55 protein-coding genes, 1 riboswitch and 1 other annotated feature (2 of these 57 running past the window's edge) are annotated in these 57,671 nt (G+C 42.4%); of the genes, 16 read left to right on the top strand and 39 right to left on the bottom strand.

Going from position 1 to position 57,671, the window contains the following annotated elements:
• The 4 genes from B5771_RS14940 to B5771_RS14925 all read right to left on the bottom strand — a co-directional run.
• Positions 1 to 1,342, bottom strand: the 5' portion of a protein-coding gene (locus tag B5771_RS14940; protein WP_088188240.1) for a long-chain fatty acid--CoA ligase. It extends 302 nt beyond the left edge of the window; 1,342 of the gene's 1,644 nt are visible here — the first part of the coding sequence; its start codon is at positions 1,340 to 1,342; the stop codon falls past the left edge of the window.
• Between the two features lie 435 nt (positions 1,343 to 1,777).
• Positions 1,778 to 3,088, bottom strand: coding sequence for a DUF362 domain-containing protein (locus B5771_RS14935; protein ID WP_088188239.1), 1,311 nt, complete (start codon positions 3,086 to 3,088; stop codon positions 1,778 to 1,780).
• A 35-nt stretch (positions 3,089 to 3,123) separates the two neighbouring features.
• A complete protein-coding gene (locus B5771_RS14930) occupies positions 3,124 to 4,017 on the bottom strand; it encodes an MBL fold metallo-hydrolase (protein ID WP_088188238.1) in 894 nt (297 codons plus the stop codon).
• A gap of 256 nt (positions 4,018 to 4,273) precedes the next feature.
• Positions 4,274 to 5,674 (bottom strand): sigma 54-interacting transcriptional regulator, encoded by a 1,401-nt coding sequence (locus B5771_RS14925; RefSeq protein WP_088188237.1) that lies wholly within the window; start codon positions 5,672 to 5,674, stop codon positions 4,274 to 4,276.
• A gap of 284 nt (positions 5,675 to 5,958) precedes the next feature.
• Between B5771_RS14925 and B5771_RS14920 the strand changes: the two genes are divergently transcribed.
• Entirely contained in the window at positions 5,959 to 6,822 is an 864-nt protein-coding gene (locus B5771_RS14920; protein WP_088188236.1) for a hypothetical protein, read from the top strand.
• A 391-nt stretch (positions 6,823 to 7,213) separates the two neighbouring features.
• On the opposite strand, the gene B5771_RS14915 is transcribed toward B5771_RS14920, so the two are convergent.
• The 9 genes from B5771_RS14915 to B5771_RS14875 form a co-directional block, all read right to left on the bottom strand.
• Positions 7,214 to 8,080: an enoyl-CoA hydratase/isomerase family protein gene (locus tag B5771_RS14915; RefSeq protein WP_242966851.1), complete on the bottom strand. Its 867-nt coding sequence runs from the start codon at positions 8,078 to 8,080 to the stop codon at positions 7,214 to 7,216.
• A 42-nt stretch (positions 8,081 to 8,122) separates the two neighbouring features.
• Complete coding sequence (locus tag B5771_RS14910) at positions 8,123 to 8,881, bottom strand: alpha/beta hydrolase (protein WP_088188235.1); 759 nt, start codon at positions 8,879 to 8,881, stop codon at positions 8,123 to 8,125.
• Between the two features lie 142 nt (positions 8,882 to 9,023).
• Entirely contained in the window at positions 9,024 to 10,496 is a 1,473-nt protein-coding gene (locus B5771_RS14905; protein ID WP_088188234.1) for a 4-hydroxyphenylacetate 3-hydroxylase N-terminal domain-containing protein, read from the bottom strand.
• Positions 10,497 to 10,764: 268 nt separating this feature from the next.
• The gene (locus B5771_RS14900) at positions 10,765 to 11,166 is read right to left on the bottom strand and encodes a MaoC/PaaZ C-terminal domain-containing protein (protein ID WP_047810485.1); all 402 of its coding nucleotides are present in this window, start codon (positions 11,164 to 11,166) and stop codon (positions 10,765 to 10,767) included.
• Positions 11,166 to 11,561 (bottom strand): MaoC family dehydratase N-terminal domain-containing protein, encoded by a 396-nt coding sequence (locus tag B5771_RS14895; protein ID WP_088188233.1) that lies wholly within the window; start codon positions 11,559 to 11,561, stop codon positions 11,166 to 11,168. The genes B5771_RS14900 and B5771_RS14895 overlap by 1 nt, the downstream gene beginning before the upstream one ends.
• Positions 11,562 to 11,602: 41 nt before the next feature.
• Positions 11,603 to 11,800, bottom strand: coding sequence for a hypothetical protein (locus B5771_RS14890; protein WP_047810483.1), 198 nt, complete (start codon positions 11,798 to 11,800; stop codon positions 11,603 to 11,605).
• 14 nt (positions 11,801 to 11,814) lie between these two features.
• Positions 11,815 to 12,402 carry a hypothetical protein gene (locus B5771_RS14885; protein ID WP_088188232.1) on the bottom strand — a complete coding sequence of 196 codons (588 nt, stop codon included), beginning with the start codon at positions 12,400 to 12,402 and terminating at the stop codon, positions 11,815 to 11,817.
• 38 nt (positions 12,403 to 12,440) lie between these two features.
• On the bottom strand, positions 12,441 to 12,737 hold the full coding sequence (locus tag B5771_RS14880; RefSeq protein ID WP_088188231.1) for a 4Fe-4S dicluster domain-containing protein: 297 nt from the start codon (positions 12,735 to 12,737) through the stop codon (positions 12,441 to 12,443).
• Positions 12,738 to 12,750: 13 nt separating this feature from the next.
• A complete protein-coding gene (locus tag B5771_RS14875) occupies positions 12,751 to 13,584 on the bottom strand; it encodes a 4Fe-4S binding protein (protein ID WP_088188230.1) in 834 nt (277 codons plus the stop codon).
• A 502-nt stretch (positions 13,585 to 14,086) separates the two neighbouring features.
• On the opposite strand from B5771_RS14875, the gene B5771_RS14870 reads away from it, so the two are divergent.
• From B5771_RS14870 to B5771_RS14860, 3 genes are read left to right on the top strand one after another with little or no spacing between them, the layout of a single operon-like run.
• The gene (locus B5771_RS14870; protein ID WP_088188229.1) at positions 14,087 to 14,659 is read left to right on the top strand and encodes a sigma-70 family RNA polymerase sigma factor; all 573 of its coding nucleotides are present in this window, start codon (positions 14,087 to 14,089) and stop codon (positions 14,657 to 14,659) included.
• Positions 14,634 to 15,143, top strand: coding sequence for a hypothetical protein (locus tag B5771_RS14865; RefSeq protein ID WP_088188228.1), 510 nt, complete (start codon positions 14,634 to 14,636; stop codon positions 15,141 to 15,143). Before B5771_RS14870 ends, B5771_RS14865 begins: the two co-directional genes overlap by 26 nt.
• 20 nt (positions 15,144 to 15,163) lie before the next feature.
• Positions 15,164 to 15,841, top strand: coding sequence for a hypothetical protein (locus tag B5771_RS14860; protein WP_088188227.1), 678 nt, complete (start codon positions 15,164 to 15,166; stop codon positions 15,839 to 15,841).
• Between the two features lie 451 nt (positions 15,842 to 16,292).
• On the opposite strand, the gene B5771_RS14855 is transcribed toward B5771_RS14860, so the two are convergent.
• Entirely contained in the window at positions 16,293 to 17,135 is an 843-nt protein-coding gene (locus tag B5771_RS14855) for a DegV family protein (protein WP_047810476.1), read from the bottom strand.
• A gap of 372 nt (positions 17,136 to 17,507) precedes the next feature.
• Here B5771_RS14855 and B5771_RS14850 point away from each other — a divergent pair, with 372 nt between their 5' ends.
• The 7 genes from B5771_RS14850 to B5771_RS14820 all read left to right on the top strand — a co-directional run bounded on the left by B5771_RS14850 (position 17,508) and on the right by B5771_RS14820 (position 26,517).
• On the top strand, positions 17,508 to 18,548 hold the full coding sequence (locus B5771_RS14850) for a galactose ABC transporter substrate-binding protein (protein ID WP_088188226.1): 1,041 nt from the start codon (positions 17,508 to 17,510) through the stop codon (positions 18,546 to 18,548).
• 156 nt (positions 18,549 to 18,704) lie between these two features.
• Positions 18,705 to 20,222 (top strand): sugar ABC transporter ATP-binding protein, encoded by a 1,518-nt coding sequence (locus B5771_RS14845; protein ID WP_088188225.1) that lies wholly within the window; start codon positions 18,705 to 18,707, stop codon positions 20,220 to 20,222.
• A 14-nt stretch (positions 20,223 to 20,236) separates the two neighbouring features.
• The gene (gene mglC / locus B5771_RS14840) at positions 20,237 to 21,262 is read left to right on the top strand and encodes a galactose/methyl galactoside ABC transporter permease MglC (protein ID WP_047810473.1); all 1,026 of its coding nucleotides are present in this window, start codon (positions 20,237 to 20,239) and stop codon (positions 21,260 to 21,262) included.
• Between the two features lie 262 nt (positions 21,263 to 21,524).
• Positions 21,525 to 22,211: a response regulator transcription factor gene (locus B5771_RS14835; RefSeq protein ID WP_088188224.1), complete on the top strand. Its 687-nt coding sequence runs from the start codon at positions 21,525 to 21,527 to the stop codon at positions 22,209 to 22,211.
• Positions 22,198 to 23,187, top strand: coding sequence for a HAMP domain-containing sensor histidine kinase (locus tag B5771_RS14830; RefSeq protein WP_088188223.1), 990 nt, complete (start codon positions 22,198 to 22,200; stop codon positions 23,185 to 23,187). The genes B5771_RS14835 and B5771_RS14830 overlap by 14 nt, the downstream gene beginning before the upstream one ends.
• A gap of 82 nt (positions 23,188 to 23,269) precedes the next feature.
• Positions 23,270 to 23,953 (top strand): ABC transporter ATP-binding protein, encoded by a 684-nt coding sequence (locus tag B5771_RS14825; RefSeq protein ID WP_088188222.1) that lies wholly within the window; start codon positions 23,270 to 23,272, stop codon positions 23,951 to 23,953.
• A complete protein-coding gene (locus B5771_RS14820) occupies positions 23,950 to 26,517 on the top strand; it encodes an FtsX-like permease family protein (protein ID WP_088188221.1) in 2,568 nt (855 codons plus the stop codon). The genes B5771_RS14825 and B5771_RS14820 overlap by 4 nt, the downstream gene beginning before the upstream one ends.
• Position 26,518: 1 nt before the next feature.
• Here the strand turns inward: B5771_RS14820 and B5771_RS14815 are convergent, their stop codons facing one another.
• The 12 genes from B5771_RS14815 to B5771_RS14760 all read right to left on the bottom strand — a co-directional run bounded on the left by B5771_RS14815 (position 26,519) and on the right by B5771_RS14760 (position 38,560).
• Positions 26,519 to 27,757 (bottom strand): ROK family transcriptional regulator, encoded by a 1,239-nt coding sequence (locus B5771_RS14815; RefSeq protein WP_088188220.1) that lies wholly within the window; start codon positions 27,755 to 27,757, stop codon positions 26,519 to 26,521.
• Between the two features lie 32 nt (positions 27,758 to 27,789).
• Positions 27,790 to 28,893, bottom strand: coding sequence for a M24 family metallopeptidase (locus B5771_RS14810; protein ID WP_088188219.1), 1,104 nt, complete (start codon positions 28,891 to 28,893; stop codon positions 27,790 to 27,792).
• On the bottom strand, positions 28,890 to 29,876 hold the full coding sequence (gene galE, locus B5771_RS14805) for a UDP-glucose 4-epimerase GalE (protein WP_088188218.1): 987 nt from the start codon (positions 29,874 to 29,876) through the stop codon (positions 28,890 to 28,892). The genes B5771_RS14810 and galE overlap by 4 nt, the downstream gene beginning before the upstream one ends.
• Positions 29,877 to 29,889: 13 nt before the next feature.
• Entirely contained in the window at positions 29,890 to 31,050 is a 1,161-nt protein-coding gene (locus B5771_RS14800) for a galactokinase (protein WP_088188217.1), read from the bottom strand.
• Positions 31,041 to 32,033, bottom strand: a complete 993-nt coding sequence (gene galT, locus B5771_RS14795; RefSeq protein WP_088188216.1) for a galactose-1-phosphate uridylyltransferase — start codon at positions 32,031 to 32,033, stop codon at positions 31,041 to 31,043. Before galT ends, B5771_RS14800 begins: the two co-directional genes overlap by 10 nt.
• A gap of 239 nt (positions 32,034 to 32,272) precedes the next feature.
• On the bottom strand, positions 32,273 to 32,608 hold the full coding sequence (locus tag B5771_RS14790; RefSeq protein WP_047810464.1) for a MazG-like family protein: 336 nt from the start codon (positions 32,606 to 32,608) through the stop codon (positions 32,273 to 32,275).
• Between the two features lie 201 nt (positions 32,609 to 32,809).
• Positions 32,810 to 35,092: a molybdopterin cofactor-binding domain-containing protein gene (locus B5771_RS14785; protein WP_088188278.1), complete on the bottom strand. Its 2,283-nt coding sequence runs from the start codon at positions 35,090 to 35,092 to the stop codon at positions 32,810 to 32,812.
• A gap of 15 nt (positions 35,093 to 35,107) precedes the next feature.
• Complete coding sequence (locus B5771_RS14780) at positions 35,108 to 35,557, bottom strand: 2Fe-2S iron-sulfur cluster-binding protein (protein ID WP_088188215.1); 450 nt, start codon at positions 35,555 to 35,557, stop codon at positions 35,108 to 35,110.
• Positions 35,542 to 36,345, bottom strand: coding sequence for an FAD binding domain-containing protein (locus B5771_RS14775; RefSeq protein WP_088188214.1), 804 nt, complete (start codon positions 36,343 to 36,345; stop codon positions 35,542 to 35,544). Before B5771_RS14775 ends, B5771_RS14780 begins: the two co-directional genes overlap by 16 nt.
• 227 nt (positions 36,346 to 36,572) lie before the next feature.
• Positions 36,573 to 36,674, bottom strand: a riboswitch (purine riboswitch).
• A gap of 250 nt (positions 36,675 to 36,924) precedes the next feature.
• Entirely contained in the window at positions 36,925 to 37,587 is a 663-nt protein-coding gene (locus B5771_RS14770; protein ID WP_047810461.1) for an SdpI family protein, read from the bottom strand.
• Positions 37,574 to 37,864 (bottom strand): autorepressor SdpR family transcription factor, encoded by a 291-nt coding sequence (locus B5771_RS14765; RefSeq protein ID WP_088188213.1) that lies wholly within the window; start codon positions 37,862 to 37,864, stop codon positions 37,574 to 37,576. The genes B5771_RS14770 and B5771_RS14765 overlap by 14 nt, the downstream gene beginning before the upstream one ends.
• A 426-nt stretch (positions 37,865 to 38,290) precedes the next feature.
• Positions 38,291 to 38,560, bottom strand: a complete 270-nt coding sequence (locus tag B5771_RS14760; protein WP_088188212.1) for a hypothetical protein — start codon at positions 38,558 to 38,560, stop codon at positions 38,291 to 38,293.
• A gap of 281 nt (positions 38,561 to 38,841) precedes the next feature.
• On the opposite strand from B5771_RS14760, the gene B5771_RS14755 reads away from it, so the two are divergent.
• Positions 38,842 to 39,249 carry a hypothetical protein gene (locus B5771_RS14755; RefSeq protein ID WP_047810458.1) on the top strand — a complete coding sequence of 136 codons (408 nt, stop codon included), beginning with the start codon at positions 38,842 to 38,844 and terminating at the stop codon, positions 39,247 to 39,249.
• Between the two features lie 39 nt (positions 39,250 to 39,288).
• On the opposite strand, the gene B5771_RS14750 is transcribed toward B5771_RS14755, so the two are convergent.
• Both B5771_RS14750 and B5771_RS14745 read right to left on the bottom strand, forming a co-directional pair.
• Entirely contained in the window at positions 39,289 to 39,753 is a 465-nt protein-coding gene (locus B5771_RS14750; protein ID WP_088188211.1) for a MarR family winged helix-turn-helix transcriptional regulator, read from the bottom strand.
• A 260-nt stretch (positions 39,754 to 40,013) separates the two neighbouring features.
• Entirely contained in the window at positions 40,014 to 40,484 is a 471-nt protein-coding gene (locus tag B5771_RS14745) for a hypothetical protein (protein ID WP_088188210.1), read from the bottom strand.
• 230 nt (positions 40,485 to 40,714) lie between these two features.
• Between B5771_RS14745 and B5771_RS14740 the strand changes: the two genes are divergently transcribed.
• A complete protein-coding gene (locus B5771_RS14740; RefSeq protein WP_088188209.1) occupies positions 40,715 to 41,716 on the top strand; it encodes a methyl-accepting chemotaxis protein in 1,002 nt (333 codons plus the stop codon).
• Here the strand turns inward: B5771_RS14740 and B5771_RS14735 are convergent.
• The 8 genes from B5771_RS14735 to B5771_RS14700 all read right to left on the bottom strand — a co-directional run bounded on the left by B5771_RS14735 (position 41,711) and on the right by B5771_RS14700 (position 50,052).
• On the bottom strand, positions 41,711 to 43,306 hold the full coding sequence (locus B5771_RS14735) for an ASKHA domain-containing protein (protein WP_088188208.1): 1,596 nt from the start codon (positions 43,304 to 43,306) through the stop codon (positions 41,711 to 41,713). The two genes, B5771_RS14740 and B5771_RS14735, sit on opposite strands and share 6 nt — an antisense overlap.
• 207 nt (positions 43,307 to 43,513) lie before the next feature.
• Positions 43,514 to 44,290: an NRDE family protein gene (locus tag B5771_RS14730; protein ID WP_088188207.1), complete on the bottom strand. Its 777-nt coding sequence runs from the start codon at positions 44,288 to 44,290 to the stop codon at positions 43,514 to 43,516.
• Between the two features lie 39 nt (positions 44,291 to 44,329).
• Entirely contained in the window at positions 44,330 to 45,205 is an 876-nt protein-coding gene (locus B5771_RS14725; RefSeq protein WP_088188206.1) for a GNAT family N-acetyltransferase, read from the bottom strand.
• A 240-nt stretch (positions 45,206 to 45,445) separates the two neighbouring features.
• The gene (locus B5771_RS14720) at positions 45,446 to 46,741 is read right to left on the bottom strand and encodes a phenylacetate--CoA ligase (protein WP_088188277.1); all 1,296 of its coding nucleotides are present in this window, start codon (positions 46,739 to 46,741) and stop codon (positions 45,446 to 45,448) included.
• 259 nt (positions 46,742 to 47,000) lie between these two features.
• A complete protein-coding gene (locus tag B5771_RS14715; RefSeq protein WP_088188205.1) occupies positions 47,001 to 47,879 on the bottom strand; it encodes a uroporphyrinogen decarboxylase family protein in 879 nt (292 codons plus the stop codon).
• Between the two features lie 122 nt (positions 47,880 to 48,001).
• The gene (locus tag B5771_RS14710; protein WP_088188204.1) at positions 48,002 to 48,622 is read right to left on the bottom strand and encodes a DsbA family oxidoreductase; all 621 of its coding nucleotides are present in this window, start codon (positions 48,620 to 48,622) and stop codon (positions 48,002 to 48,004) included.
• A gap of 63 nt (positions 48,623 to 48,685) precedes the next feature.
• Positions 48,686 to 49,315, bottom strand: a complete 630-nt coding sequence (locus tag B5771_RS14705; protein WP_088188203.1) for a hypothetical protein — start codon at positions 49,313 to 49,315, stop codon at positions 48,686 to 48,688.
• Positions 49,316 to 49,521: 206 nt separating this feature from the next.
• Positions 49,522 to 50,052, bottom strand: coding sequence for a hypothetical protein (locus B5771_RS14700; RefSeq protein ID WP_088188202.1), 531 nt, complete (start codon positions 50,050 to 50,052; stop codon positions 49,522 to 49,524).
• A 342-nt stretch (positions 50,053 to 50,394) separates the two neighbouring features.
• On the opposite strand from B5771_RS14700, the gene aspD reads away from it, so the two are divergent.
• A complete protein-coding gene (gene aspD / locus B5771_RS14695; protein ID WP_140417741.1) occupies positions 50,395 to 52,053 on the top strand; it encodes an aspartate 4-decarboxylase in 1,659 nt (552 codons plus the stop codon).
• Positions 52,054 to 52,153: 100 nt separating this feature from the next.
• Here the strand turns inward: aspD and B5771_RS14690 are convergent, their stop codons facing one another.
• On the bottom strand, positions 52,154 to 53,287 hold the full coding sequence (locus tag B5771_RS14690; RefSeq protein WP_088188201.1) for a bifunctional 3-deoxy-7-phosphoheptulonate synthase/chorismate mutase: 1,134 nt from the start codon (positions 53,285 to 53,287) through the stop codon (positions 52,154 to 52,156).
• A gap of 112 nt (positions 53,288 to 53,399) precedes the next feature.
• Positions 53,400 to 53,647, bottom strand: a binding site (T-box leader).
• Positions 53,648 to 53,775: 128 nt separating this feature from the next.
• The gene (locus B5771_RS14685; protein WP_088188200.1) at positions 53,776 to 54,324 is read right to left on the bottom strand and encodes a GDSL-type esterase/lipase family protein; all 549 of its coding nucleotides are present in this window, start codon (positions 54,322 to 54,324) and stop codon (positions 53,776 to 53,778) included.
• A gap of 410 nt (positions 54,325 to 54,734) precedes the next feature.
• On the opposite strand from B5771_RS14685, the gene B5771_RS14680 reads away from it, so the two are divergent.
• Positions 54,735 to 55,457: an ElyC/SanA/YdcF family protein gene (locus tag B5771_RS14680; protein ID WP_088188199.1), complete on the top strand. Its 723-nt coding sequence runs from the start codon at positions 54,735 to 54,737 to the stop codon at positions 55,455 to 55,457.
• Positions 55,458 to 55,473: 16 nt separating this feature from the next.
• Positions 55,474 to 56,115, top strand: a complete 642-nt coding sequence (locus tag B5771_RS14675) for an HAD-IA family hydrolase (protein WP_088188198.1) — start codon at positions 55,474 to 55,476, stop codon at positions 56,113 to 56,115.
• A 172-nt stretch (positions 56,116 to 56,287) separates the two neighbouring features.
• Here the strand turns inward: B5771_RS14675 and B5771_RS14670 are convergent, their stop codons facing one another.
• Positions 56,288 to 57,671, bottom strand: the 3' portion of a protein-coding gene (locus B5771_RS14670; protein ID WP_088188197.1) for a bifunctional glycogen debranching protein GlgX/4-alpha-glucanotransferase. The gene runs 2,144 nt beyond the window's last position; only the last 1,384 of its 3,528 coding nucleotides appear in the window; the start codon falls outside the window, past its right edge — the gene reads right to left on this strand; it ends in the stop codon at positions 56,288 to 56,290.

The raw sequence follows: 57,671 nt of genomic DNA, 5'->3' as shown, positions 1-57,671 counted from the left end.
TATTAAACCCTCCCGCGATAATCATATCCTTCTTCCGATCAATTATATAGAAATAACCATCTTTATCCATTCTAGCAATATCACCCGTATACAACCAGCCATCTCGCAGGGTCTCTTTTGTTTCCTCAGGTTTATTCCAGTATCCGCTCATAACCTGAGGACCTCTAACACATAGTTCACCAATCTCCCCCACAGGAAGTGGTCGCGTTCCAGTTTCCAGATCCATAATAACGCTATCCGTGTCAGGAAAGGGGATTCCTATCGAGCCTTTGCGTGTAGGCCGGTCCAATGGATTACTATGAGTTACCGGTGACGCTTCGGAAAGACCATACCCTTCAATAAGATTTCCCGCTCCCTGGGTTACTTCGCTGAACTTTTGAGCAACTTCTAATGGCAGAGGAGCTGAGCCGCTGTTACAAACTTTGATTGCCGCTAAGTTTTCTCGATAATCAGCAATTCGAGGATGATTGTTTAATGCCATAAATATAGTTGGTGCCCCAGGGAAAAGGGTCGGTTTATGATTTTTAATAACGTCTAGAACCTTATCTATTTCAAAGCGAGGCAATAGTATTTGTGTCGATGCACTAGCCACAGCATAATTTACACAGTTAGTCATTCCATAAACATGAAACAGAGGTAAAATGCTTAATATTCGTTCCTCCCCGTATTTTATATCAAAGGACCAAGATATATTTTGAATAGTATTGCAGATTAAATTGCGATGGGTAAGCATGACGCCTTTAGATACGCCTGTTGTTCCGCCTGTATATTGTAAAACTGCCAGATCCTTAACCGGATCTATTTCAACAACGTCCGAAATCAAGTCACTTCTGATCAACACATCATAAGAATTTATGTCCTGTGTCTGTTTAACAGGAACAATAAAATTAAAAGCTATGACTCGTTGTAATGTTGTTTCATGAAAAATGTTTTGGACTCTGGGATACAGAAGTTCAAACACGATAATTGTTGTGGCACCAGAATCGTTTATTTGGTAGGCCAATTCACGTTCCACGTACATTGGATTTGTTTGCACAACTATCGCACCTAGTTTAAGCAACGCATAAAAACTCACAACCCATTGAGGACAATTAGGGCCCATCAGAGCAACTCGTTCACCTTTTCTTACCCCCAGATCGAATAGCCCTTTAGCTAAACGGTTCACTTGATCTCCAAACTCCCTATAAGTTATCTTTTGATCCTCAAAAATCATAGCTAAAGTATCAGGGCTTTTGCTCACTGCATCATCAAGTAACTGACCAAGTGTTATTTCAGGATACTCAAGGCTTCGCTTTGTATAGGACGGATAGCTTTTAAACCAAGGCTTTTCATGTAGCAGCATGATTACTTAACCTCCTTAATAACCAATCCGAGACTATTTGCAATCTCAAAGAATCTCCCAACAACAACCGAAAATTGTCTTAATACTTTTCAAAACATTCAAAATTATTTGTCTATTTTATTTTGCAATAACTGTGCCAGCTATTAAACAATTTTTCTATCCTTCTTGACATCGTTTCTCAGCCATATCATCAGAAGATCCGGTTTTAAGAGTCCAACCTTTACGGAGTAGTTAAATCCGCAGGTAATTGTTACAATATCGCAACATATTGACCAGCTGATTGTATACATAATATACAAATCTAAATTTCAAACCTTAAGTGGTTAAAAAAAAGCCCGAAGGGCATTAATAACGTCCTTTCGGGCTCTCTTGCACTAACAGCTCCTCTATCATTAGGTAATACCAACCGGGGTTCACTAATTATTTCACAGGGTATTACTCGACAGACCAATCAGAAAGCTGAAAATTCGCATCGTTTTTGTAACGGTCCATTAAATAATGGCGAAAGCGAACATAATCCTTATAGTCACATTCGATCCCTTCTTGGGCAAGAGTATCAACAAATTTATTAAGATCAGGCGGGCATCCCCAAAGCGGAATTGCCTTCTTAATATTCGGATTATCTTTATTCAGGTGGCAAGCACATTTGCCGAAAAGGACAGACATTTCAAATCCCGGTGATGCCAATTGCTTCTTTCCAGAAACCACTTCAACATTAGGAAACGGCTGACCTTTATAGGCTGAAGAAAAGAGGATTAACATCGGATTATATTGTACGGAACATCCTGTGCACAGCGTGCTGTCGTATTTGCGAATCGCTAAACCTGTAATGCCTCGTTTTTTAAATCCCGCCGGTCCTGTATCTTCTTCTGACCACTCCCAATCATACTCTACATATTCCCGGTGATTTTCAAGGTTTTCTCCTTTTACATCGTAATCCGCTAAATCCGTGCTGTACCCATGGCGGTTAGCGTAGATACTTAGATGTTCAACTTCATTTGCGGGATAACCGAGAATAGCCGCGCCCACCAGATCACAGGCAAAGGGATCACGCGAAGATATCAGCAAATTTTTGCGGAAGGCTCTTCCTGTGGGGCCTGGTCCTTTCTCAAGCGTGTATAGACCATCGATAACCGTTAAAGCTACAGGGAGTTTTTCTATAATACGGGGGAACATAAGGCTGAGTTCCTGATTAGCGATACCATGACATAACTGTTTTGACTTTCTATGAAGACAACCTTTTAAATTTTTAATCCCTAGAGAAACTTTAGCTTGATTGTGCGTTTTTAATACAGGTACGTTAATAATTTTATCCGCTTCTAAAGCTCGTTTAGCTACATCCAGCTTTAGGCCTTCTCCATAGTCAATTGTTTCAAACGCTTCTTGATTGAAATCTGCAAGTTTTACCCCATATCTTTGCACTAACTTATGATAGCCCAAAGCTTCAAAAACAGCTTCACTCTTAGGATTAAATACAGGCAGAGCACCTTCGCCAATTGTCAATTTACTAAACCCATGCTCAGCAAGAATACGGACTAAGGCTTCGATCACAATACTTGTCGTTACTACACCGAAAGGAGGAAATGGCAAGTCGAAATCCCAGCTGACAATATTGGGCTTAATTAAGATCATATCATTAGTATCCAAGTTTGCTAAGCCATCACACAACTTTATACTTTCAAGAAGAGACTCATAAACGTCCTTTACTTTAACAATAGATACGGTCGGTTTATCTTGTTTATCCATTAAACTCCCTCGATTCATAATAATGAGTAAAATTTTCAGGCATAGGCCTTATATTTGCCATTGGGATTCATAATAATCTTTCCTTGCTTGGCTAAACGCTGCAGATGCTTTTCTAACATTGTCTGCTCAAAAAAACGATATACTTTTTGGGGTTCTGGGTAGCGTTTAAAAATAATCTTCTTATCCAAGAGATCTGACATTCCACTTGGAATTTGCAGATGTCTAAGAATAGTTTCATCTCGTTGGTTAATCATTTCGGCATAACTCTTTAGTCTCTCAGTAATATTGTCAGAAATAATTCCCTCATGGCTGGTTACTATCACTTTAGGTTTTAAGTCGATAAGCCGATTAATGGAGTCAACAAATGCCTCGAGATCAGAAAGTGCATTGCCATACCAAGGGCCAAAGGATGACAGGTCTATGTCCCCGGAAAACAAAAGGCTTGATTGAGGCTCAAGGAGTGCAATATGCCCCTGAGTGTGACCCGGTGTATGAATAACCTTTAAAGAAATCTCTCCAAACTTTAAGACCTCACCATCTTTAAGTTCTCTATGCACAATTTGATTTGTCGGCCCGTCTGGAAAATATTCAGGATTGGGAAAAGCGGAAAGTTCGCCATAACCCGAATAAGCCATAAATTTATTGAGAGAACGAATTGGTGGAGCATCATAAGCATGGGCCCAAATCTCCGCCTCTGGAAAATACTTATTTCCATAAGCATGGTCCAAATGGAAATGAGTGTTTATGATGATATCGACCCTGCCTTTTTGCAAAATCTTTTTACGTCGGCTAGGGCCAAAGCCAGTATCAACCAGAACCCTTTTGTCACCCTCAATCAAGAGACCATTACTGTATGGAAACCGTCCCCCTTGTTCACCTGAAACAAAATATAAATGGGGCAGTAAATTAATAAACATCACTTCGCTCATACTAATCGCAGTTCTCCAGCCTTTAGCAGAAGCATGAAAACTCTCTGCCGAAGGAAAAGTGCCTACTTATCCTCCTTAAAAATAGTATAGTTTTTCGTTGCCTCACAAGGGGATATTTTATTTACTAAATATTGCAAGATACGTGCCAATTGCCAAACAAGTAAAAATTCATACACAAACCAAACTCTTTAATATCGAGTTTGGTTTGTGTATGAATTTTATACAGTTTTCGAAGTACAAAGGTATTGAAAGCGCACTATTCCTCAATACCATACCTACGTAATTTGTCATAAAAGGCCCGTCTCGAAATCCCTAAGACTTCCATAGTCTTTGTTCGATTATTGTTATTGTTAGCTAAAGCAGATACTATAAGTTCCTTTTCCACTCTCGCGACAATTTCTTTTAAGTTAAAGGTCTTATCCTTTAAATCAGGGGGTTGATTATTCATTGGAATAATATTGGCGGGTAAGTGGTGAATTTCAATGGTAGACCCATTGCACACAATACTTGCATGTTCCAGAACATTTTGCAGTTCGCGAATATTGCCCGGCCAGTTATAATTTTGGAAGATCCTCAATACCTGGGAAGATAAGCTTAACTCATGCCCCACTTCCCGCGAAAACTGATCAAGAAATGTTTGGGTCAAAGCTATTAAATCATCTTTTCGTTCACGCAGCGGGTTGAGATTCAGGGGAACAATATTCAAGCGGTAATAAAGATCTTTCCGAAAGGTTTTTTCGTCAATCATCGTTTCCAAGTCACGATTAGTGGCTGCTATTACTCGTATGTCAACCTTAATCGTCGCTGATCCTCCGACTCTTTCGAATTCTCTTTCTTGCAGAACTCTTAGCAATTTGGCTTGCATTGTTAAACTCATATCTCCAATTTCATCCAGAAAAATTGTCCCGCTATGAGCTAGTTCGAATTTCCCGAGTTTGCCCCCTTTTTTGGCACCCGTATACGCTCCTTCTTCATATCCAAACAATTCGCTTTCTATTAAGCTTTCCGGTATTGCTGCACAATTTACTTTTATTAGAGGTTTGTTTTTACGACGGCTGGCGTTATGAACTGCTTTGGCCAGCACTTCCTTTCCTACACCACTTTCCCCGCGAATCAAGACCGTGCTGTCCGTACGAGCTACCTTCGCTGCCAATATCAAGGTTTCTTTCACATTACGATTTTGCCCAACATATTCCTTAAACGACAACGGCAGTTGTTCCCATTGATCCAACTGCTCTTTTAAATAATCCGCAACGCCTTTTGTTTGCTGCAATTCGCGGTTAAGCTCAAGTTCTTCGGTAACATTTTTGAACGTTGAGATACATCCGATAATTTGTTTCCCCTTATACAAGGGAAACGCGCTGCCTATAACGTCGATGCCTAGAGACTTCAAATGCTCTGAGCCTTTTATGGATTTTCCGCTGTGAAGAGCTTTAATCGCTGCAGAATCAGGTTCGATTTTGTCCAATCTGCGGCCCAGGACTTTTTCCACAGGAACTCCCAGGATTCGGGCATAGGCTTCATTGACATAGACAATTGTTGTATGGGAATCAATAACCAATACCACGTCATGAATATTATCGAGGATTTTAAATAACAGTGCTTGATCCCAACGTGGAAAATCGATTGTAGTGACAGCATGAATTCCTGCACTCATGAAATTCCCCCATTTTTGTATCATTTGTAAACATTATACTAGACATGAGCATGCGAAGTAAAGGATAATGCCAAAATATTTAAAACATTCTAACTTTTTAGTTAGATGACCTTGTTTTTGCCACATAGAATGTATGAAGTGAGATTTTCCATTTAAGAATAACGTTAGATGCCCTGGATTTATTTGCTAAATTAAAATAAATATTGTTTGCTTCAAAAACTAATCCATCAATCTGAAACTGCCGATATTAAAATTGGAAACTATTTCTTCAGGAGGAAAAATATATGTCCATTAGTAGTTTGCAATCTTATCCACCAATTTCTTATGACCAAACAAGGACTTTGTTACAGCACAATAAGCTTGATACTTCTTCGGCGATTAATCCCAATGATGTAACTCATGAAAAATTCTTAGAAGGTTTTCATATTAATACAGATAATATTGATCTATCATTGCCAGCCAAAAAATCGAATGGCATAACTTTAAATTTGCTGGATGACAGCCCTAACATCATTAATAGCAGTAACTTTGAATCTTTTTTAAACGATATGCAAGGTTTAAGTAAGGATCAAATTTCTCAACTTCAAAGCGCGTTAAGTGCTGCATCTCAAACGATGAACAACAGCCAAACGGTCGGAGGTACTTATGGGATGCGCATCAGTCAAACAAATTTAGAATTCAAATACATATCAAAAAACCTAATACCGGAGCAATATCAACAACAGTTTAATTCATTTGTAGATAATTACACGAATCAATTGTCTACTAATTACGTAAACCTTTTAAAAGGTTTCGCAGATCAACTTGCCAATACCACCGATCCCGTACTTATTAAAACGGGTTGGAAGGATAAAGGAACAACGATGCAAGATGATTTGGAGAATGGTTCCTATTCTTTCCAAACATCGGAAAATCAGTATCAAAGTCTATTTAATAGTGTTAGTGTCACAAATCCCGACACCTTGAAAGATCAATTAGATTCTGTGTATAAAAACATATTATCGAATTACAAACCGGATTCTGACGGTGCTTCTCGATCAGATCTTGTAAATGAGATTAAATATCTTTCTAATAGTTGGAATACATTTATGGATGCTGTCGGTGACCAAAAAAATAAACTTACTACATCTGTCGATTTTCACGCTTAGCTTACCTAAGCTTAGATAAGTAAGCTATTTTGTTCTTTTCTGTTCTTTTTTCAGTTAGGTTAAGTTAAGCTGAATTCTGATCAGTTCAACTCGACCTAACTGAAACTTAACTTAACCTAACTGAATTAACATACAATATCTAAAAAGAATCTTGGACAGATGAATCGCCCAAAGATTCTTTTAGATTTAGCCGTAATTTGTAATCATATCTTCTTATATAAGCTTAACTTAGACAAATAATTTCTGTTATTGCCAGTGAACTCGTTTAGCTAAAGCTGAACATCGAGACTTCGGTAGGGGACCGAAGCAGAGTACGGGGGACCCACTCCCACTTAAAGAAATGGGAGTCTTACGATTGGACAATGTGCTTAGACCTATAAAATGATAAAGATTAGTTACCTGTGAAACTGGGTTTTCTTTTATCGAAAAACGCAGAGATTGCCTCTTTTATATCCTTTGTCCCGCAGCAATAGGTTGATTGGGCTTGTTCAAATAAAAGACCTGCAGTCACACTGCTTTCTTCAGCAAGATTAATACCTTTCTTGGCAAAAGCAATACTTGAAGGAGGGAATCCAGACATCCTCTGAGCAAGCCGGATGGTAGCCTCACGCAATTTTTCAACAGGAACGACTTTCTCCACAAGCCCAATTTGCAGCGCCTCATGAGCCCCTATCTCCTCACAAGCCATTATAAGTCTCTTAGCCTGCCCCGTTCCAACAAGTTTTGTTAAGCGCGTTGTCCCGCCCATATCGGGAGATAACCCCAGTTTGACCTCCGGCAAACTTAATCTAAGGTTTTCAGCGGCAATTCTAATGTCACACCCTAACATCAATTCTACTGCCGAGCCAAAACAAAATCCCTGCACCCCAATCACAACTGGTATTGAAAGGGTTTGCCAGAAACTATATAGTCCTTGCAGCCACGTTAAAGTTGCTTTCACTTTTTCCGAACTAACTTCCTGAAGGAATTTCAAGTCGATCCCCGCGGAAAAGTTGTCACCATTGGCAACAATGGCTAAAGCCCGCAAGTCCTCCATGGTTAGAATTTCTTGTTGCAGGGCTCCCAGTTCATTAAGGAACTCATCTCCTACGACATTTAGTTTTTCCGCATTGTCTAAAATAATAGCTCCACAATAATCTTGTCTTTCAAATTTGATTATGTCTCCATATTTTTTCACCATTATGTGTCCGGTATTATAAACCAGACTTTCACCTCTAATCCTTTTATAGTTAAACGGATCTTCAAAAATTGAAGGCAAGTTCGAAGTTTCTTTGAGCAATAATAAGTAACATCGGTCCGTTTACACTCTGGAATTCTCAAGAAAATTCCAGATTATCTCGTTGACTTCAGCTGCTTTTTCTTGCATACACATATGTCCTGCTCCCTTGATAATTCTTAAGTTCGTATTGGGAAGCTTATCAGCCAAAAATCGGGAGTATTTTACCGGGGTCATCACATCTTCTTCTCCGACAACAATTAAAGTGGAAACTTGAATTTTTTCTGCGTCATCTATTCGATTAAAGGTGTTGCAAGCCTGAAAATCAGCCCAAAATACGTTTGCCGGAATCTTCTGCAGTTCTTTCATCTCCTTAGCTTTTTCCTCATCTGACGTTGCTGAACCATATAAATGATCGACATTCTTAAACGGAAACATTCCTAAAGCAGCCGCATCCAAGATCCCTTGGCCCACTCTCAGCCTTGCTCCGGTTCCAAGGAGAATAAGCCCGGTCACTTTTCGCGGATAGCGTAAAGTAAACTCCTGAGCAATTGCTCCCCCCATGGAATGCCCCGCTAGGAAGAATTTTTCAATACCTAAAGTTTGGACAAAATCATTTAGAAAATCAGCCATTGATGGGATATCTGCAAGCAAACTGCCGCCGGACTTCCCATGCCCAGGCAGATCCAGGGCAATCAGATTTCCTTGCTCCTGTAATCCCGAGATTTGCTTTGACCAGCTTTGACTTGAGCCTCCAGCCCCGTGAATTACAACGAGAGGCAAAAAATCTCCGCCGGTAGACTCATAGAAGATGTTTATTCCTTTAACTGATGCATAAGGCACTTAATCAACTCCCCTCATTTGAACATTGCCTTTTTTTAACAATTGTAACAAATATTTTAACTTAAACAAGAGATTCTCCCCTAACTTTTCGCCAGGGGAGATCTTCTTTACCTTTTTCTCAAGGTCTGAAACAAGATTCGGACTATTTCTTCCTCTGTGACATTCCGGCGATCTCACGAACAATGTCCTTCTTAGACTCTAAATCGTATTGAGTGGTAATGGCGATCTGCTCCATGATAGGAGACCCTCCCCCGTGATAATTGCCATATTGCGAAGTACCTGCATAACCCGAAAGCCCAAAATCGATGAAATTAAGCCAGAATTTAATTTGATCCTCAATAGGAATTTTCGGATTGCGATTTAAGTATTTTTCCAGTAGAGCCTTTGTTTCCGGATTCATCAAATCTTTTTCAAATGGGAAGGTTGCCGGCATTCCGCCCGCTATATTGCATAAGATTTCCTGTTCATGAAACACCGCCTCACCAGTTAGACAGCGCCCAACATTAGCATAAATTGAATTTGGGATGTAACTCCCTGGTCCATAAGGAACCATTCCCATACCGGGCATGTAAACCTCTGGCTTAGCCAAAGCAGAAGCCGTGTAACCGGCTGCATAGCCAAGTTCACCTGTCATGATTAATCTGGAGAGCATTTCGCGCACGTGATGAGTCTTGTCAATACCATTAATGTCTGCTGCCAGGCCTGCCATGCCAATAACATAATCCAATGCTGCCGGTTTACAGCCCGAATAAGAATGCCGATGAAACAAGGCAAAAAGCAAGGCTGCAATACCCCCGTGTTGAATCTCTCCGCACAGGAAAACCCTCTCCCAAGGAATAAAACAGTCGTCAAAAATAATGTAAGAGTCTGTATATCCTGTTTCAATTCCTTTTTGAAAAAAATCTCGTTTACGATTCAGATGATAATGAACTACTTGCTTAATCCCCTCATAATCTGAAGGCACCGCAAAACACACGGCATAAGATTCTTCACCTTTTTGCAGAGCTCTGTTGGGAACAACTAAGATTTCATCCGAAATTGAGGCTTCTGAAATATGAACCTTTGAGCCGCGAACTACGATCCCATCACTGCGTTCTTCCACAACATGAACATACATGTCGGGATCGATTTGTTCCGCTGGGCGCTTGAGCCGTTCTCCTTTGACATCAGTTTGCGCGCAGCTTGCCACAAGGTCTTCACTCTGGAACCTTTCCAGCCACTTGAGGAAATTATCATGATAGGCTGTTTTCGCTTTAGGTGATTTTTGAGCCTCATAAGAAACAGCGTTGATGGCGTTGGCCGCATCAATTCCCATACAGCGTTGAATACATCCTCCAACTTTATTGCATAACAAACGAGTCATATCTTGCTTTTTATGCAGATCTTCGGAATTTTGATGAATGTGGTTAAAGCGGTTGATAGTTTCCCCTGTAATATGGGAGGTTGCCGTACAAAGGTCTTTGCTGGCAGGATCCCAAGCAGCATCAAAGGTCAACCCCATTACATTCAGAGCGCCTTCTTGACGCGGATCAAGCCTGTCAATTTTTTCTCCATTCGAATAGAGATTTCTGTTCATTTTACTTAGCCTTTCTAAATACTGAGCTCTTGTTCTCATCTGGTTTTCCTCCTCCAAATCAAATCAGGAAATTTTAACGAAAAAAATCTCTTATAGTTGTATCTATTTGCAAAATACATGCCAGGAGAAATTACACTGCCAAAAGTTACTTTCTCCTGGCATAAAAACGCCCTCCTAAGGGTGCTTAACACTCTTAGGAGGGCTGCAAAATGTATGGAATTCATACACCAGACAATTATCAACTGGGAACTGTAAAAATAGCTCTCTCCAGTTACTGCTTCCCCTTTGAATTACTCAAAACTCTGTTTTAATTAATTGTTATATGTGCTAAGCCTGACAATACTCTTTCGTCACGCTCATTAAAGGCCGCTAAATCACAGACTAAAACCTTCTCCGAACGTGCCCTTATAAAACCGGAGCAGAGGACAGTATCTCCCGGGCGCACCATCTGTTCAAAACGAACATCAATTTTGGAAATTATTCCTTCATCTCCAATCCAATCTGTCAACATTGCCGCCATTTGAGCCATTGATAGCATGCCATGAGCTATCACTCCTCCAAGACCGGCCTGGCGGGCATAATTGTCATCTAGGTGGATAGGATTAAAATCCCCGGAAGCTTCGGCATACTGACGAATTTGCATGGGAGTAGGTATCCATTTACGGACAGGGAGCCTTTCAGATACCTGATGATCAGACAAACTTTTCATTAAGCATCCTCCTTTCCCGGAGCAATAATAATTGAACTGCTGGAAAATACTAATTCTCCGGTTAAGTCATACCCAATCGTCTCCAGCACAATAAACGTCATTTTTCCAAGTTTACCGCTTCGATCATAAATATCTTTAACTCGTTTTTTATAGGAAATAGTTTCGCCAATTCGAAGTTGACGAGAATAGGTTATTTTTTGTTCACCATGAATCATCCCGACAATTGGCAATTCAACTCCATCGATGGAAGCATGTAACAGTGTACCTACGAATGTTGGCGGAACTCGATCATTATAAGGAACTCCCGTAGCCTCGGCAAAACGGCGCACTTCTTCGGGCTTAATCTTTACTACAATCGACTCACTCTCTCTGCCAATTAATTCTTTTCTTAGCAAAAGCCTTCTACCTTCCTTCCTCGATCGATATTCCCGGTAATTTAAAGACTTAATTTTTGTCCCAAACTGATAAGTTTGTTCTGAACCGCCACTAACTTGGGATCTAATACATTCGCCATCATATATTCATTCAAGGCCTCAGAGAAATTGCCCAATGACTCTTGATAAATCCCCTCTCCGTAATGCCTCAAAGCTAAGCTTTCCGGATCAATGTCATCGTGATTATGCCCAATATGCAACTTAATGCCCCCCTTTATTGCGTTCGATAGGTAAACTCACAAATTTCCATATTGTCGTTAGCACAAGTTATATCTAATGTTATTCTAATTCTTTCGGCTGCAGTTTTGCTTGCAGCCAAACAAAACAGGCCACAATTTTTAACTCCTTTCTCAGCAAGAAGTTTACTTAAACTACAGTTATAACTGCGCACTTTCAAAGTCCTAGTTGTTGCCTCCGTGACCGTCCAGGCATCTCGGGGACGCAGCGCAAGTATTCCCAATTCAATATACCTCTCAAATACATGGGGAAAACGTATACCTGTTTGTTGGGCGACTTTTTCAATCATCTCAGCTGTTCGATCCCGAAATCTTTCAGAATCGGCTTCTCTGATTAAAATAGTCATGAATTTCCTTCCCTGAATAGACAAAGACTCTTCTCCGGCGTCAGTTACTTGCTTAAGCATATTTTCCAGCGGAAATTCTTTATTAACGTTATAGATCAATTCCTTAGGCATATCATAAACATAGTCTTGTCCCGGGTTTACCTTCAAACGTCGATTAGGTGCCACCTCGGCACTGGGGTTACCCTTGATTTTTTGCAGGGCTTTAAAATCCAAAACCATACCATACTCCCTCCATCCTGAAATAGCTTAATGTACAACTAACGTTCCTTTAATTGAGCTGCTCGTTCTTCACGAAACTTACGGGCTAATTGTTCACGAGGTACAAAGATCAGCTGAACAGCATTTGCAGGACATACCTTTACACAATCGCCGCAGCCGGAACACTTGTCATAATAACGACCAAAAATTTTATACTCACGAGAATCACTTTCCCGACCTTTCCATACTTTTGTAGGCCCACAGACAAAAACAACAGAAGGGCACACACTTAAACACTTGCGGCAATTTAAAGGATCTCGACATAAGGCATCATCGATATTTATTTGAGCAATCATTTAACTCCCTCCATTACCAATTTTCTGCTAATCCGGGCATACTTTGCCGCTCAAGCAGTTGTATAGCACCGCTTGGGCAGGCAGTCACACAAAGTCCGCATCCAAAACATTGCTCCAAATCGATATAGGCTTTACTTGTATAGACTTCCAAGTTTAGAGCTTTAAATTGACAACGCCCTAAACAGCTTTTACAACCCGTGCATTTTTCTCGATCAACCTTGGCTACAAAGTGTCCTTTTAATAAAAACTTAAAATCGTAGTCAATTCTATTCCGAACTGCTACACAACCCGGGTATTCACATTGGCATAATCCGCCAATATAGGGCGTACCAAAAACGTCAACAGTTTGAACACGTCCTTCTTTGTGATTCATCATTGCCCATTCTTTTGCTTCGGCGGGAGTAACAAATTCCACACCACCTCGATAGGTTTCAGGCCAGCGCTCCCATTTATACATACCTGGGCCTATCCCCATACAGGTGAAGTTTTCTTCATCAGGCATACCGCGTTGTACACGGCGACACCCACAAGTCATTTTGGCCAAAGGATAAGCCGTGTCTAAAATCTGCAAATATTCGTCTAAGGTAACTACCTGCCCAAAATGTGTTTGATAAGCCTGTTCCAAAGCTTCTCGCTTAATTTCATTTTCCCATTCCCTGTCTCCACTGATCCGCGCTTTCACTAATTCCGCCACCACACCTGCTCCCATTCCCGCCGCTTGGGGATCTGCATCTGCCCCTGCAGCCTCTTTACCTTCTTTGCGCACTTTATAAAGGCGGCGAGCGTAATTTTCCGGATTAAGATACCATTTCCCGCCCTTACCATATTTTTCACATACCCAGCACATTTCAAGATTCCTCCTTTTTCTTAAATTACTTAGTTCCTCCTCTGTCGATCGTATTAGCTCTCTCTAAATCGGATTGATTGCAATTTGTATGCCAACTGACTTTCCTCTCTCTCTAACTTAAAACTCTTTATTTTCACAGCTCCTAACATGAGTTGAGGAGTTCCTTGTTTTATTCAGGTACACTATGTTTACTTGCTAAACACATTTCATGGCATGATATGGATAGTCACATCGGGGCTTCAGATACAATAATGTCCAGTGGACATTATTGCCGAGCTGCCTTTCCCAATAGGAAACTTAGCGGCGAAGGAGGACTCTACCCCACCTAAAGTTAACGAGGGACCCACCCCCCACTTACAAGAAGTGGGGGTCTGTAAGCCAAAACCAATATTTCGATAGGTCATATCTAAATTCAAAAAAATTTCTTTTAAAATAACTAAAATTTCTTGACGTATAATTGTGCTTTAGAACGTCTAATCAGTAGTAAGGCGGTGATAAATATTTGCAAGATAACGAATTAATTACCGGCATTCTAAATGGAAATGCGGGGCTATTTGAAGATCTCGTTGAACGTTATCAAACAGGAGTATACCGGACCGCTTATTACTACACTCAAAGCGTTGAGGATGCCCAAGACATCACTCAAGAAATTTTTATCAAAACCTTTAACAGCCTTCCCAGATTTAAACAAGGCTCGGCTTTTTCCACATGGCTTTACCGAATCGCCGTTAACCATTGCCTTGATTGGTCCCGAAAAAAAAAGCCGCTCTTTATAGAGCCAGCTTCTTTAGAAAATCGCTTTGATAAAAGTGTAGGTCCGGAAGAAATACTTCTTCGCCAGGAATCTTCCGAAGAGATTCAGACTGCGGTTAGAAGTTTACAAGAGATCTACCGAACTGTACTTATTTTATACTACTTCCAGGATTTTAGTCCTCAGCAGATCGCAGATATATTGGACACCTCAAAAAGGACTATTGAAACCCGCTTATTCCGAGCCCGCAAAATGCTGAAAGAAAAATTAAGGCACTCAGTATTAGGAGGTGATGGTCATGACTTGTTATCTAAGCAAGGATGATTGGCACAGTTATTATAAGAAAAGTTTAGATAGACAAAAACTTGATGAAATGAGCAGCCACCTGGCCCAATGCCCTGAATGTCAAAATGCCCTTTGGCAAATCCAAGAAACTGCCGAACTTTTAGCAAGGGGGAGAATCAATTTCGATCCTCCACCAGACCTCAAACTCGACATCATGAAAACTATTACTAAAAGCGCATACCAAGCAGACTCTAACAAAGAACCAACTCAAAAAGAGACGGTCTCATCCTATCATATTGAACTAAGAAATTGGGGGTTCAGTATGATGGCAGCCGGATTCCTCCTTTTCGCCTTGAACCTATCGTCCTTATCTCCCAATTTGCTGAACACTCAAGTTGCTCAATTAGATAGTGGATTCAGTAAGCAAATAATACTCCCTTTCACCAAAATGAATCAGCTGGCCCACACTCTTCTTATAAAAATTGATGCTTTAACTGACAATCAAAACAAAAGTAACCAATAACCCGAAGGAGGCCTAATTTAATGAAATGTAAGTATCACCCTAATGCAGAAGCCCAAGCTCTTTGTGAAAAATGCAGAAACCCAATATGTCCAGAGTGTACTCTTCAAATAGATGGCCAAAATCTCTGCCATCAATGTATTCAAAAAAATCTTTTCTCCGAATTGCCGCCAAAAAACAAGTCATCCCTTAGCGAGAAATTCATCTTTTTCTGTACGAGCCTGATTCCTGGTGCAGCTCATATGCAAATGGGGCTTATGCGGCGGGGTTTGCAGTTAATGATCCTCGCCTTGGGTGTATGTGTCATAGCCGATTATATTAATTTAGATTTTTTTATCCCCTTAATCGTAATCCCCACTTGGTTCTTTAGTTTCTTTGAAAGCCATAGTCTAAAACGACGAATGGCGGAAGGTCAATTACTGTGCGACCATGATCTCTTTGAGCAGCAAATGTTTGATTACTCGTTGCTGTTTAAGAACCGTCGCATCTTAGGCATCGTTATTACAGTTCTTGGATTTCTTAGCCTATTGCGAGTTATAGAAAATTCTTATCTTGTACATCTATTATTTAGAAATTGGGATGATTACTATATGCTTAAAAGCTGTTTAATCCCCATTTTGCTTATCCTGTCCGGTGTCTATCTCATTGTTAAAGCAAGGCAAAGCCAAAAGACAAGTACAGATATCTCTGACGATCAATGACTATAGAGCCGCATTCACGTCTTCACACTCATACCCTATGTCTTTGCAAGCCCGCCTGGTTTTGTTACGACACGTCATAGCCCAGCAATACTGCCTGAAATATAACGAAAATAAGACCTGGTTAACTATCTATTCCAAGAAAGTTTAGCCAGGTCACTCATTTATATAACACTCCTTTTTCGGAGTTATAGGCTATAGTTTGCCGATCTCTGCAGTGAAGAGCTTAAAAAGCATCCTATTTAATTCTGCGCAATTTTGTTTGTCTCGACCTTTTCTTTAAAGGATATATTTTCGAGGCTTTCTTGACCGTTTTCCTTTCTGGTCGACGACGGCAATACCTCGACCAATAAGCAAAAAGTAAAACTATTCCTATCGCGATTGCCAACTCAATATACTTCATAGTCATCACCTTTAAGGAAAAATCTTCATCAGAATTAATGCCAAATCTTGACTAATCAAACTGAACAGCAGCACCTATTGTTCCCGGACCGGTATGGACACCGACAACAGACCCAACCTGTGTGAAAACCGTTGTTTGAAGTTGACATACATTTTCTAAAGCTTCTTTAAGGTAATGGCCAGCTTGTTCAGCCGCTCCATGTGCAACAGCCAATCGGATTTGTTTTCTCCCCTTCGCTAAATCCTGAAAAGCTTGAATTACACATTCAAGAGATTTTTTCTGGCTGTGGGCCTTAGCATAAGTATGATAGACTCCATCGTCTCCCACACGAATAATCGGCTTTAGGTTTAAAAGAGATCCCATAAAGCCTTGGACTCTGCCAATTCTACCACCTTTTTGCAGATATTCTAAGGTATTCAGCGTAAAAAGTGTTTCTATATTTTTCCTGGCTTTCTCCAGATTATTGACAATCCACCCGGCGTCATATCCATCTTTGATGTTTCGGGCAGCCTCGATCAGCATTAAGCCCATACCGAGACTAATAGTTTTGGAGTCGATAAGATGTATCCTTTCTTTGAACTTTTCTTTAGCCAAGTTTGCCACATTAAATGTTCCGCTTAATGCAGAAGAGATGTGTATGGAAATAATCTCTTGATATTCTTCGAGTAACCTGCTATATAATCGTCGAAAAACTTCAGGTGATGGTTGGGAGGTTTGGGGAAGCTTTTCTTCTATAGTTAAGCGCCGATAAAACTCATCGCTGGAAAGCTCATCATCTAAAAACTCTTGATCACCAAAGTTAACTTTCAAGGGAATGACATAAATGTCATACTCTTTAGTTATTTCTTCGGTCAGGTCGGCCGTACTGTCAGTGACCAGTGCGATCCTCTTCATTTAAAATCCTCCGTCTATTGTATTATTATTCTTTTCAAGATATCACTTTATTCGCCTTATCGTCACTATTCTCCTTCAACAAGACAGGCATTTTATTTAATTATTTACTGTTTTCCGCAAGCAGAACGGCCTTTTCTGGCTTCAAGAGGAGGCATACACTATGGTGATAACTAACTTGGTTAATTTAACGAACTAATAATGTTTGAAGAGCGCTTAATTTTAAAAGCTTTTTGGTACAATGTTCCTTTTGAGCTTACCTAACTGCTTAAATAAAGTCCTTGACTACTCAGAATAGCGAACACTATAATAGACTTAGGAAATTAAATTTACTAAGTCAATTTTGTGAAAAAACTAATTAAAGGGAGGATTCAAATGAAAAAACTTCTTCCAGCGATGCTCGCCGGAGCCATGCTCTTTTTAGCCGGCTGTGGTGCAGGCTCAACCTCAACGACAAGTTCAAGCTCATCAGGCACATCGGACAAAAAGCCCACGATCGGTGTCGCTATCTACAAGTTTGATGACACGTTCATGACTGGTGTTCGCAATGCCATTTCCAATGCAGCTCAAGGGAAAGCCACTGTTGACATCGTAGATAGTCAAAACTCCCAGCCTACGCAAAATGATAAAGTAGACCTCTTTATTAATAAGAAAGTCAATGCTCTGGCAATAAATCCGGTAGACCTTACCGCTGCCGGGGTTATTATCGATAAGGCTAAAGCCGCAAACACTCCTGTTGTCTTTTTTAATCGCGAACCTCAGACTAATGATATGAACAAATGGGACAAAGTATATTATGTCGGTGCCAAAGCCGAAGAATCCGGCATCATGCAGGGACAAATCCTCGTAGATTATTGGAAGGCTCATCCGGAAATGGACAAAAACAAAGACGGAGTCATGGATATTGTTATGCTCCAGGGTGAACCCGGACATCAAGACGCTATCGCCCGTACTAAATATTCTGTAAAGGCAATTGAAGATGCCGGAATCAAAGTGAACATACTTGCTCAGGACACCGCAATGTGGGATCGTTCTAAAGCTCAGGATAAAATGGCTGCTTTCTTAGGTTCTCAAGGAGATAAAATCGAAGCCGTTCTTGCTAATAACGATGATATGGCTTTAGGTGCTATCGAAGCATTGAAAGCCAAAGGTTACTTCACAAATAATAAATATATGCCTGTCGTCGGTGTCGACGCAACAGCTCCCGGCCTGCAGGCACTGAAAGACGGAACTCTTTTAGGAACTGTTTTAAATGATGCCAAGAATCAAGGTGCAGCGACCCTTAACCTGGCAGTTGCCCTAGCTAAAGGATTGACTCCCAGTAAAGATAATACAGGATACGACATTACTGACGGCAAATATGTGTGGGTTCCTTACAAAAAAATTACTAAGGCTAATATAGCAGACGCCCAATAATATTCTTCTTCGCAAACCATTTGGCTTGATTATTACATTGTATAAAGCAAGGGGGCAATGTTTCACGATTCCCCCTTGCTTCTTTAGATTTTTCAATCTACAGCCACATTATATCCTTATAGATCTTAGGGAAGGACGGAGCACAGGAGGGTAAAAATGCCTGAAAATGAATTCTTACTGGAAATGCAAAACATTTCTAAAGAGTTTCCCGGCGTAAAAGCGCTTGACAATGTCACCCTGCAGGTTCGCCCCGGTACGGTACACTCCCTGATGGGTGAAAACGGTGCCGGAAAATCAACTCTTATGAAATGCTTGTTTGGAATCTATAAGCCGGACGCAGGAGAAATTCTCTTAAACGGAAAAACCATTGAAATTGAAAATTCCAGAGCAGCCCTCGATCATGGAATCTCGATGATTCATCAAGAACTTCATCCCGTACCCCGCAGAAGCGTGATGGAGAATCTCTGGCTCGGCCGTTTTCCCCTCACCAAGATAGGACCCCTGAAGTTAATCGATGATAAGCGAATGTATGAAGACTCAATGACCATATTTAAAGACCTGGAAATGGACTTGGACCCACGCGTGCTTGTAGGCTCTTTATCCGTCTCCAAAATCCAATCAATTGAGATCGCTAAAGCAGTATCCTATCAAGCGAAAGTGATTGTCATGGATGAACCCACTTCCTCATTAACGGGAAATGAGGTAGAACAACTCTTTAAAATTATTCGTTCTTTGAAGAAAAGAGGAGTTTCTATCATCTACATCTCTCATAAAATCGAAGAGATCCTGGAGATTTCTGATGAAGTAACGATCATGCGTGATGGTCAGCGTATCGGCTCTTGGCCTGCCGCAGAGTTAACGACTAATCTTATTATTTCCAAAATGGTGGGACGGGATTTAGCCCAACGATATCCTGAACGTCATCATGCCCCGGGAGAAACAGTGCTGCGAGTTGAAGGTCTGACATCACCCTTTCCCAAAGGTTTCAAAGATGTGTCCTTCGATTTACGTCAAGGTGAAATCTTAGGTATTGGAGGGCTTGTCGGAGCCCAGCGCACGGAACTGATCGAAGCCCTATTTGGCTTAAGAACGGTCTCTTCCGGAAAGATCTTTGTCAAAGGAAACCATGTAAAAATAAAATCGCCTATTGATGCCAAAAAACACAAAATAGCCCTACTTACAGAAGAGCGGCGGGCAACGGGAATTTTCCCCGTACTTCCGATTGTGGAAAATACAGTGATGGCCAACATGAATCGGTATATCAGTCCCTATTTTTTGTTAAAACAACAAGCGATGAGCCTGGACGTCCAGCATAGTATTAACCAGATGCGCATTAAAACTCCCTCCGCGAAGACACAAATTAAAAACCTCTCAGGAGGAAATCAGCAAAAAGTATTGATCGCAAGATGGCTCCTAACTGAACCGGAGATTCTCATGCTTGACGAACCAACACGAGGAATTGATGTTGGTGCAAAGTTTGAAATTTATTCAATTATTACTGAGTTAGTCCAACAAGGGAAAAGCATCATCATGATTTCTTCAGAAATGCCTGAACTTATCGGCATGTCCGACAGGATTATGGTCATGTGCGAAGGCCGAATGTCTGGTATTTTGGAAGGAGAAAACAAAACTGAAGAAGACATCATGCACCTCGCAACAAAGTTTATGGTTTGAGTGGAGGTCTTTAAATGACGACGAAGGATGTCAGTTCCAAGAATATTGGTAGTTTCTTTTTTCAATATGCAATTTATTTTGTTCTTGTAATTCTTATTCTAGGTATTGCGGTCATTGATCCAAGCTTCCTGTCCCTCAGCAGCTTTAGGGATATTTTGCTGCAGTCCTCCACCCGAGCAATTATTGCTTTAGGCGCAGCTTTTGTTCTAATCACAGGAGGAGTTGATCTTTCAGCCGGGCGCATGGTAGGATTTGCTGCTGTTTTGTCCGCTTCGATGCTGCAAATCCAAGAATATTCCCACCGTTTTTACCCCGGGATGCCTAATCTGCCCTTATTAGTACCTGTTCTAATTGCTATCTTCGCCGGGCTTCTCGTTGGTATAATTAATGGCGCTATTATTGCATGGTTCAGTGTCCCTCCCTTCATTGCCACCTTGGGTTCAATGGTTGCTGTATATGGGCTAAACTCCCTTTACTTTGATATGAAACCCAATCAATCCCAGCCCATCGGTGGTTTAAGACCGGATTTCACTACCGACTTGGGAAGCGGTTATATTGGAACAGGAGTTTACTCGATTCCCTACATTGTTATTATTGCTCTCATCGTCGCCTTAATTGTGTGGGTCATCTTCAACAAAACACGTCTTGGCAAAAGCATGTACGCCATAGGCGGAAATATTCAAGCAGCTATTGTTTCCGGCATCAACGTCAAACGAGTCTTGCTCTATGTTTATGCCATCGCCGGAGCCCTTTATGGCTTGGCTGGAGTCATGGAAGCCGCCAGAACAGGCGGAGCCACGAATAATTACGGAAATATGTATGAGTTAGATGCCATTGCCGCCTGTGTTGTGGGCGGAGTATCCACTGCCGGCGGGATAGGTACTGTACCGGGAGTCCTCGTAGGAGTTCTTATTTTTGGAGTCATCAACTATGGACTCACGTATATCGGAGTCAGCCCCTACTGGCAGCTCATTATTAAAGGCTTGATCATCATAGCTGCCGTTGCCTTTGACATACGAAAGTATCTGACAAAAAAATAATACTTAAAGTTCGTTCTTGCTTTAAAAGAGGTCATTGCGCACGAATTATTAGTCCGTGACGCAATGGCCTCTTTTGGTAATTGACATTGAAACAGGAACGACAACACTTGACAGCCCTTTAATACAAGATGTATTATGCGATCAATCTAACACTCTTGTATTAGCAGCAAGAGTCATAACTTCATCTTCATCAAGACAAGGAATTGACTGACGAAGATTTAGGCGACTTACAAGAATGGATAAGCAAACGGGGGTCTGACTAATGCCACGGATATTTTTGGTCGAGGACGATAAGACAATCGCCAAAAACCTTATGCTTTTGCTCCACTCGGAGGGATTTACAGTCACCCACTCCCCTACGCGGGGTGACGCCCTTACCGCGCTTGCCGGGAATAAATTTGACTTGGCATTGATTGATATTTCTTTGCCTGACGGAAATGGCTTTACAGTTTGCACGGAAATCAAAGAAGCGCAAGATATTCCCGTTATCTTTCTGACAGCTTCCGGCGATGAGGCGAGTGTTGTTACCGGACTGAACATAGGCGCGGACGACTATATCACCAAGCCTTTTCGTCCGCGCGAATTGATTGCACGTATAAGAACCGCCCTGCGCAAAAGCAGCCGTTCCGGGTCGGATTTTGAAGTTAGCGGGCTTCATGTCGATATGGCAAGCGGCGTTGTGACAAAAAACGGCAGCGAGGTTTCTCTTTCAGCCTTAGAATACCGCTTGTTGCTGATGTTTATCAGCAGCCCTAAAAGCATTATTACGAGGGGCAGGCTGCTTGACGAATTGTGGGACGCGGCGGGCGAGTTTGTCAATGACAATACCTTGACTGTGTACATCAAACGCTTGCGGGAGAAGATAGAAAATGACCCGGCAAGCCCGCAAATCATTCTGACCGTTCGCGGGACGGGGTATAAATTAGGTGGCAAATATGCTACGGAATAGAGAGTTTCGGCAGTTAGCCATTTTGTTCGCCTTAATAGCCTCCGCCGCAGTAATGTTGGGATTTGCTGTAAATGTGGCGGCGGGAATCCTTGCTATTGCTTCTGCCGCCGCCTTTGGCACAGCGTTTTTTGCCTTTACTAAAGCCCGATACCAAAGCCTTGCGCGGATTTCAAATCAAATCGACCTTGTGCTGCATAATGTTGACCATCTGTATATTGGTGAATCGGATGAGGGCGAACTTTCCATTCTGCAAAGCGAGATCACAAAAATGATGCTGCGTATTCGTGAACAAAACGACGCGCTGAAAAAAGAAAAAGAACATCTTGCCGATTCGCTGGCTGACATAGCCCACCAACTCCGCACCCCGCTCACATCCGCGAACCTTATTCTGTCATTGTTAGCGAACAACCCTGGCGAAAATGAGCGGAAAGCATTTGTCCGGGAAACAGAGGAATTACTTGTACGGATGGATTGGCTGATTACTTCTCTATTAAAATTATCCCGCTTGGATGCGGGCATTGTGGAGTTTCAAAGCGAGTCAATTGAAGTAAACAACTTGCTGGGTGCCGCGCTGCGCCCGTTCCTAATCCCAATGGAACTGCACGATATTGATTGGCAAATAGATGCACCGAAAGGGTTAATAATTCAGGGCGATTCCGCTTGGCTTTCGGAAGCCATTCAAAACATCCTCAAAAATTGCCTGGAAAGCACAGGCGAGAATGGGAGAATTGAGATTGTCTGCATGGATAACCCACTGTTTACCGAGCTTACCATCCACGACAGCGGCGCGGGCTTTGAGAAAGAAGATTTACCCTGCCTGTTTGACAGGTTTTATCGCGGGAAAAACTCAGGCGCGACAGGATACGGGATTGGCTTGGCTCTCTGCAAGATGATTATAACCCGGCAGGGCGGGACGATTACCGCTAAAAATCACCCGCAGGGCGGCGCGATATTTGCCATCCGTTTCCCAAAGTGACGAATCTCTCACCGGAAAGTCACTGAGATGTAAGTTGAAAGCTTTATTATATGGGTAAACCGTGACGAAGGAGGCTCACATAATGGAGTTTTTAAAAGTTGAAAATTTATGCAAGGTCTACGGCAAGGGCAACAATCAAGTTACCGCCCTTGACCATGTTTCACTTAGCATCGATAAGGGGGAGTTTACTGCAATCATCGGCTCCTCCGGCTCCGGCAAATCCACATTACTTCACATCATTGGCGGCGTGGACGTGCCGACAAGCGGAAAAGTCTATTTGGACGGGCAGGATGTCTATGCCCAAAACAATGAAAAACTCGCCATCTTCCGCAGGCGGCAGGTTGGGCTGATTTACCAGTTCCACAACCTCATTCCCACTCTGAATGTGGAGGAAAACATCACCTTGCCGATTCTGATGGACAAGCGAAAGGTCAACGAGGAACGGCTGAATGACCTGTTGGAGCTGCTTGGGCTAAAAGACCGCAAAACCCATTTGCCTAATCAGCTTTCCGGCGGTCAGCAACAGCGTGTTTCCATAGGACGCGCTTTGATGAACGCCCCGGCGGTCATGCTTGCCGACGAACCCACGGGCAGTTTGGACAGCCGAAATGGACATGAAATTATCAAGCTGCTGAAATTAAGCCATCAAAAATATCGGCAGACCCTTATCGTCGTCACCCATGATGAAACTATCGCCTTGCAAGCAGACCGCCTTATCGGTATATCAGACGGCAAAGTCGTGCGAGACGAGAGGGTGAGATCATGAACATTTTCCACAAAGTTACCCTGCAAAGCATGAAAAAAAGCCGCACACGAACGATTGTAACGGTGATCGGAGTTATTCTGTCCGCCGCCCTGATTACGGCAGTTGCCACCTTTGGTATTTCTCTGTTGAACTATATGGCTGAGGGCGCAGCCCAGAAATACGGCGGTTGGCATGTTGAGTTTGAGGATGTGAATTCTTCTTTCGCGGCGAAACAGGCAAGCAATGATAAAGTAGCTAATACCGCAACATTTGAAAATATCGGCTGCGCAAAACTTGACGGCGGGAAAAATCCCAACAAACCGTATCTTTTTATCGCCGGATTCAACAAAAAAACCTTTGCTGCCCTGCCTATCACTCTGGCATCCGGCAGGCTGCCGAAAAACAGCGGGGAGATTCTTGTTTCGGGGAGCGTCATGACAAAGGGCGGCGTTCAGTTCAAAGTAGGCGACACACTTACCCTTGCTGTCGGGAACCGCATGAACGGAAACAAGAAACTCGGTCAGGGCGACTCTTACATTCCCGGGAAAGAAACGCTTCTGCCCAAAGCAGAGAGAACTTACAAGGTGGTGGGCATCTGCCAAACGCCCCATTTTCAGGAAGATTCTTCACCGGGATACACCGTCATCACAACCTCAGATGCCGCAAACACGGCCGACGATCTCAGCTTGTTTGTCACACTGAAAAACCCGCGTGAAGTTCACGCTTACGCAAAAAGTACAGCCGAAAGCCATGCTTTCATCTTCAATAATGATGTACTGCGCTTCATGGGCCTTTCAAGCGATCCAGGCGATAAGGTGTTCAACGCACTTCTATACTCCGTCGGAGGCATTGTAGTCCTCATCATTATGATTGGTTCGATTTTCCTAATTTATAATTCCTTCAACATCTCCTTGAACGAGCGCACACACCAGTTCGGGATTCTCTCGTCGGTGGGAGCCACCGCAAAACAACTGCGCCATTCGGTACTGTTTGAGGGGCTTTGTATTGGTGCGATCGGCATACCGATTGGCGTTATTGTCGGAATAGGCAGCATGGGACTTGTGCTTTCCGTTGTCGCCAAGAATTTTGAAAACATACTTTACGATAACGTCCCTTTAACCTTAGCGGTATCCGCCCCCGTGATTATCGGCGCGGCGGCGGTCAGCATGGTTACGATTCTAATTTCGGCCTATATCCCGGCTCGCAAGGCTGCCAATATGCCTGTGATGGAGTGTATTCGCCAGACGCATGAGGTGAAAGTGGAAGCCAAAGCACTCAAAACTTCAAAACCGGCACAGCACATCTTCGGCCTGGAAGGAGCCCTTGCGCTGAAAAACTTCAAGAGAAACAAGAAACGTTATCGCAGCATTGTGTTGTCACTTGTTTTAAGCATCGTGTTGTTTATATCGGCCAGTGCTTTTGTAACGAATTTGAAACAGGCATCGGAACAGGCAAAAGCGGTTAGCAACTACGACATCGGTTTTGGCACACAGGATATGACCGACAGCAAAATGCTGCAGCTTTACGACAAACTGAAAACGGCCGCCGGTGTTACCGGCAGCTCCTATCAAGTTGTTATGAAGTATTCCTGCGCTGCCAAAGCAAGCGACCTTTCAGACGCTTATTGGGAATCCGCAGGGGCACATTCGTCGAACGAAACGGTAAATCTGCCCATGCAAATTCAGTTTCTTGATGACAGAACCTATCTGAAAATTATCAAAGGCTTGGGTTTGCCCGAGAAGGAATATACCGGGGCAAACGCAAAACTGATTGCCGTTGCCAAAATGCAAGGCCACAGCAATGATCTATTCAAGAGTTCTTCCCTGTATTTTACCATCGCTCCCGAAACAAATAGTGAGCTGAAAACGGAACATAGGCAAAACGTAAGCATTACGTTTGTCAATACCGTGCCGCCTGATACACCAGCGACGATAGGAATGTCCCTGCTGCGGCCATACACTATTATGGGAATGGCTCCCTACTCGCTCAAGGAGAAGCTTGTTCACACCGAGACTGCGTCGAATATCAGGGTTAAGGGCATGACCTTTCAGTCAAAGAATCCGTCCCAGTCTGTGGCTGAAATGAAAATGATGATTCAGGGCGAAGGAATTACAGCCTCGTATTTCCTTTTGAATTCGTCTGAAATATTTGATCAGAACCGCAACACGATATTCATTGCCAACGTGTTCGCTTATACGTTTATCATTATGATTTCGCTGATTGCCATTGCCAACGTATTCAACACAATTTCTACGAATATCAAGCTGCGTCGTCGGGAGCTTGCTATGCTCCGCTCTGTGGGAATGTCCGACCGCGATTTCAATAAAATGATGCGCTTTGAGTGCGCCTTTTATGGCCTGAGGGCGCTGCTTGTCGGGCTTCCTCTGGCCATCATCTTCTCCTGGCTGATTTACAAAGGAATGTTCAGCGGCGGAACGGAGAGTATTAATTTTGTATTGCCGTGGGCCAGTATCGGAATCAGCGTGTTCAGCGTGCTTCTTGTCATCTTTATCACCATGATGTATGCCATTAGCAAGATAAAAAGAGAAAATATCATTGATGCACTTCGGGATGACATGACTTGATTCAAACCGATATTGATTCTCCCAGACCTGTAGGCGTAAACAGTTTATATAAAACCAGGGTGAAAGCCCCTATCGGAATCGAGTTTTTCCCTAACTCTGAGATGGCAATCTTCACGGTATTCGCTGGTTTGGTCAAAGCTCTTTTTTCAAGAGTATCAATCAAAGGATTAAGCAGATAATGTTCCGCTCTGGATACTCCTCCGCTCAAAATGATCAGCGCAGGATTCAATATATTAATAAGATTGGCAAGCCCAATACCCAAATAACGTCCTGTATCCCCCAGTACTTCCGCAGCTACAAAGTCCCCATTTTGAGCCGCCTTACAGAGCATTTCAGCACTTATTTCATCCAAATCCCCCTGAACCCACTCTTCCAGAATTGACTCTTTCCCTAAACGAATAGCTTGCTGAGCTCTACGGGCCAAAGCAGCACCCCCAACCAAAGTTTCTAAACAACCATAATTTCCGCAGCTGCATTTCGGGCCGTTGCTGTCAATAGTGGTATGTCCAATTTCTCCAGCTGTAAAGGAGGAGCCACGATAAAGTTTATTATCAATAATGATACCTGCTCCAACTCCGGTTCCAATATGCACACAAATAAAATTCTGAATACCTACGCCCTTGCCAAACCAGCTTTCTCCTAAAGCTTGAGCCCGCACATCGTTTTCCACTTCCACCGGCAGCTGAAATCGATTTTCTAAAAACGATTTAATCGGGAGATCGCGCAAATTCAAATGTGGGGCAAACAAAGAAAGACCCTGCTCAGGATCAACCAATCCGTGCATGCCAACCCCGATGCCCAGGAATGATTCTTTCTGTTGATGAGTATTGTCCATAACATTCTGCACAGCTTTTTCCAGAGTCTGGAGAAACTGTTCTCGAGTTTGATTTGCCGCATACCTTGTTTCAAACTCTCCGATAATATTGCCATCAAGGTTTGCTGTCACAGCCTTTAACCGTTTTGCTCCAGCATAAACTCCTATAACATAAAAGGCAGAGGAGTTTATCCTGAGCAAAATAGGTTTCCGTCCTCCCGTAGATTCACCAAGAGTCCCTTCAATAACGAGCTTAGACTCAATTAACTCACTCACGAGATTGGTCACTGTCGGGGGGGTTAACTTTGTCAGCTTGGCAATTCTGGCGCGAGAGATGGGGCCATACTGCCTGACAACATTGAGAATCGTTGATTTATTTAAGGACTTCATTCCTTGAAAACTTCCCACAGGAATTGATTTACTCACTTTATCCTCCCCTCCTTTTCTCAATCTGTTTTCTAGCGAATGAGGATATCCGGCCGTTCATATAATTTTCCGTTTTTTTTAATCTGGAGATAATTCCATGTTCCTGTATGAGTTAAAAACTCGTTCCCATGTTCAGTAACCAGAAGAGTATCTTCGGACTTCAAACCCTTTAACGATGGATTCCAGGCAAATGCTTGATAACATTGTACGACCCCCGGAGACTCTAAGTTTGCTAAAAACTCCCGAGAAGCATATCCCGTTGGCCCGCCTTGATGAAGATAACGCCAATCGTCCGCATAACCCCATTGTCCATAGGCTTCAATACCCTGTCGGAATACTTCTCTGATCATCACTCCCGGCCGCGTTGCCAGATTAAAGGCCAGATCAATTTCAGCTAAGACTTTTCTTGTCTTCTGCAAGTCTTGCCCCAGAGCTCCAAAATGAACAAAGCGAGTTGCATTGGCAACTAAGCCCCATTTTTCTCCACAAAGGACGAGCATGGCATATCGTTCCAGCCTCTTCTCTGTTGGAAGGGGATGACGATAGGAAAAGATACGCTGATCAGTAGCCACTAGCAAAACGGGAGTCTGTATGCCCTGGCCGGCAACTTTAGCAATAAGAGATGATTGAATTTCAAATTCAGTCATACCCGGCATGATCTCCCGACAAGTTTCTTCCAGCGCTTTAGCAACTCTCAGAGATAACCAACGGTAACGCTCGATCTCATCTGACTCTAAAGCAAAGCTCAGTTCAGCTAGTTCCCTGGCGATATTCCGCCCCTGGATATTAGCTAAAGATTCAGCAGGAACATCCATACCTATGGTCTTTCCCTTACACAACTTGCCGATCGTCTCTTCCGTTCCCTCATACCACTCCGAAGTGATCCACTCCCAAGGGAACTCGGCTAATTCTTCTTCCAGCAAACGAGCGTGCTCCATCTTAGTAGTTAGACAATAAACCGTATCTTTAAATATCAGGACATCGGCTACACCAAGTTCCATAGAGGTAACAATGAAATTTCTTTTCCCATTTGTCAGCCAGGAAAAGCTTCGGCGCTGACGAAGAAGAACTCCCTCTAAGTTCATTGCCGACATAAGAGTGCGGATTTTTGCCAACTTCCGGGCAACCCTTTTCATTTTCCATACCCCTGCGGATGATTTTTATGCCACTTCCAAGCCGTTTGCAAAATCTGTTCCAGACTGTTAAATTGCGGTTTCCATTCCAGCTCTTTTTGAGCCATTTTTGAAGAGGCAATGAGTACGGCAGGATCTCCTGCCCGCCGCGGTGCGATTTTTAGGGGAATCGGATGTCCCGTTACTTCTCGGGCTTTTTCAACGACTTGCTTGACAGAAAAGCCCTCTCCATTGCCTAAATTATAAATAGCGCTCTCGTCAGTTTGTCTGAGCTTTTGCAGCGCTAACCAGTGAGCATTGGCCAGGTCAGAAACATGGATATAATCGCGGATACAGGTCCCATCGGCTGTAGGATAATCATCGCCAAAAACAGCCAGTTGTTCTCGCTGGCCTAGAGCCACTTGTAAAATGATCGGGATCAAATGACTTTCCGGTTGATGATCTTCACCAATATGCCCGTCGAGATGCGCGCCCGCAGCATTAAAATATCTCAAGGCGACAAACTTAACCCCATAGGCTTGGTCACACCATTTCAACATCTTTTCAATAGCTAGTTTGGTCTCACCGTAGGGATTGGTGGGTTCTTTGCGGTCTGTTTCGCGAATAGGGATCGATTCCGGTTCTCCATAGGCAGCCGCAGTAGAAGAAAAGACAATCCTTTTAACTCCGTGTTTAACCATTCCTGCCAAAAGGTTTTGAGCAGTAATCACATTATTATCATAATATTTTAGGGGATCTTGAACACTTTCCCCAACTAAGGAATCAGCCGCAAAGTGAATGACAGCCTCAACCTTATTCTCAGAAAATACCCGATCAAGGAGTTGCTGATCGCGAATGTCCCCTTCATAAAACTTTCCGGTCATGACAGCCTCACGGTGTCCCTTCTGAAGATTATCGAGGACAATGACCTCTTCACCTTTTGCCAAAAATTCAACAACGGTATGGCTTCCAATATAGCCGGCCCCGCCGGTTACTAATATCGACATCTTTCAACCTCCTTTAAAGTTCCCGTGCGCCATCACCACAATCGCAGACATAAAACTCCGGTATCAAACCTGTTCTGGCGCTATAGTTCTTGGTAACCTGAACTTTGAAATTCTTAACAGCTCCCTGATGAACCAAGCTTACAGTACACCCGCCAAAGCCAGCCCCTGTCATTCTCGTCCCGATACACCCCGGAACTTTTCTTGCTTCTTCAAAGAGAGCGTCCAATTCCGCTCCCGTCACTTCAAAAAAATCCCGCAGCGATACATGAGATTGAATCATGAGCTTGCCGAATTCTGTGAGATCCCCCATTTGCAGAGCTTGGGCGGAAGCTATCGTTCTAGCATTTTCTCGGACAATATGTTCCAGACGTTTTCTAACTTTGAAAGATTCTATTTCTTCCCGAACAGCTTTCCATTGTTCCGGTGTCAGATCCCCTAAGGAACTAAATTCAGGAAGAAGCATTTGAAGTTTCTTAACTCCTTCCTCACATTCCAGCCTTCTTTGATTATAGTTCGATTCGGTCAGGCTGCGTTGTTTCTTGGAATTCGTAATCACCAACTGATAATCTCCTAAGGACAAGGGAACATATCGATAATCAAGGGTATCGCATTTTAAGAGAATAGCCTGTCCGGCTTTCCCCATGCCCGAAGCAAACTGATCCATAATGCCGCAATTTACGCCCACGAATTGATTTTCGGCACGTTGTGCCAGTTGAGTCAATCCAATTAAAGCACATTCCAAGCCTTCAACAGCTTTTACCGCTATGGCCGTCGCCATTTCAAGGGATGCCGAGGAGGATAATCCGGCTCCTTTAGGAATATTTCCTGCAAATAAAATATCGCAGCCAGACAATTTGATCCCTAATTTCTTGAATTCTGCCAAAACACCTTTGGGATAGTTTGCCCAGCTATCTTGCCGATTAATAATCTCGCCGACATTGAATTCAACCTTTTCCGGAAAGCTCGTTGAGGCCAAACGAAACATCCCATCTTGTCTGTGCCGTACTACCGCCCAAGTACCAGAGGTCAAAGCAGCAGGCAAGACATAACCGCCCGTAAAATCCGTGTGTTCTCCGATCAGGTTCACTCGGCCCGGTGCAAAGAAAATCCGGCAATCATGACTATCAATGCCAAACTGGTGACAAAAGTTCTTGCGTAAGATATTTAAGTGCATTTGCCGGCACATCCTTCTTTTTGCAGATACTTTTGAAAGGCCTGCCGCAAATGTTCTGACGTTTCCTCAACAGCTTGAGGATTCGCCGGAGCCCAAGCCCCCATTTCCGAGGAGGCATAATATTTTAGTTTTCCCGCATCTCTCAAGGGTGTATAAAACTCAATATGAAAGTGATAAAATTCCCGAGCAGCGTAATCATGTACAGGACGCTGATGAATAACCATCATATATGGGAATAGGCGATTGAACAATGTATCCATAGCCCCGGTCATATATTTTAAGATCTCGGCCAGACTTCGCTTTTCCCCTCGGGAAAAATCACTCAAAGCAGTTTTATGGTTTTTGCTGACAATAAATAAACCGTAGGGATAGTCGGTAAAGAAGGGAATATAGGCGAGGAAATGCTCATTTTCATAGATAACACGCTTTTTGAAATCTAATTCAGCGTTATTCAGATCGCAAATCAAACATGATCCCTTCGCAGTATGATAGCTGCGACAGTTTTCCAATTCCGTTCGAATCTTAAGTGGAATCCATGAATAAGCATAGATCTGTCCATGCGGGTGAGGCATCGTCACACCACATTCCTCACCCCGGTTTTCAAAGATCATAATATATTGATGGTTTGCTTCTTGGCTTAAGGCTATAAATCGCTCTGTCCATAAATCAATCAACTTTTCGATATGTTCCAATGAAAGCTCAGGCAATGTCGTTGTATGATTAGGCGAATAGAGAATTACCTCACATTTTCCCAAGGCTTTTTGGGTCCGAAAGAGGGAAGCCGCTACCGGATCCGGCTCCGGAGGGTTTGCCATTAACGCCGGAAAATCATTATCATATTTCAAAACATCATAGTGTTCCGGAACTTTACCTGACCCCGGACAAAAGGGGCATTCACCTTTCGGCATGTTCGGCCTGTTTTGTCTGTTTGACGCTACCATTGTCCAATCCCCTAACAATGGATTATAACGCAATTCAGTCATTACCCTACTCCCTTTTTACAAAAAGTAAAACTATTTTCTGTCACCTGCTCTTTTATTATAATATATTAAATTAAATTAATTAAGTAATTTGTCCAAAATATAACGCCAAAAATATATAAATTAGGAGGATCTCAGACCAATCCCGTTAATCGTCAGAAACTTTCTTTTATCTCCAATAATCGCTATACGTCGAAAAATAAGCGAGAGAGCCTGAGGAATATGCTCCCCAAAACTTCTCGCTAATCACAATAACCCTTATGCCGCAGCTTCATAATATGCTCTTGCAAAATAGTCTCCAAATCTATTCCATATTGTTCCTCAAGAACAAACATCATGGTAACAGCAGTCTGTGCCACATCGACCAACTCGCTAGCTACTCTTTGCATGGCTTCCTCTTCTTCGAGACGTTGTCGTTCGCCGCTTAGTCCTCTGAATTTACCAATTGCTTGGGCAAGTTCTCCAGATTCCTCCATAATCTTTAACGCCGTACTCTCCAAGGAGGGGCTCAAGCGATTTAAGCGCGGCAGAGTCACAGTTTTGGTGGCACATTGTTCTTTCCCCGATTTATGATCCATTTCACTCTCGCACCTCCCCTGCCATCAATCCCTTTATCCGGTTTTTAAGGCCCCCACTTCTATAAGTGGGGGTGGGTCCTTCGTTAACTTATTATACCATTCTTCTGGAATGAACGCATTAGCTCTACCCGAGTGCCTTTGCCGACAGCAAATTATAGTGTCATTTGCTGTCGAAGCAAAGTGTTTCAGACCTAATTCCCCTTACTGCTGTTTCAACATTTCTAAAAAAACCTTCTCTGCAGTAACAGGTAAATGATGAACTTGAACTCCAACTGCATTATATACTGCATTGACAATCGCCGGAGGCGGAGTATTGGCTACAACCTCGCCAATAGACTTTGCTCCGAAGGGACCTGACGGTTCATAACTTTCTTCAAAGGCAATGCGAACATTTCCAACGTCTTGGCGGCAGGGAATCTTATATTGCATAAAGGTATTCGTCTCCATTTTGCCCAAGTTACTATATCGAACTTCTTCGAAAAGAGCCATACCTATTCCTTGGACAATTCCTCCCTCAGCTTGAATTCGAGCCAAGTTAGGATTAATCATCGTCCCGCAATCCACAACGGCAACATAGTCGATTAAATCAACTTTGCCTGTTTCCACATCCACTTCCACTTCTGCAAATCCTGCCACATAAGGAGGCGGAGAAATTTGACTGCCATGGGTTGCCATTGCCGCCAACTGAAGATTTCCCATCCCTAAAATCGTTTGTTCGGCAATTTTAGCAAGACTGATCTCTCCTTCTCCGTCAATCCTGCGCACGGAAAGTTCTTCAAATATAACATTCTCTTTAGAAACTCCCAAGAACTTAGCGCCTTGGTCTAAGATTTTACCTTTTAACTCTTCCGCAGCTTTAATGACCGCAGTGCCGGCTAAATAGGTTGTGCTTGAGGCATAGGAACCGGGATCAAAAGGAGAAGTGTCCGTATCCCCTGCACTGACGTAAATCTTGTCCAGTGGGACTTCTAAAACTTCAGCTGCTATTTGACTCAGGATCGTATCGCAGCCGGTTCCCATATCCGTTGCCCCAATAAGCAGGGCGAAGTTTCCATCATCAGTTAAGCGTATCTCAGCAGAAGCCGTGCCGATATTGGCTATTCCTGAACCCTGCATTGTAATAGCCATACCTACTCCCCTGACCTTTGTTCCGCTCAACGTCTGACGCGGAAATTTTTCCTTCCAGCCGATCATCTCCCGCCCCTTTTTAATGCAGCGATCTAAGGCTGTGCTGCCAAGCTGAACCCCATGACCAGTCAGAAAGGTCTCACCCTTTTGGCTGATATTCTTCAGGCGAACCTCTGTCGGGTCAATGGCTAAACGTTCCGCAAGCTTATTAACCGCTGATTCTAAAGCGAAGGTTCCCTGAGTAGCACCATATCCCCGGAAAGCTCCGGCAGGCATTTTATTGGTATAGACCGCGTTTCCCCGAATCCGAACAGCTTTCGTTTTATTGTACAGCGGCAGCGTATATTCCCCCACACAGCTTAAGACGGTAGACGCATGTTCTCCATAAGCTCCTGTATCCGATAGAACTTCAAGATCAATTGCTCGAATAAACCCATCAGCATCCGCTCCCAGTCTCACTTTAATTCTCATGGCATGACGGCTGGTGGTACAGCTAAAGGTTTCCTGACGATCATAGATAATCATGGCCGGTTTGCCCGTTCTTAAAGTAACCAAAGCGGCAAAGACATCTCCGGCTCCTGTCTGCTTGCCCCCGAACCCGCCTCCGATTCTCGGCTTAATTACCCGAATCTTAGTTGCCGGGATCTGCAGGGCTCGGGCCAATTGTCTCTTAATATGAAAGGGAACCTGGGTGGAGCTGACCACCACTAACCTTCCCATATGATCCTGATAGGTAAAGGAACGATAGGTTTCCATCATGGCATGGGCCTGGGCCTGAGGATAATAAACGTCTTCAACAACGAACTCACAGTCTTTGAGGACTTTTTCGACATCTCCCACGGCTTGTTCATGGGAAGAAACAATATTCTGTTCTTTATGCAATCCAATATCAAAATTACAGGTTAAATCCTCTTCGAAGTGAACCACTGAAGGATGACCTATGGCCTTCTCAAAATCCAAAACCGGCTCCAGTACGTCATACTCAACGTTGATCAGCTTCATTGCTTTCAGAGCCGTTTTTTCATCCACTGCAGCAATAATGGCCACTTCATCGCCGACATAACGAACAACATTCTCCAGAATCATGCGGTCATAGGGTGAAGGTTCAGGGTAGGATTGTCCGGCTAAAGTGAAGCGCACCTTAGGTACATCTTTATAGGTAAGAATACACTCTACGCCCTCGACCCTTTCTGCTTTCGACGTATCAATACTTATAATTTTAGCAAAAGCATGAGGACTCCTAAGAATTTTCAGGACCAGAGCATGGGGCATAGCTAGATCCTCTGTATAAGCAGGTTTACCCGTAGCTATTGACAAGCCGTCAATTTTCGGAATACTGTGGCCAACGTTCCTCAAATTTACTGCTTCCACTTAAGCCACCCCCAAATAGGTTTTGACTGCTCGAAGCTGCCCCATATAGCCGGTACAGCGGCATAAGTTTCCGGTCAAATAGTGAATAATTTCATCTTCCGTAGGGTTGTCCAACTCATTTTTCATGGCCAGAACATTCATAATAAACCCGGGACTGCAAAATCCGCATTGTTCTGCTCCCTCAGCGGTGAGTATATGGGCAAACTCCTCTGCAGCCTGAGAAACTCCCTCAATAGTTGTGATCTTTTTACCATGCGCCCGCATTGCTAAAATAGAACAAGATAAAACCGGTTTGCCGTCCATCCAGACCGTACATAAGCCGCAGCAGCTTGTATCACAAGCTTTCTTGACACTAAGATACCCGTGAGCGCGAAGAGTATCCGCTAAAAACTCGTCTTTTTCGATATCCCAAGTTACCAATTTATCATTAACGATTAATTCGATTTGCATTGTAAAACCTCCATAATCTCTCGTTTAACCAACACTTGGCAAAGAGCTTTACGATAACCGGCTGTTCCTCGGGTATTGGTTCCAAAGGATAACTCATCTGCAGCGATTTTGGCGGCCGCTTCGATTTCCTCAGCGCTTAAATGTCCTTGGCTTAAAGCTCTCGAAGCAGTTTCTGCAATCACTGCTCTTCCCGGTCTTGCCCCAACTGCAATGGTCCATTGCTTATCAAGATTTGAAACGGCCACATTCAAAACTGCAAAATCACTGGCTGATTTTCTGAAACTGGAAAAAGCGGCTGATCTTTGGTTTTTCTTGATTCTGAGTTGAACTAAAATATCTTTTTCATAAGGCTTTTGTAAAAAATCTTGCAGGGGCATTCTGCCGCCATTATATAATTCGACCTCGGTGTCCAAGACTAACAAGGCTGTAAGAAGGTCGGAGAAACCGTATCTCGAATAGACCGAAGCCCCCACCGTAACACCATTTCTGAACTGTACGCCGATTATATTCCTTACCGATTGAGAAAGAATGCCGCCAAAGGCGTCTCTTAAAAGGGCATTTGTTTCCAGATCTCTGAGAGCCGCCATAGCTCCGATTACAATAAACCCATTGTCTTCCCTTATATAATCAAGGTTCAGTCTTGAAAGATCGATACCGGTTCCAATCCGCTTTTTACTCATCTTTAAAAAAGCACAACCGCCAAGAATCGTATTATTTTTTCTCTTCGTAAGAATCTCAAAGGCTTCCTCTAATTTATCTGGCTGTGCCATATCAAGTACTGTAAACACCTTGTCAGTCCCCTCTCGATCATTTACCAGCTAACAATTTGCAAAACAAAACTCAGGTGAGCGATTTCAACTCAAATTCACTGAGAGAAACCTCGCCCGCCTGAGCTTAAAGCCAACAACTAATACCACTTGCCCTTCATCCAATACGATATCAATACGACATTAATAATGAAGGCACGTGTTTAATCCCGCCATAGATAAACAGCTAACTTTCATGTTAGCATCCGTTTACTAGGTGCTTCGCTCATAGTCGGACCATTTACGGCAGTCCGGTAGAAACTTGCAGACCTTATCTCTGCGACTATATGAACATATTTAGTTATTTACAAAGGTTATTCTACTAAAATTATTGCAGCAGGTCAATATGTATTTCGAACAATCCTATAAGAGCCATAGGAATCGTTCGATTTTTTCCAGTACTTATTGTATCTAAGCTGCCCAAAGTTCAATGTCTCAGTGAACCCGTTCAGCTAAAGCCGAACATCGGGGCTTCGGTGGGGGACTCTCCCCCTACCGAAGCAAGGTGTGGAAATAATCACCATTTGTGGGAGCAAAAACCTTACGATTGGATCAACTATTTTAGCTATGAATGCCTAACCTATGAAAGACTAAATAAGAGTATCCAATGGGTACTAATGCAATAATAGCCATAACAAGAATAAAACTAAGCCCATTGAAAGTTATCCCACCAAGAGCCAAAAGAATGTTCAGAATTCCGCCCAAAACCCATAACGGAGCTGCTAACCTATGTGTTTTTCGCCATACTTCTTCGCTGGCGAGAGTCCAAGGAGTTCTAATACCTACAAAATAATTATGCTTGAATCTGCCCATAACATTCCCTATTAAGATAAAGAGCAGGGAAACCATAATCTCGATTAAAGCCGGTTGATTCACAACCCTGCCTGAGGCAATTAATAAGGTTATTAAATGCATCCCCAAGGAAAAAATAACAACCAAATATTTGAGAAACTGATAGGTCGATTCAAAGGCACGATAGTTTTTCCGTTTAGGGTCGATAAAAGGCAAAGCCACAAACATAATATACAACGCTAAACTAATTACAGGCATTCCAAAAGCCCCAAACAACTTGCTGCCATAACCATTAACCTGGCCTTGCGCATTCCAGTGAATTGGAACTCTGTTCGGAAGGGATGGATAGAAATAAATACCGATAGCAAAGCCCAAAACAATCAGGATCAGGATCGGCCAATCTTTCTTTAACAAACTGCTAACATTCTTCATCGCTGTTTCCTCCTTCATTGACATGACTGGCATTAAAAAACCAATTAACAACTTCTTGAAAGACTGTCGTATTTAACGAATAGTAAATGTTTTGCCCCTTTCGTTCATCCGTTACCAACTGGGCCTGTTTTAACGTACTAAGATGATGTGAAATGCTGGGTTTCGTCATCTTAAATTGGTCCGCGATTTCACCGGCAGTCATATCATGTTCTTTGAGCAGCAAAATTATTTTCCGCCTTGTGGGATCTGCCAGTGCTTTAAAGGGAAGGTTAAGCATTCCATCACGCTCCTTCAGTGAACTCGTTCTGCTAAAGCTTTGAAACCGCTCCCACTTACAAAAGTAGAAGTCTTAAATCAGATAAACATTTAGATATTTAGATAATTATCTAACTGTTGAAATGTATTATACTCCTTTTTAAAAAAATGAAAAGGCTTTTTTGCCAGGTACAAAAAAATAACGATAACACCTTGCATCACCCCGGTACAAGCTATTATCGTTAGTCACGTCCCTGCTAATTTTATCAGCTCAACCACATTTTCAAGGGCTAAATGAGTCTCTCGTTAACTTCAACTAGGGTAGCGTGCGCCTTCGCCGCAAAGTATTCCTATTGAGAAAGGCGGCTCGGCAATAATGTCCACTGGACATTATTGTATCTGAAGCACCGACGCGCAGCTTTAGCTGAACGAGTTCACTCACTCAGAGTTAAAGCAAACATCCCAGTAAAAGACGCTGAATCTTTAAATATTTGGCCTCAGCCTCATCCTCATCGCTAAACCATTCGATTCCCTTTTCGGCCGACTTAACGTTGTAAGTATGTATTAAACCATCAGCAAGTACCTCTTTACCCCAGGCCACGAAAAACTGAGCCGGTGAATTGACCGGATTTACACCTGTGCCAAAATATACGGGCATCCCGTCTATTTCTGTGCTTTCCAAAATATTTGCTTTTGTCAGGCCACAAGGATTTCCCATAAATCTCCCTCCCCATATTAGAATTGGAACAAACGAATTAAATCCAGATACCCTTAAATACCGTTTAAAGAATACTAAACTAACCATTGAGGGCACTGTCTACTTGCTTTTCTGCATCTGGCGAAAAACAGCAGATTAGTTGCACATAGGCATCTTTTTTATGATAGAATTTAGAGAAAACTAAGCCTGTACTGATTCTAAATGAAGTTTATTCTCTTGCCTTAACCGCTTAATTAGTAAGTAAGTAAAAATATGCTCTCGCATTTTTAAGGGGGATTTAAATGTTTACTCAGGCTTACACACCTGAACAATCTGCCTTTGGCAAACTTGAAAACGGACGCGATGTCTTAATTCTCTACGTTAAAGAATTCAAAGAAACGATTAGAGCCATAAATCAGGCCGGCTTATCAAATTATACCTATCATTGGTTTGCGACGGAACATCAAGACTCTTACGTTCTTCAAATGGTATATACTGATGACTTACACATTGCCATACGTTTTAATACCCAACACTTTAAATTAATTGCCCAGCTGATGGAGCCTAAGGATGTAATTCTGACCGCCGCCCCCCTATCCGAACTCATGGAAAATGCCCAAAAAAATTCCTATAACTTTCTGGAGTTCAAGGATGTTCTGACATTCAGCCAGTTATCCTTTACAGTCCCCACTCCCGAGTATCCCAATTAACCTTTGAAACTAATATTTAAGCAGAAACCAATTTCCTTTTTAAATTGAGATATCATACTCTTGTAACTTCGCCACTAACTCATGATGTGTTTCCAGCAGATCTTGGATTTTTTCTGCAGATATATTTTCTAAAGCCGACACCATTGCTTTATAAGATGAAGCATTCTGACAAGATTTCTGCGCTAACTTTAACCCTTCCGGCGTAAGAGTTAAATTAATCTCCCGACGATCATTTTCACTTGTTTTTCTCGTAATAAGTTCAGCCTTAACAAGTTCTTCGACATTAACACTGACTGTGCTTTTAGACATTTGCAGTTTTTCAGTGACCACTTTAAGAGTGGCACTAGGCGTGGAATAAATCGTATTGATAATTCCCATCTGCTGGATCGTTAAACCCAAGCTCGAAGCATTTTGTTGAGTGAAGCTGACGAGTTTTTTACTGATTACCATAAACGATTGAACAACCTCGGCAGCGAGTTTAACCTTGTCGCTAAAATTTTCCATAGGGCACCTCTGCGTAAATTATTCCATAAACAAACAGTTCTGTCATGAACCATTTTATACAGAGGCCTTTTATTTGTCAATGATTCTTCCTCCACCAGCTGCTGTCCAATACGCGGCTCTACCCAAGTATAATTTCGTCTGAACTATAACCCCGTAGCCCAATCCATGTCACAGCCCCCTTAATCTATAACATAAGACAAGGGGGCTGTTTTTGATACTTCATTGATACTTCACATTACAAAATACCGTATATGTATCTATTATTTTATATTTAACTGATTCGATGGTAGTAAGGCATGTAGGTCACCTTCTTTTATCAATGATTTAATAGCCTTAGGGTCAACCTTATTAGTTATAATATATGATTGACTAGAGTGCTTATGGTTATTAAAGTCATATATATCGATGTAACCTTCATCATAGAGAGTTAATCCGAACCTCATGTTTCCGCTAGTTTTAATTGCTATCTCATCCGGCTCAGCCAAATGAAATGGAATCTCTGTCTCTCTTAACTTCATTTGAGATAAGATGTTCATAATGGATTCTACTTGGCTCGGATCTTTTAATTCGACTGATGTTCTCATAATTAAAATTGAGGTTACTTTCTCCCCATTCAATTTGTCCAATACTTCCGCCTTAAATGTAGTGTTTTTAGGTAAATTGCCGATTATTTTCAAACTAACAAAAATAGCTAATAGTGTTACGTAAACGATCCTATAACTCTTTTTCATAGAGACCCCCTTAAAAGAATTTTGAATTTACCTTTATTCTACTCCTTGGGTCCGATACAAGACACTTGACAAGGAACTTGAAAGTTTCCTATTAGGGTCATGCCTTAATCTCAATTGTTAAAAGAAATACTTTGCAAAATCTCTCATCTGTCATATAATAAGTTCTAACGTGGCAACGAAGCCTACCTGATTTTTTCAGGTAGGCTATTTTTTTTGTGAGGTGTTTCAGCATGTCCAGCAACAATTTAAGTCTCGATACTTCCGTTTTACTTAACGAACTGAAAGAAGCCAACCTGGAAATGAGCCAAGTTATTGATTCCATACGCCAAATCGCCCAACACACAAACCTTCTGTCTCTTAATTCTGCAATCGAAGCAGCACGGGCAGGCGAAGCCGGACGAGGATTTAGCGTCGTTGCCGATGAAATTAAAAAACTTGCCACCCGAAGCCTAACATCTACGAAAGAAAGTACAACGATTATCCAAAACATTCAATCCAAAGCCAATGAAGTCATGGCTGTCCGAACGGCAGATGTAGCTTATGATACAATCGATAAGATCGACCGCAACCTTTTCGAACGCAATTGTGATGCTCAGGCTTGGGCCACATTTGACAAAGTAAAAAACTGCTTGAGTTCTGCCGGGACCGACAAGATATCCCTAACTAATGATCTCTTGAAAAAACTTGTTGATATCTATGAAGTCTATCTCGATTTATATGTGCTCAATACAGAAGGTAAAATCGTTGCAGCAGGTGTTCATCATGAACTGATCGGAGAAGATATGTCCGACAAAGACTGGTTTAAAGACGCTAAATCCGCGGATGCCATCTCAGTCAGTGATCTTTATTTTTCTCAAGTCAGCAAGCTGCACACTGTCGCTTATACCTGTCCTATTCGCAGTGAGGAAAATCAATTGTTGGGCTATTTTTCCACAAGATTTAATTGGAATTTTATCTACGATATTATCGATTCTGCCCGTATCGGTAAGAATGGGGATATTTTCATTATCAACAAAGATGGGTATGTCATCGCCTGCCGGAACCGCAAAGAAATCCTTACCGATAATTTAAGCCAACTTAAGGCTGCCCAGTTTGCCATAAAAGGAGAAACCTACGGCTACATTTTTGATCAAAATACAAAAGGTACAAAAATTTATGGTTACGCTCATACTCGCGGTTATAACGCCTATAAAGGCAAAAAGTGGTCAGCCATCGTTAGCGAAACCTTATAGTGCATCCATAGAGAAGTTAAGTCGGCTTTCTAATTTCTTTTTAACACTTGGATAGCGATCAAGCTCCGTGTGGGGGAGGAATTTGCTGCTTACGAATTTTTCCATAAAGGAAGAATTGGCATTTAATTCAAAATAGGTCACCTTAGAGGCAATAGACTCAGCCTCCTTACGCTTCGTGCGCGAGATCAGAACCTGCCTGGCAGCCTCACCTGAACTGTTGCCTAAACGGATGATGGAAGTTCGGGGGAGATCCGGATAAAGACCAATCGTAACAGCGGATTCTACCGGCAAGTATTGACCGAAGGCTCCCGCGGCATAAAAATTGCCAATATCCTGCCAAGGACATCCTACATTTTCCAGCAGAAGATCCGTCGCTGAGTTGACTGCTCCTTTGGTTGCCATAAAGTTATTAATATCAATCTGATTAACAACAATATCCTTTCCCATAGCTGTCTCTCCTGCCGGAACAATGACAAACTCCTCTCTGCCCTCTGTAAAGTGAGCTGTCCGGTCAATTATCCCCTTTAAAAAAAGCTCTGCTAAAATATCCACTAAACCTGAACCGCAAATTCCTCGTGCCGGTTTATCGCCAATGGTTGTATAGCGAACTCTTCCACCCTCTCCATCGATGACCACATGATCGACTGCTCCAGGCTCGGCCCGCATGCCAAACGTCGTCACCCCGCCCTCTAAGGCCGGTCCGGCTGCTCCTGCACAGGCCACAAGCCATTCCTCATTGCCCATAACGATTTCTCCATTAGTGCCAATATCCACAAACAAGGAAACATCAGATTTCTTGTGCATGCCGCTGACTAAAACCCCGCCAATTACATCTCCGCCTAAGTAACTGCCAATACTGGGCAGACAATAAATCGGCGCTAAGGGATGAATCTCCAGGCCTAGCTCACCTGCAGGGATTAAGCCTGGATTATTAACAATCGGCGTGTAGGGAGCACGGCAAATCGAAGCAGGGTCGAGGCCAAGCAAAAGGTGAATCATTGTTGTATTAGCTCCAATAGCTGCTGCAGTTATCTGAGAGGGCTTTATCGAGGAAGAGCAGACAGATTGAATCAAGCGATTAAGAGTATCTAATATTAAAGTCTGCAGACGTTTTATACCGCCGGGCTCAGCCGCCTGACGGATGCGGCTTAAAATATCTTCACCCAAACTTATCTGACCATTGTAATCTGCTGCATGCCCTAAAATGTCTCCATTACATAAGTTGATTAAGTAAACAACTACCGTCGTTGTTCCAATGTCTACGGCCAAACCAAATTGCTCCTGAGTCCTATTCCCTGGTTCTATCTCGATAAGCTCCCATCCTAAACCTTTTTCGGCCAAAGTAGCCGTTATTTGCCATTCCGAACTGCGGCAGAGATTGGGAATTTTACTCATTAAAGCCAAAGGGATACGGACTGGGTTAAACGTGTTTTCTAATTGCTGACGTACTTGATCCACATCAGCACGGTTATTCAAAGAACTTGGAGGAACAAGCGCTAAAAATACTTTCCGGGAAAGTGGTTCAAGGTAAGTAAGAGTTGTCTGAACTTGATCAGCCAGAATGACTGGGGTATCTTGTGGGTTTGACATAAGATCAAAACCTTTCTTACTAACAATTTCGAAAATTCTCCAAAGTACTCTTGTCTCTCTCCTGCTAGTATACCATCTTTTAATAAAGATATGGAAAATATTCCTATTCTTTAGCGATCTGAAGACTAAATTCGTGACTTGATAACAATTACTTCAAGCCACAGTGAACTCGTTCAGCTAAAGCTGAACATCAATAATTCATAGTTGTCATGCGTCTAATTTGAACTGATAAATGACCTCACGCCAAGACTTACTATTGCCGTAAAAGCTTCTTTCCTGAAAGAACACGTTTTGTTTTCGGTCAAGAAGGAGCACAGTCGAAGATCTGGTTCCATAATCCTTTCCTGCAATAAAAATTGACGAAAGCATCCTTTCACGATCACGGCTTATCCCTGTATCAGGCAACTCTTTATCTTGGGCTGGGTTGATGTCGGCAAGGATTTCAAAAAGACGCTCTGGAGCAATCAATCCTTCATGGTTTAATTCCAAATAATTAACCAAGGCCTCTTTGCTTTTTTGAACTTTCGGCCAGGGTGTATCCAAAAAATGATTGCTGAGACCATAATATCCGGGTTTTAGGTCTCGCACTCCAGGCCCCTGGTTACTGAAATACATTAAGCATGAAAGATCCCCTGCAAGAAGATTAAAGGGATTATATAAAGACTGGGTATGGTTAACGTTTTCCAGATATCGCTGAGGCGGCTCCTCAGACCTGAGAAAATCCCTGACAAGAAATCCCCGGGATCTTGGATTCTTGATTTGCGAGGCAGGATCGCGAAAATTTGTCAAAGCGGCAAAACGTCCTGCTCTGGTAATCCCCATCCAAGTCCCCAGCATTTCCAGATCCTTTCCAGCTAAAATCTTAGATTCGGGCTCCCAAAAATTCGCAGCCGCTGTCGGCCGATCATAGAATTCATCCCTATTGGCTGCAAGAACAAGGTGATAGTCGGGAAGAATGTCATAGGCAAAAATTATAAGACACAATGTTGGTTTACCTCCATTCTATTCCCCCTTAAAGTCTGATCAGCAAAATTCGGCAACTTGCTTGCGATAAAAGTCATAGGCAAGTTCTATGCGAAACCCCATCCTTTGGTAAAGCCTAAAAGCACGGTCATTTTTGCTGTCTACCTCAAGAGTTACTTGCTGCTTACCTCGATTCCACAAGTTTTTTAGAATTAGCTTCAAGAGTTCCTGGCCATACCCATTACCCCTATATTCGGGTAGAATCCCCAAGCCAAAAATCGAGGCTTCTTCAACAGCCAGATGATTGACTGAAGCTATTCCCATAGGTTTATCATCAACAGTAACTAGATATTGCTCTCGGGTTTGCGAATTAAGGCAATTCTGAATCAGACTCTTTGCATCATCATAATTGTCTTCAAATATCTCGCTGCTAAGCTGAATAAGTATTTCTAAGTCCTGAAGAGTGGCTTTGGTAAGAAACAATCGCTGCTTTCCCAGATTGCATTGTCCACCTCTGGGTAAACTCATATAATATTCGGTATGTTCATAGCTAGCTTGCAAATGATTAAGAAGAACATCTTTACCTACATCTGAAGGCTTTTCACAGACAAAAAGAATTTCCGGGATGTTGTGACTGCGTAATTCTTCAACAGCCTGTTCCAACAAAGCAGTAAAATAGCCATTCTGCCGGTACTCCGGTCTCGTCATTGCCGAAATTTCAACTTCCAAATGACTTGGTATGAACATCGATAACATGCTAATTAATGTTTGGCAATCATAAAGCAGAAAAATGCCGGGGATTGCTTGGTTAAAATTTAAAGAAGTATCTAAAAAAACACTTCCTTTAAGCTGATCATAATCGTTGCAAACGTTTTCAAGTTCTAAAACCCGGCTCATTACTGGCTCGTTTAAACTGTGATATTTTTTGATAATCATACGTTCTCCTTTTGACACTCCCTGGGTGAAGAATACAAACCTTTTCTCTAATTATTATAAGGTTTTTATAGATAGATGAGCAAGAATAGATCCTTCTGGTAAAGGGGATCAAAACAAAGAAGCATACCAACGTATAACGATTGATATGCCTCTTTATTTAATGTTATCTTTTTAAGTATCTAACAAAAACCGAAAAAACAATATGATCTTAGATTAACCAATATGATCGATCAATGGACACTAACTACGATAGTCGAAGACCCTTTTGGCCTTTCCGGCACTTCGTTCCAGAGTTCCCGGCTGAACAACTTTTAAACGTACGTTAATAGAAAGCACTCCGTGCAATTTTTGTCGTATGTAAGCCGAAAAATCTTCAAGCTTCGAATATGGTTCAAGCAAATCTTCCCGAGTCAACTCAACAACGACTTCAAGTTCATCCAAAAAATTGTGTTTATAAATATTAATAATATAGTGTGGACTGATGCCCTCGATAGCCATCAGGACACTTTCAATCTGGGACGGAAAAACATTAACCCCGCGAATAATCAACATATCGTCCGTTCGGCCCACAACTTTGCGCATCCGGGCAGTACTACGGCCGCACTGACAAGGTTCTTGGCTAACACGCGAAATGTCTTTCGTTCGAAAACGTATGACAGGAAAAGCTTCCTTAGTTAAAGAGGTGAAAACCAATTCCCCTTCTTCACCCGGCTCAAGAACTTCACCGGTTTCCGGATTTATTGTTTCAACGATGAAGTGATCTTCTGCAATATGATGCCCGCATTTGAACTCACATTCTCCGGCTACTCCCGGCCCCATGACCTCACTAAGTCCATAATTATCAGAAGCCGATATGTGAAGTCTCGTTTCAATCTCCCTGCGCATTTCTTCTGTCCATGGTTCGCCTCCGAATAAGCCTATCCTCAGCTTTAAAGAAGAGATATCAATGCCCATCTTTTCTGCCACCTCAGCAATATACAGAGAGTAACTTGGCGTGGAAATTAGAACAGTCGTGCCAAAATCCTGCATGAGCATAAGTTGGCGTTCCGTATTCCCGCCCGAAGCCGGAACTACAAGAGCGCCAGCCCTTTCCAAACCATAATGCAGCCCAAATCCACCGGTGAATAAACCATAATTAAAGGCAATCTGAGCTACATCGTCGGAGGTAACTCCTGCCAAAGTGACCATTCGTGCAGTAAGATCGGTCCAAATCTTTAGATCATTGGCTGTATATCCTACAACAACAGGCCGTCCTGTGGTACCGGAAGAAGCATGCACACGAATGATATCCTTACGTGGAACAGCAAAAAGTCCAAAGGGATAGTTATCCCTTAAATCAACCTTAGTGGTAAACGGTAAGTACTTTAGATCATCCAAGGCTTTAATAGCCTCAGGCTTAATCCCCAATTCATCAAATTTGGCTCGATAATGCGGAACGTTGTTGTAAACCCTATTCACCGTCCACTTCAGACGCTCCAATTGAAGTTCTTTAAGCTGATGTCGGCTCATGCATTCTTGCTCTCTATTCCAGATCACAAACAACCAACCTTTCTTCTGCTCAACTTTTTAAGGAATTCATACTTCTGGAAAAACAAAAAAGCTACCTCAAAAGGATAGCTTACTGCCGGCACTGAATACCCCACGTTCAACCATCCTCCCATACTAATTATCCAACACTTCTTTTTTAGTTCTCTTCATGACGCTCTACCTTACTACTCCTGTGAAAGGATCACAGGACTTCTACATCACTATTCTACCTAACTTTATACCTATTGTCTATCCTAACAACTATTCGTTAATAGTTTTTGACATACCGGTACACTTCAAGAACATTTTGAGGAGTTTGACCGCTTCCAAGGATACCCGCACTGCTGCCGAAAATGTATCCCCCGCCTTTGGCCGTCACCTCTAACAAATTATAGGCTCTCTCTATTCTCTTCTCCTCTTCAAACCATCCTAGATCATAACCACCCATAAGACAGACCCGATCTTCCGTCGCTTTTCTAACTTCAGATATCTCCTCTAATGATTGAAAGTCAAGGGAATGCAGCCCATTTATTCCCGAATTTATTATATCATTTAACACCTTTCTTAAATCCCCATCCGCATGAAAGAAAACCGGAACTTCTTCATGTTGCAGCTCCTTTACCTGTTCTCTGATACTCGGAAAAAAATTTAAGCGCAGAGCGGCCGGTGAAACAAATGTCCCTCCATTATAGGCAATATCATCAGCTATGATAAGTCCATGAGCACCGAGTGCTAAGGCATTTAACCCCAATTCGAGGTTTGTTGCTGCCACCTGTTGGACGAGTTCCGGAATTATCGGATCCCCTTGAGCAATGGCTAACAGATAATTGGTAAAGGATGAAAAGAGTTTAGCTGTTCCCTGGAACGGGCCATCAATAAGGGCAAAAATAAAAAAATCGGTTTCCTCTCTCCACCGTTTTAATTCATGCCATAGTCCTGTTTGGTTTCCGGGTTCATTGCCCAAACCAAAAGCCACAGCATCGAGTCCGCAGCGTTCACAAGCCTCCACCCGGTCTTCAAACCTCACATGATTCTTAAGGCCGAGTAACTTAGCCACAAAATTGTCATCGAGATTAAACTCTCCTTTGGGAACACGATCCACTTTCGCAAAATTTATTGCTGCCAAAATTCGTTCAACTTTTGTCACCTGGTCACTTCCTCTCAAGCTAAAGTTCAAGGCTGCAAACTATTTCTTGCAGCCTCGTTTTTTCCATGCAGCCTTTTCGATTGGCGGTCTCAACTGAACATGACAAGAGATAAATTTATAAACTATTCTTTGACTTTCAAATCCATGGACAGCCCCGCAGAGGTTGATTTTGTGCCAAAAACAAGCTTCTCCAAATCTTCGTAACTTTGAACCCCAAATGCATTGCCGCCTTCAGCAACAAAATACGGAACCCCAGGGATTCCTAAGGCTTGAGCTTCTTCTAAATCTTGTAAAACTGGCGGTTCATAGTCTTTTGAGAGCAATGCTTTCCGAAATTGTTCCGGATCAAGTCCTGCATCTCCGGCTAATTCCGTTAATACCTCAAGATCATTAATATCCTTCTGTTCTTGAAATTGGGCCGCAAATACAATGTTATGGTACTGGTCTCCCTTCCCCTGCTCTTCCGCATACTTTGCACCCTGCAAAGCCAACCGGGAATGCTTGCTCTTATCATTAAATACCATTTTCATACCGTATTTACGTCCCATAGCTTCAATGCCCGCCTTCGCTCGTTCCAAATACTCAGGCGGTTTAGGCGGAATTTCCACTCCCTCCGGCCTTAATTCGAAGGACTTCCATTCAACTTCTACATTTTTATCCTTGGCCAACTGGTCAAGGGGGACTTTCCCAATCATACAAAAGGGTCACAAGAAATCCGAAAAAACAGTAATTTTGGCCATTATTTAATCTCCTTTAGATAATGAATAAGAATATTAGGAAAGCATATTATCATTTATTATTGACATTTATAGTTCAGTATAAAAAGGCATCTGCTCTCCGGTCACTGCCGCAATCTTCCAGAGATAATCATTGCCCATATTCTCCCGCTTATCTTCTTGAAATCCCTTGCCTTTGAAGAGGGCTAAAGTGCTGCGATTAGCAGCATAACCGGATAAATACCTAGCGCCTTGCTCTTTGGCAAAAACTCTCAAATTATTAAGTACTTGATCCATCAATTCATCGCTGAGAATATCAAAATCTTCATTTTTGACGAGCACAATATCATTGATAAAGACCTCTTGCTTATTGAGTTTAGAAATGTGCAGAGTGATTAACTTATCTTCATAACCTAAACTATCTTCCCAAAGAATTTGCGGTAATTTTACCCCAATTAAATCACCAAGTTCAGGCTTCCCTTTATTAGGCTCATAATATTCCTGCAGCAGCTCAACTAATCCTAAGCTATAAGCCCTTGCTTGCACAGAGATATTATATTGAGCGGGATACTTCGTCTTGATCTCCTCGTCACGAAGCACCTTAAGACCAGGATTCCTGCCAATTTCTGAGGTTATTTTATCCAGCGGAAAGATACTGTTAATCTGTTCCTGCGAAGGACTCCACTCTTCAGAATAGATATGCCTTGGTTTAAGTGACATTCAATTTCACGCCTTTCAATCATGATAACTTATTGGATACTTTTAAACCAACTTCAGTTAAGATTTCTCTCTATTTGGCTTATTCTCAACTATTTTAGCTAAAGTAATTCGGTATTGCCCTAATAAATCCTTCCTTCTTTGTAAAAGAAGTTTTATTTGCAAAAGATAAACGAACTGGAGGCAGTATATCCAGTTCGTTATCATTTCTAAATATGCGCTAAAATTAGTAATCCAAAGATACAAGAGATTACTCTATGGCTCATTCTACAAGTCCTCATACTAATCATCTTATGCTTGTACATTATGCCTGTGAGCAAGACGAGAATCATCCCTATCAGAGCAACAATACCGCTGAAAACATTATTCATTCTTGACGGCAGATTAACCAGATAAAAAGCACTGTGCCCAAGGCCAAAGGTAAAAGCTAACCATCCTAAAGTGACATGAGCTTCTCTCAGACCCTTTATTGTTGAGCCGTTCACCCAAGCTAAACTTCCAGGTACTCTTTGTTTCTCACGAATTATCTTCTTTTTCAGGAACCAGAGCAAAACGGAACCTATCGTGAAAAGCAGGGAGAAAAACCCCATGAGATTCCAAAACCCTTTTTGCATTCTAAATGACCAATCGGATATCCCATGATAGGACATCCATAATGATATCGCCGTTAGAAATCCACATACTAATGCGTAAATGATCGTAGGCGAGAATTTTGTTCGGCCATATGTAAATCCGTCCATCGTTTTTGCACCTCCGGAAATCATTATACTCATGGTTTCTTAAAAGAAGTTTAAGAAGATAAGACTAACTTGTTAAGATTTTTCGATTTATTGGCTCAGAGCAGCTTAATTTCTCCACTGATAGAAAAACCTGGCTAACACCCGAAGGTATTGCCGCTGTGCCACTTATAGAAGTGGGGAGCTTAAAAACTGGATAAAGTGTATAAATGCCTCAATTAGCGTGCAGAGTAATTTAAACACCAAAATAATAACCTTCTATTTACTCTGAAATATATGGCAACTATTTATATCTAAAGCAAAAAAACGAACTAAACAAAACTAAGTCTATGACAACTGGAAGGAATGATAACTATTAATAATCATCAAACTCGAAGAAAAATGGAAATGAAGTACGAAAACCTCAGCCCTTTCGAACTCAAAAACAAATTAATCGCTCTCGCCGATAAACATCATGACACAAGTTTATGGGCGATGCTTAACGCGGGAAGGGGAAACCCGAATTGGATTGCCGCTACTCCCCGAGAAGCGTTCTTTAGCTTAGGACATTTCGCCATTGAGGAAACCCGCAATACCTGGAAAGACAAGGACCTCGCCGGCATGCCCCAAAAAGAAGGAATTGCTCTGCGTTTCAAAAATTACCTTGAGAAACATCCTGAGGCACCAGGAGTTAAACTGCTGGAAAATGTCCTCGCTTATGGGACTCAAAAAATGGGCTTTGAACCCGACCCTTGGATCCACGAACTAGTCGATGGTATTGTCGGAGATAATTATCCCGTACCGGATCGCATGCTTCGACACCTTGAACAGGTGGTCCATAATTACCTGATCCAGGAAATGTGTGACGGGAATCCCCCCGCCGGTCGCTATGATTTATTTGCTGTTGAGGGCGGTACGGCCGCCATGTGTTATATCTTCGACTCCTTAATTGCTAATAAATTGCTGTCTAAAGGAGACAAAATTTCCCTCATGGTCCCAACCTTTACCCCCTACTTAGAAATACCACATTTATCGCGTTATCAATTCGAAGTCATAAAAATAAACGCCACAGAGATGGACGAAGAAGGCAACCATCTGTGGCAGTATCCAAATTCTGAACTTGATCAATTGAAAGATCCTCACGTTAAAGCTCTCTTTACAGTAAACCCAAGCAACCCGCCGTCAGTAGCCCTTAAGACTGAATCTAAAGACTATCTGACAGAAATCGTCCAACACCACAATCCTAATTTAATGATTATTACCGATGATGTCTACGGCACCTTTGTTAATGGTTTTCGTTCGCTGATGGCAGACTTACCCTTTAATACTCTGGGGGTATACTCGTTTTCCAAGTATTTCGGGGCAACAGGCTGGCGTTTAGGGGTTATTGCCCTGCACCAAAACAATGTCTACGATCACTTGCTGCACGAGCTTCCTCACGCAAAAATCGAAGAACTTACCGAACGTTACGAAAGCGTATCATTATATCCAAGTAAAATTCGCTTTATTGATCGTATGGTCGCCGACAGCCGGCAAGTAGCACTTAACCATACAGCTGGCTTATCCACTCCGCAACAAGTTCAGATGGGCCTCTTCGCACTGTTTTGCATACTTGACCATGAAAATCGTTACAAAAAATTGACCCAGGAAATTTGCCGCCGTCGGCAAAAGTTGTTGTTTGAGGGCTTTGACCGTTCCTTACCCGATGATCCATGCAACGCTGCCTATTACAGTCAAATTGACTTAGCAATTTGGGCTAAACAAAAGTATGGCGACGAATTTGTGAAGTACCTACAAACCACCTATGAACCCACAGACATTCTCTTCCGTCTGGCAGAAGAATCCTCTATTGTACTCTTAAACGGCGGCGGATTTGGCGGTCCCGAATGGTCAATTCGAACCTCTTTAGCCAATTTAAATGATGAGGCCTACTGTGAAATCGGAAAAACGGTCAAAAAGACCTTTGAAAAGTACGCCAGCGCCTGGAGAGAGCAAAAGGAAAGCAAAAACAACTCCCAAAACTAAAAAAGGACTACTGCAGCCAACTTTACAAAGGCTTAGTTCAGAAACTGAACTAAGCCTTCTCGCGTACGCTAATATAGCGATTTATCCAAATCGTTTGAGACTATTTACTCCCCAAATTATAGAACGATGAGTCAATCTTTTCATCCTGCAATTTGCTTTTTATCTGAGTTTGAACTCCATACTCGAAAATTAAGGGATAAATCTTCTTAATTAAGTCTGAAGGAAGATTTAGCTCTTCAGCCAAAGTCATTAAACGCTGAATTATCTCTTTCTCTCTGCTAATATCCTTCACTCGATCAAGCCGTTTCTGATCGCTTAATTTCCTGACGATTTGCATACGTTCTGCTAAACCTTCAATTATATCGCGATCAATCTTATCAATCTGGGAGCGCAGCGCTTCAAGCGAATCACCTGTTCCCATGTCAAAAGCTCTCCTAACTGATCGTGCAACCCCGCCCAACTCTCCAGCTAAACTCAAAAATTGTTCCGGCGTAAGGGACTGAGGACCATCACTTACAGCTTCATCAGGGTTAGGATGCATTTCTATCAGCAAACCATCTGCTCCCGCAGCAATAGCAGCTTTTGACAAGGAAGAAATTAAGTCCCTTCTCCCTGCGGCATGACTCGGGTCAACAATGACCGGAAGGTGAGAGAGTTCTTTAGCCACTCCTACAGCACTCACGTCTAAGGTATTCCTCGTACTGGGTTCATAAGTCCGAATGCCACGTTCACAGAGAATCACACGGGAATTGCCCGCTGATAAAATATATTCCGCAGCCAGCAGCCATTCCTCAATCGTTGCTGATAAGCCCCGTTTAAGAATAATAGGTTTATCAACCTTGCCGGCTAATTTAAGAAGTTCAAAATTCTGCATATTGCGAGCGCCTATTTGCAGCAAATCAACCTTATCAACCACTAAATCCAAACTTCGTGTATCAACGACTTCAGTGACACAGAGTAAACCATGCTCTTTAGCGGCCTGGACCATATAGTTGATACCTTCCAAGCCCAATCCTTGGAAACTGTATGGTGAGGTACGAGGTTTAAATACTCCGCCACGCAGAATTTTCCCTCCTGCTTTTTTTACAGTCGCAGCAGATTCCTGCATCTGAATACTTGATTCAACGGCACATGGTCCGCCCATCAAGATAATTTCCTCTCCGCCTATTTTTACTCCGTCCACCTCAATGATGCTTCGTTCCGAGTCAAGTCCTGCCAATTTCAAATCTTTCATCATCATTTCCTCCCTCAAATTTAAAATTTGCGGGTAACTTCTCTGCACGTTTCAGCCTTCGGATAATCTCTGAAACCGAGAGTGGACTCAAAAATAATACGTCTGTCCTCAAAATAAGGACAGACGTTAATCTGCGGTACCACCTTAATTGATGCACAAATTAATGCATCCTCTTATGCAGAGTGCCATCACACCCTTCGCCGCATAACGCTGGCTTAGCGTCGAAAGCTACTCCAGCTAACACTGTTTCGCTTCGCCCTCAGGGGCCCATTTACTCGCTCCAATACCTGTCGAGTTTCCACCGTACTCAACTCTCTGAGAGGCTGGTGTGCGCTTTTACTTCCCCATCAACGGTTTATACAATCATAGCACTCTGATCACTAAATTTCAAATTAATTTCTTGTAAATTTATAGATAAGTTTCTTGGTTTTTCTATGATCTTCTTTAGTTATGTAACCAGAGCAAGGATAATATAAAGATACATCGATCTAAATTATTTTCCATGATTTCCATATTTGAGAAGCAATTTCTCCCATAAACGCATATCCCTTTTTACTTGGATGGACTTCATCGACAAAAAGTTCAGCAGCTTGACCTGCATTGATTCTGAGACGGAAAGGAAAATAAAAATCAATCATGAGGATTGATTCTTTAACCGCATACTCGATCAACCATTTTCTATAGTCCTCTAAAAAGCGTTCTTCTTCAGGTAATAACGAGGGAGTTGGCAAACCTAATATAGGGATAATGTTCTTCTTTTTACTCAATTCAATCATGCGCCTAAAATTCTCACTTACTTGCTTAAGGCTTATTTCCTCATAAGCATCGTTTGCTCCACCCAAGACAATGACATGAGTGGGCATGTACGTTAATACATCTCGTTCAAAACGTTCGAGCATACCCTTGGTGAAATCCCCATTAATACCCTGATTTATTACCTCGCATTTTAATTCCTCTGCTAGATATTTAACCCAAGACTCCTGACGGCTAAAAGGATAACCTTCAGTAATCGAATCGCCAATAGCAACCAGTTTCATGTTATACCTCATTTCGAGCCTATATAAACTCGTCATAAATATCTATTTTAAGCAACTTTTCAGCAGTGACTTCTCAAGGGAACTCAATCTGCTGAAGCTGATCTTAAGAATAATTGTACTATCCAACTAGGTAACTATCAATATTTTGTAGACTCCCCTTAAACGCTGCCATAAATTCCGAAGGTTTATCAGGAATATCGATGTGAAGCAAGAAGTTACTGTTTGTCGGCTTTCCTGTTAGTGATATTTAAACTTGCTCGCTTAAATTTTTTGCAATAGAAGATGTTTACAAATTAATACTTATAGATTAATAAAGGAAAATAGTGTAAAGTACAACTAACAAACAAGTACGGCCTAGAAGGTTTTGGAGAAATTTTCGATGCATTGGCTACATACTAAGGAGAGATATTATGTCAAGTCCGAGAGAAAATGAATTGTTCAATGTGAAAAAAGTCAAATTACTAAGAGGTCGTCTGGCTAAATTTGTCTGCCTCTTGCTTGTCATTCTAGTGCTTTTAGGAAGCACGGCTCTGGCTGTAAACAAGTATGTCGAGAAGGTCGGCTCGAACTACATCCTTAACCTAAAAGATATTCCTTCGGCAGATGCCATTCTTGTTTTAGGCGCCTATGTTGCTCCAGACGGAACTCCGTCACCTATGCTCGGTGACCGTCTCACAGAAGGATATGAACTTTACGAACAAGGCAAAGCACCTAAGCTATTAGTCAGCGGCGACCATGGGCGAAAAACTTATGATGAAGTCAATGCTATGAAGAACTATCTGATGAATAAAGGAGTACCAAGCCGGGACATTTTTATGGATCATGCAGGTTTTAGTACCTATGATAGTATTTATCGGGCCAGGGATATTTTTGAAGTTCACAAGGTAATCATCGTAACCCAGGAATATCATCTTATGCGAGCAGTTTTTCTCGCTCGGGAAATGGGACTTGAAGCCTATGGAGTGGCTTCCGACAAGCACGATTACGGACAAGTCATGACAGCTTACAACCTCAGAGAAATTGCTGCCCGGAACAAAGATTTTCTTTGGGTCAAAGTGTTCAAACCTAAGCCAACATTTTTAGGCGATACGATACCCGTTTTTGGCAACGGCGATGCAACGGATGATAAATAACGAAAGGAGTCTGGCGATGCAACTTAAAGGATTCATTTTTGATTTAGACGGGACCTTGCTCAATACGCTTCCCGTTTGCTATACAGGTTTTCGCAAGGTCCTTTTAAAGTTTTTAGGCCGCGAATATTCCGATCAGGAAATCGCCGCCCTGTTTGGACCTTCAGAAGAAGGAGTTTTTAAAAAAGTTCTTCCTGATAGATGGGAGGAAGGGCTCCAGAGTTATCTGGAAGAATACGATCAAGCCCACGCTGAGTTTGCCAAGCCTTTCCCTGGGATAGAAGATGCCCTGGAATTGCTTTTACAGCGAGGAATTAAGTTGGCTATCGTTTCGGGCAAAGGTCCCGGAAGTATGTCTATCTCCTTAAGGCATTCGGGTCTGAGCCGATATTTCGAGTTAGTAATTACCGGCTCAGAGCAAGGTGCGGATAAACCTAAACACATTAAAGAAATTCTCCATGCCTGGGACTTTTCACCTTTAGAGGTTGCTTATATTGGTGATACGGCTTATGATATCATCGCTGCTAAAAATGTCGGTACATTCTCGGTCGGAGCTGTCTGGGCTAATACAGCTCAGATCCAGCGAGTAATAGACTTAAAGCCATCTATCTGTTTCACAAATGTAGACTCCTTTAGACAATGGATCGAGCAATTAAGGTAGCGAACTTAGGTAGGGGAACCACTCCCACTCGTAGAAACGGGAGTCTTACGCTTGAATCAAACAGGAACATGCTGGAAAATCCTTCATCCAGTCATGTTCCTGTTTGATTTTATTCAGTTTTTAAGATCTCCACTTCTATAAGTGGGGGTGGATTCCTCATCACTATCGAGGCTTACCTTTGGGCATTCCTGGCCAAAGACCGCAGCCAGGTCTTAACCTCTGTTGTCAGCAAATCTTTATTTAACGTCCAACCCCAGTTCCCCTCAACAGTCCCAGGGACATTCATTCTGGCTTTCGAATCAAGTCCCAAGACATCTTGCATCGGGGTGATAACCCAAGCTGCCTGACTCAGATATAACTCTTCGATAAGTTTACGACATGCTCTTTTTAGACCTTCCTCCTGGAATTTCTCATTTTCTAATTCCTGATTGCAGTGAGATTCCTCACCGCTGCTAATCATCGTTGATTTGTACCAACCCAACAAAGTGTCGTTGTCGTGGGTACCAGAGTAGTAAATAATATTCATGTCACCTTCGGAGTCAACGTCCTCAAGTGAAGTGAATTGGAGCACCTTCATGCCTGGAAACCCAAAAATCCTTTTTAAAATGGTAACTTCAGTTGTTATAATCCCCAGGTCCTCTGCTATAAAAGGCAGTTCTCCAAATCTCTCCGCCAGACTCTCGAAAAACCGTTTTCCAGGTCCCTTCATCCAATGACCATGGATTGCTGTTTCTTCCTTAACATCGATCTCCCAATAGGCTTCAAAGCCGCGGAAGTGATCAAGGCGCACATAATCAAAAAGCCGAAGGGCGAGTTCTATTCTTTTCTTCCACCAAACATAATCCTGAGCTGCCAAAGCATCCCAATCATAGACGGGATTTCCCCATAACTGACCGGTCTCACTAAAATAATCGGGAGGAACGCCTGCCACTTTTAGAGGGAACCCGCGCTCATCTAACTTAAAGAATTTGCGGTTTGCCCAGACATCACAGCTGTCGCCGGCAACAAATAGAGGAATATCCCCGATTATTTTTATATGCTTAGCTGCCGCATATTCCTTCAGAGACCGCCACTGGAAATAAAACGTATACTGGACAAAACGCTGAAATTCCATGTCTTCTTCGAGCAGTTGAGAATACTCCGCAAGGTTTACCGGATTGCGGCAAGCTATTTCCGGTTCCCATTCATACCAGGCCTTACTTGGAAAATATGCCTTTAAGGCACGGTAGAGAGCGTAATCATCCAGCCATTCGCGGTTATCCCTCAAAAACCTTACATAGTTCTGACGTGAAAGATACTTAGAGTCCAGGCCATAGTATTCCGGGTCAGCTTTTTGAATCTGAATTCTAAAGACCTTAAAGGCTTCACGGAGACAAGATTCTTTAAACCCTCCCGGAGATTGCAGGCTTTGAGAAAACGTTTTAAGCGCTGACTCCTGCAGAAGCCCCTCTCGGGTTAGGAGTTCCAGACTGATCAATCTATAGTTTCCGGCGAAAGCGGAATCACTTTGATAGGGAGAATCCCCTAAGCCTACCGGGTTTAACGGCAGGACCTGC

This window comes from Desulfosporosinus sp. FKA, from assembly GCF_002196785.1.
GTDB classification, from domain to species: domain Bacteria; phylum Bacillota; class Desulfitobacteriia; order Desulfitobacteriales; family Desulfitobacteriaceae; genus Desulfosporosinus; species Desulfosporosinus acididurans.
Note: the sequence above shows the minus strand (reverse complement) of the source record. Positions and strands in the feature narration are given on the sequence as shown.

Excerpts from the sequence above, each read along its gene's own strand:
- B5771_RS14690 (WP_088188201.1), bottom strand. The coding sequence starts at position 53,287 with ATGAAAGATTTGAAATTGGCAGGACTTGACTCGGAACGAAGCATCATT.
- mglC (WP_047810473.1), top strand. The coding sequence starts at position 20,237 with ATGACGACGAAGGATGTCAGTTCCAAGAATATTGGTAGTTTCTTTTTT.
- B5771_RS14820 (WP_088188221.1), top strand. The coding sequence starts at position 23,950 with ATGAACATTTTCCACAAAGTTACCCTGCAAAGCATGAAAAAAAGCCGC.
- aspD (WP_140417741.1), top strand. The coding sequence starts at position 50,395 with ATGATAACTATTAATAATCATCAAACTCGAAGAAAAATGGAAATGAAG.
- B5771_RS14760 (WP_088188212.1), bottom strand. The coding sequence starts at position 38,560 with ATGGGAAATCCTTGTGGCCTGACAAAAGCAAATATTTTGGAAAGCACA.
- B5771_RS14850 (WP_088188226.1), top strand. The coding sequence starts at position 17,508 with ATGAAAAAACTTCTTCCAGCGATGCTCGCCGGAGCCATGCTCTTTTTA.
- B5771_RS14675 (WP_088188198.1), top strand. The coding sequence starts at position 55,474 with ATGCAACTTAAAGGATTCATTTTTGATTTAGACGGGACCTTGCTCAAT.
- B5771_RS14810 (WP_088188219.1), bottom strand. The coding sequence starts at position 28,893 with ATGAAAAGGGTTGCCCGGAAGTTGGCAAAAATCCGCACTCTTATGTCG.
- galT (WP_088188216.1), bottom strand. The coding sequence starts at position 32,033 with ATGACTGAATTGCGTTATAATCCATTGTTAGGGGATTGGACAATGGTA.
- B5771_RS14705 (WP_088188203.1), bottom strand. The coding sequence starts at position 49,315 with ATGTCACTTAAACCAAGGCATATCTATTCTGAAGAGTGGAGTCCTTCG.
- B5771_RS14800 (WP_088188217.1), bottom strand. The coding sequence starts at position 31,050 with ATGCACTTAAATATCTTACGCAAGAACTTTTGTCACCAGTTTGGCATT.
- B5771_RS14920 (WP_088188236.1), top strand. The coding sequence starts at position 5,959 with ATGTCCATTAGTAGTTTGCAATCTTATCCACCAATTTCTTATGACCAA.
- B5771_RS14880 (WP_088188231.1), bottom strand. The coding sequence starts at position 12,737 with ATGATTGCTCAAATAAATATCGATGATGCCTTATGTCGAGATCCTTTA.
- B5771_RS14725 (WP_088188206.1), bottom strand. The coding sequence starts at position 45,205 with ATGATTATCAAAAAATATCACAGTTTAAACGAGCCAGTAATGAGCCGG.
- B5771_RS14930 (WP_088188238.1), bottom strand. The coding sequence starts at position 4,017 with ATGAGCGAAGTGATGTTTATTAATTTACTGCCCCATTTATATTTTGTT.
- B5771_RS14875 (WP_088188230.1), bottom strand. The coding sequence starts at position 13,584 with ATGTGCTGGGTATGTGAAAAATATGGTAAGGGCGGGAAATGGTATCTT.
- B5771_RS14935 (WP_088188239.1), bottom strand. The coding sequence starts at position 3,088 with ATGGATAAACAAGATAAACCGACCGTATCTATTGTTAAAGTAAAGGAC.
- B5771_RS14740 (WP_088188209.1), top strand. The coding sequence starts at position 40,715 with ATGTCCAGCAACAATTTAAGTCTCGATACTTCCGTTTTACTTAACGAA.
- B5771_RS14735 (WP_088188208.1), bottom strand. The coding sequence starts at position 43,306 with ATGTCAAACCCACAAGATACCCCAGTCATTCTGGCTGATCAAGTTCAG.
- B5771_RS14855 (WP_047810476.1), bottom strand. The coding sequence starts at position 17,135 with ATGAAGAGGATCGCACTGGTCACTGACAGTACGGCCGACCTGACCGAA.
- galE (WP_088188218.1), bottom strand. The coding sequence starts at position 29,876 with ATGTCGATATTAGTAACCGGCGGGGCCGGCTATATTGGAAGCCATACC.
- B5771_RS14825 (WP_088188222.1), top strand. The coding sequence starts at position 23,270 with ATGGAGTTTTTAAAAGTTGAAAATTTATGCAAGGTCTACGGCAAGGGC.
- B5771_RS14755 (WP_047810458.1), top strand. The coding sequence starts at position 38,842 with ATGTTTACTCAGGCTTACACACCTGAACAATCTGCCTTTGGCAAACTT.
- B5771_RS14830 (WP_088188223.1), top strand. The coding sequence starts at position 22,198 with ATGCTACGGAATAGAGAGTTTCGGCAGTTAGCCATTTTGTTCGCCTTA.
- B5771_RS14835 (WP_088188224.1), top strand. The coding sequence starts at position 21,525 with ATGCCACGGATATTTTTGGTCGAGGACGATAAGACAATCGCCAAAAAC.
- B5771_RS14860 (WP_088188227.1), top strand. The coding sequence starts at position 15,164 with ATGAAATGTAAGTATCACCCTAATGCAGAAGCCCAAGCTCTTTGTGAA.
- B5771_RS14750 (WP_088188211.1), bottom strand. The coding sequence starts at position 39,753 with ATGGAAAATTTTAGCGACAAGGTTAAACTCGCTGCCGAGGTTGTTCAA.
- B5771_RS14680 (WP_088188199.1), top strand. The coding sequence starts at position 54,735 with ATGTCAAGTCCGAGAGAAAATGAATTGTTCAATGTGAAAAAAGTCAAA.
- B5771_RS14905 (WP_088188234.1), bottom strand. The coding sequence starts at position 10,496 with ATGAGAACAAGAGCTCAGTATTTAGAAAGGCTAAGTAAAATGAACAGA.
- B5771_RS14745 (WP_088188210.1), bottom strand. The coding sequence starts at position 40,484 with ATGAAAAAGAGTTATAGGATCGTTTACGTAACACTATTAGCTATTTTT.
- B5771_RS14685 (WP_088188200.1), bottom strand. The coding sequence starts at position 54,324 with ATGAAACTGGTTGCTATTGGCGATTCGATTACTGAAGGTTATCCTTTT.
- B5771_RS14790 (WP_047810464.1), bottom strand. The coding sequence starts at position 32,608 with ATGGATCATAAATCGGGGAAAGAACAATGTGCCACCAAAACTGTGACT.
- B5771_RS14925 (WP_088188237.1), bottom strand. The coding sequence starts at position 5,674 with ATGAGTGCAGGAATTCATGCTGTCACTACAATCGATTTTCCACGTTGG.
- B5771_RS14845 (WP_088188225.1), top strand. The coding sequence starts at position 18,705 with ATGCCTGAAAATGAATTCTTACTGGAAATGCAAAACATTTCTAAAGAG.
- B5771_RS14865 (WP_088188228.1), top strand. The coding sequence starts at position 14,634 with ATGACTTGTTATCTAAGCAAGGATGATTGGCACAGTTATTATAAGAAA.
- B5771_RS14885 (WP_088188232.1), bottom strand. The coding sequence starts at position 12,402 with ATGGTTTTGGATTTTAAAGCCCTGCAAAAAATCAAGGGTAACCCCAGT.
- B5771_RS14900 (WP_047810485.1), bottom strand. The coding sequence starts at position 11,166 with ATGAAAAGTTTGTCTGATCATCAGGTATCTGAAAGGCTCCCTGTCCGT.
- B5771_RS14770 (WP_047810461.1), bottom strand. The coding sequence starts at position 37,587 with ATGAAGAATGTTAGCAGTTTGTTAAAGAAAGATTGGCCGATCCTGATC.
- B5771_RS14780 (WP_088188215.1), bottom strand. The coding sequence starts at position 35,557 with ATGCAAATCGAATTAATCGTTAATGATAAATTGGTAACTTGGGATATC.
- B5771_RS14765 (WP_088188213.1), bottom strand. The coding sequence starts at position 37,864 with ATGCTTAACCTTCCCTTTAAAGCACTGGCAGATCCCACAAGGCGGAAA.
- B5771_RS14700 (WP_088188202.1), bottom strand. The coding sequence starts at position 50,052 with ATGGACGGATTTACATATGGCCGAACAAAATTCTCGCCTACGATCATT.